Source organism: Bacteroidota bacterium, assembly GCA_020161395.1.
Taxonomy (GTDB): Bacteria; Bacteroidota; Ignavibacteria; order Ignavibacteriales; family Ignavibacteriaceae; genus UTCHB3.
In genome coordinates this window covers 173,015-218,463 of the sequence record JAIUOE010000006.1, presented here as the reverse complement: position 1 = coordinate 218,463, position 45,449 = coordinate 173,015, and the positions used below count along the sequence as shown (strand labels likewise).

General features: G+C 42.0%; 36 protein-coding genes. 6 read left to right on the top strand and 30 right to left on the bottom strand.

Going from position 1 to position 45,449, the window contains the following annotated elements:
- The 5 genes from LCH52_11755 to LCH52_11735 form a co-directional block, all read right to left on the bottom strand.
- Positions 1-1,033: hypothetical protein (locus LCH52_11755; GenBank protein MCA0389157.1), on the bottom strand; the 1,033-nt coding region annotated here is incomplete at its 3' end.
- Between the two features lie 632 nt (positions 1,034-1,665).
- On the bottom strand, positions 1,666-2,880 hold the full coding sequence (locus LCH52_11750; protein MCA0389156.1) for a DegT/DnrJ/EryC1/StrS family aminotransferase: 1,215 nt from the start codon (positions 2,878-2,880) through the stop codon (positions 1,666-1,668).
- The gene (locus LCH52_11745) at positions 2,880-3,470 is read right to left on the bottom strand and encodes an acetyltransferase (protein MCA0389155.1); all 591 of its coding nucleotides are present in this window, start codon (positions 3,468-3,470) and stop codon (positions 2,880-2,882) included. Before LCH52_11745 ends, LCH52_11750 begins: the two co-directional genes overlap by 1 nt.
- The gene (locus tag LCH52_11740) at positions 3,467-4,441 is read right to left on the bottom strand and encodes a Gfo/Idh/MocA family oxidoreductase (protein ID MCA0389154.1); all 975 of its coding nucleotides are present in this window, start codon (positions 4,439-4,441) and stop codon (positions 3,467-3,469) included. Before LCH52_11740 ends, LCH52_11745 begins: the two co-directional genes overlap by 4 nt.
- 302 nt (positions 4,442-4,743) lie before the next feature.
- Positions 4,744-7,815 carry a T9SS type A sorting domain-containing protein gene (locus LCH52_11735; GenBank protein MCA0389153.1) on the bottom strand — a complete coding sequence of 1,024 codons (3,072 nt, stop codon included), beginning with the start codon at positions 7,813-7,815 and terminating at the stop codon, positions 4,744-4,746.
- Positions 7,816-8,038: 223 nt separating this feature from the next.
- Here LCH52_11735 and LCH52_11730 point away from each other — a divergent pair, with 223 nt between their 5' ends.
- Both LCH52_11730 and LCH52_11725 read left to right on the top strand, forming a co-directional pair.
- Positions 8,039-9,187 (top strand): exonuclease SbcCD subunit D, encoded by a 1,149-nt coding sequence (locus LCH52_11730; protein ID MCA0389152.1) that lies wholly within the window; start codon positions 8,039-8,041, stop codon positions 9,185-9,187.
- The gene (locus tag LCH52_11725; GenBank protein MCA0389151.1) at positions 9,174-11,606 is read left to right on the top strand and encodes an SMC family ATPase; all 2,433 of its coding nucleotides are present in this window, start codon (positions 9,174-9,176) and stop codon (positions 11,604-11,606) included. The genes LCH52_11730 and LCH52_11725 overlap by 14 nt, the downstream gene beginning before the upstream one ends.
- On the opposite strand, the gene LCH52_11720 is transcribed toward LCH52_11725, so the two are convergent.
- Complete coding sequence (locus tag LCH52_11720) at positions 11,600-12,571, bottom strand: asparaginase (protein MCA0389150.1); 972 nt, start codon at positions 12,569-12,571, stop codon at positions 11,600-11,602. The two genes, LCH52_11725 and LCH52_11720, sit on opposite strands and share 7 nt — an antisense overlap.
- 132 nt (positions 12,572-12,703) lie before the next feature.
- Between LCH52_11720 and LCH52_11715 the strand changes: the two genes are divergently transcribed.
- On the top strand, positions 12,704-13,246 hold the full coding sequence (locus LCH52_11715; protein MCA0389149.1) for a NifU family protein: 543 nt from the start codon (positions 12,704-12,706) through the stop codon (positions 13,244-13,246).
- 134 nt (positions 13,247-13,380) lie between these two features.
- Here LCH52_11715 and LCH52_11710 read toward each other — a convergent pair whose 3' ends face one another.
- The 18 genes from LCH52_11710 to LCH52_11625 all read right to left on the bottom strand — a co-directional run bounded on the left by LCH52_11710 (position 13,381) and on the right by LCH52_11625 (position 32,910).
- A complete protein-coding gene (locus LCH52_11710) occupies positions 13,381-14,604 on the bottom strand; it encodes a T9SS type A sorting domain-containing protein (protein MCA0389148.1) in 1,224 nt (407 codons plus the stop codon).
- A gap of 181 nt (positions 14,605-14,785) precedes the next feature.
- Positions 14,786-17,923, bottom strand: coding sequence for a carboxypeptidase regulatory-like domain-containing protein (locus LCH52_11705; protein ID MCA0389147.1), 3,138 nt, complete (start codon positions 17,921-17,923; stop codon positions 14,786-14,788).
- 306 nt (positions 17,924-18,229) lie between these two features.
- Positions 18,230-18,619: a DUF302 domain-containing protein gene (locus LCH52_11700; GenBank protein ID MCA0389146.1), complete on the bottom strand. Its 390-nt coding sequence runs from the start codon at positions 18,617-18,619 to the stop codon at positions 18,230-18,232.
- A 145-nt stretch (positions 18,620-18,764) separates the two neighbouring features.
- On the bottom strand, positions 18,765-19,685 hold the full coding sequence (locus LCH52_11695; protein ID MCA0389145.1) for a Ppx/GppA family phosphatase: 921 nt from the start codon (positions 19,683-19,685) through the stop codon (positions 18,765-18,767).
- Complete coding sequence (locus LCH52_11690) at positions 19,678-20,769, bottom strand: glycosyltransferase family 9 protein (protein MCA0389144.1); 1,092 nt, start codon at positions 20,767-20,769, stop codon at positions 19,678-19,680. The genes LCH52_11695 and LCH52_11690 overlap by 8 nt, the downstream gene beginning before the upstream one ends.
- A gap of 3 nt (positions 20,770-20,772) precedes the next feature.
- Positions 20,773-20,955: a hypothetical protein gene (locus LCH52_11685; protein MCA0389143.1), complete on the bottom strand. Its 183-nt coding sequence runs from the start codon at positions 20,953-20,955 to the stop codon at positions 20,773-20,775.
- A 32-nt stretch (positions 20,956-20,987) separates the two neighbouring features.
- Entirely contained in the window at positions 20,988-21,641 is a 654-nt protein-coding gene (locus tag LCH52_11680; GenBank protein ID MCA0389142.1) for a deoxynucleoside kinase, read from the bottom strand.
- Complete coding sequence (gene folK, locus LCH52_11675) at positions 21,631-22,152, bottom strand: 2-amino-4-hydroxy-6-hydroxymethyldihydropteridine diphosphokinase (GenBank protein MCA0389141.1); 522 nt, start codon at positions 22,150-22,152, stop codon at positions 21,631-21,633. Before folK ends, LCH52_11680 begins: the two co-directional genes overlap by 11 nt.
- Before the next feature lie 17 nt (positions 22,153-22,169).
- Positions 22,170-22,580 (bottom strand): dihydroneopterin aldolase, encoded by a 411-nt coding sequence (gene folB, locus LCH52_11670; GenBank protein MCA0389140.1) that lies wholly within the window; start codon positions 22,578-22,580, stop codon positions 22,170-22,172.
- Positions 22,577-23,482 (bottom strand): EamA family transporter, encoded by a 906-nt coding sequence (locus LCH52_11665; protein MCA0389139.1) that lies wholly within the window; start codon positions 23,480-23,482, stop codon positions 22,577-22,579. The genes folB and LCH52_11665 overlap by 4 nt, the downstream gene beginning before the upstream one ends.
- Entirely contained in the window at positions 23,482-24,219 is a 738-nt protein-coding gene (pgeF, locus tag LCH52_11660) for a peptidoglycan editing factor PgeF (GenBank protein ID MCA0389138.1), read from the bottom strand. The genes LCH52_11665 and pgeF overlap by 1 nt, the downstream gene beginning before the upstream one ends.
- Before the next feature lie 27 nt (positions 24,220-24,246).
- Entirely contained in the window at positions 24,247-25,176 is a 930-nt protein-coding gene (locus tag LCH52_11655; GenBank protein ID MCA0389137.1) for a DUF4340 domain-containing protein, read from the bottom strand.
- Positions 25,176-26,705 (bottom strand): Gldg family protein, encoded by a 1,530-nt coding sequence (locus LCH52_11650; GenBank protein MCA0389136.1) that lies wholly within the window; start codon positions 26,703-26,705, stop codon positions 25,176-25,178. Before LCH52_11650 ends, LCH52_11655 begins: the two co-directional genes overlap by 1 nt.
- Positions 26,702-27,442, bottom strand: a complete 741-nt coding sequence (locus LCH52_11645; protein MCA0389135.1) for an ABC transporter permease — start codon at positions 27,440-27,442, stop codon at positions 26,702-26,704. Before LCH52_11645 ends, LCH52_11650 begins: the two co-directional genes overlap by 4 nt.
- A 1-nt stretch (position 27,443) precedes the next feature.
- Positions 27,444-28,370, bottom strand: a complete 927-nt coding sequence (locus tag LCH52_11640) for an ATP-binding cassette domain-containing protein (GenBank protein MCA0389134.1) — start codon at positions 28,368-28,370, stop codon at positions 27,444-27,446.
- Positions 28,371-28,422: 52 nt separating this feature from the next.
- Positions 28,423-29,145 (bottom strand): hypothetical protein, encoded by a 723-nt coding sequence (locus tag LCH52_11635; protein ID MCA0389133.1) that lies wholly within the window; start codon positions 29,143-29,145, stop codon positions 28,423-28,425.
- A gap of 188 nt (positions 29,146-29,333) precedes the next feature.
- A complete protein-coding gene (locus LCH52_11630; protein MCA0389132.1) occupies positions 29,334-30,521 on the bottom strand; it encodes a choice-of-anchor J domain-containing protein in 1,188 nt (395 codons plus the stop codon).
- A 238-nt stretch (positions 30,522-30,759) separates the two neighbouring features.
- Complete coding sequence (locus LCH52_11625; GenBank protein MCA0389131.1) at positions 30,760-32,910, bottom strand: choice-of-anchor J domain-containing protein; 2,151 nt, start codon at positions 32,908-32,910, stop codon at positions 30,760-30,762.
- 375 nt (positions 32,911-33,285) lie between these two features.
- Between LCH52_11625 and LCH52_11620 the strand changes: the two genes are divergently transcribed.
- From LCH52_11620 to LCH52_11610, 3 genes are read left to right on the top strand one after another with little or no spacing between them, the layout of a single operon-like run.
- A complete protein-coding gene (locus tag LCH52_11620; protein MCA0389130.1) occupies positions 33,286-34,326 on the top strand; it encodes a deoxyhypusine synthase in 1,041 nt (346 codons plus the stop codon).
- 2 nt (positions 34,327-34,328) lie between these two features.
- On the top strand, positions 34,329-34,520 hold the full coding sequence (locus LCH52_11615) for a hypothetical protein (GenBank protein ID MCA0389129.1): 192 nt from the start codon (positions 34,329-34,331) through the stop codon (positions 34,518-34,520).
- The gene (locus tag LCH52_11610) at positions 34,462-34,899 is read left to right on the top strand and encodes a nucleotidyltransferase (protein MCA0389128.1); all 438 of its coding nucleotides are present in this window, start codon (positions 34,462-34,464) and stop codon (positions 34,897-34,899) included. Before LCH52_11615 ends, LCH52_11610 begins: the two co-directional genes overlap by 59 nt.
- Before the next feature lie 153 nt (positions 34,900-35,052).
- On the opposite strand, the gene LCH52_11605 is transcribed toward LCH52_11610, so the two are convergent.
- From LCH52_11605 to LCH52_11580, 6 genes are all read right to left on the bottom strand, one after another.
- Positions 35,053-36,225, bottom strand: a complete 1,173-nt coding sequence (locus LCH52_11605; protein ID MCA0389127.1) for a hypothetical protein — start codon at positions 36,223-36,225, stop codon at positions 35,053-35,055.
- Between the two features lie 83 nt (positions 36,226-36,308).
- Positions 36,309-37,157 carry a hypothetical protein gene (locus LCH52_11600; GenBank protein ID MCA0389126.1) on the bottom strand — a complete coding sequence of 283 codons (849 nt, stop codon included), beginning with the start codon at positions 37,155-37,157 and terminating at the stop codon, positions 36,309-36,311.
- Positions 37,158-37,273: 116 nt separating this feature from the next.
- Positions 37,274-38,506, bottom strand: a complete 1,233-nt coding sequence (locus LCH52_11595) for a hypothetical protein (GenBank protein MCA0389125.1) — start codon at positions 38,504-38,506, stop codon at positions 37,274-37,276.
- Between the two features lie 11 nt (positions 38,507-38,517).
- The gene (locus LCH52_11590) at positions 38,518-39,141 is read right to left on the bottom strand and encodes a hypothetical protein (GenBank protein MCA0389124.1); all 624 of its coding nucleotides are present in this window, start codon (positions 39,139-39,141) and stop codon (positions 38,518-38,520) included.
- Positions 39,142-39,218: 77 nt separating this feature from the next.
- Entirely contained in the window at positions 39,219-40,538 is a 1,320-nt protein-coding gene (locus LCH52_11585) for an OmpA family protein (protein MCA0389123.1), read from the bottom strand.
- 683 nt (positions 40,539-41,221) lie between these two features.
- On the bottom strand, positions 41,222-45,340 hold the full coding sequence (locus LCH52_11580) for a CHAP domain-containing protein (protein ID MCA0389122.1): 4,119 nt from the start codon (positions 45,338-45,340) through the stop codon (positions 41,222-41,224).
- Positions 45,341-45,449: the final 109 nt, after the last annotated feature.

The following is a 45,449-nucleotide window of genomic DNA, read 5'->3' as shown; positions in this document are numbered from 1 at the left end:
TAGTTGTTATCTGGTTACTAATTGTGTTTTGAAGACCCGGATCATTAAAAAACTCATTATACAGTTCATCATGAATTGCGATTGCATCTATGTAAGTAGTCACTTTATCCTCATATCGGATACCAACCTCAACGACCTTGCCAACAATGTCTGAAGCATATTCTCTAAAATGAAAAGCTGTATCAGTTAAGGTTACCCACTCCATGTTTGTTGATGATAGATCCCCTTTTCTGACTACCATTTCTATTAATCTGGCTGGGATACTTTCCATGTTGTTACTATTGGTAATCGAATTTGAATTTAGCTGAGGATTAAAAACACTACCTGATTCTTGTGATGCCGATGCAGGAACAATTTTCAGTTGCACTCTTAGTATAACGGTTGTATCATGCAGTGTGGTCGGTTCTATCATCGTGCGAAGTGAGATGTAGTGCTGTTCACTGGTGTTTGTGAAGTGAATTCTGTTCACTTTACCATATAACATATAATATTTCACTATATCTTCTTTCGAGGAAGGAACTGCTTTTCGGACATCGTATGAAAACGGGGATACTGTGATTGTAGTATCAACCCCGGTCACCATAGTCCCAACCCAGGAAGGTTTCAAGCCAGGGTGTGAATTCATAAACCAGACACTTGATTGGAACTTCGTACCAAATCCAAAATTGTAATCCTCAGTAAGGCTGAAATAACTTTGTCCTCCAACCTGGAAAGGATAATTATCCCTGTCCTGTCCCTGGGCTTTTAGGTATTTTCCGGTTTCAATTCCTAATAATTCAGGAGCAAAGGAGCTCCACTCGAGGTGCATATCGAGTATTTTTCGAATACGATTGTAGTCACCGGGTTTTGTGCTAATCGTATCCGCCCAAGAAACTGAGTGAGTAATCCCAAGAGAATCCATCATTATACTTATCTCTTTGGTGCTGAGTTGAAGATCTTGAGGGTCGAATGGTTGTCCCCAATCGTAGGGAGGGATTCTGTAGTTTACATATCCGTCAAAGAAGGAGATGTAAGGAAATATTGTTTTCCCCATTTGACAAAATATATGGGGGGACACTAATATAAAAAAGAATAAAAATAATGTTAGTTTTTTCATTGTGTTCCTAAAATAAATTTATAAACATTCTAATTGATTTACTAAATATTTGTTTATTTATTCAGGCTGTTCATTGAAAGAACTGCCCTGTACAGCTCTTAAAGGAGGGGAATATGGAAGAAAATATCCGAATGTGGTTTTTTCCTGCACGCTTCGAGTCGTCCTTCCAAAGGGGATTTAATTTTGGGATCGTTATTCAATCCCTGGTTTTTCTGTTTTTTTCTCTGCTGTTGTTTCTCCTCCCGGGGTAGTACAATGTTAGTACTTTTGTCTCCCGTTTATGTGTTTCTGTAGTTTAACTCTATTCTCTTAAGCAAATAGTGTGCCAAATGATTTTTCTTTTAATATTCCTGTTTTTGGAAGTATTGAAAAGACCGTTTTCCCCATTTTTAGTAAAAACCTGCGTGTTTTTCCAATATTTGAGAAGGGTTTTAGTTTATGATTACCGAATCACCGGGGATAAAGGAAAGAAAAAAATAATAAAAAGCTGCCACCATTTCTGATGACAGCTTTAAATCCACAATTATTCGAATGTCAACTTATAACAATAAGTCAAAACTCATAAATAACTATCTGTTCATGCAATCGCAGTGACCACATTCCATTGGAAGGTTGTCGGAGGTTTTGATGAATTCAGCGATTGAATCGACAACATATTCCATCATTTCCTTTGTAAGTTCAGGATAGATAGGAACAGCAAATGAATCGGTAGCTGCACAGTTGGCAACGGGATATTCCGCATCCTTCGCACCGAGGTGAGCAAAACACTCCTGACGGTGGAACGGAACAGGATAATAAACTTCGTTACCAATTCCCTTTTCTGTCAGGAAAGCTCTCAGCGCATTTCTTCTCTCGACACGGAGCACATACTGGTTGTAGATGTGGTAGTTAACCAAATCCGAACCTTCATAAACCGCTTTTGGAATGAGGACTTTGTTTTTGTCGTCAAATTTGATTCTGCCTGCTTCTTCTGCAAGACCGGCTTCAATAAGAAGTTTTGTGTAATAAGCGGCGTTTTCGCGTCTTTTTGCCGACCAGTCGTTCAGATGTGGAAGTTTAACGGAGAGAACTGCTGCCTGAATGGAATCCAAACGGAAGTTTCCGCCTATTACCTTGTGGTAATATTTTGGTTTTCCGCCATGGACTCTCATGATTCTGATTGTCTCAATGAGGTTATCATCGTTGGTAACTACAAGTCCACCGTCGCCAAAACAACCGAGGTTTTTGCTCGGGAAAAATGAGAAACAGCCGATATCGCCGATATTTCCAACCTGTCTTCCGTCTTTATACTGAACGGAGATTGCCTGAGCTCCATCTTCGATAACACGGAGACCGTGTTTTTTGGCAATTGCCATAATCGGCTCCATATCCGCTGACTGACCATAAAGGTGAACAGGGATGATGGCTTTTGTTTTGGAAGTGATTTTTGCTTCAATCTGTGAAGGATCGATATTGAATGTTACAGGATCGGAATCAACGAACACAGGAACTGCATTCAGTCTGGCTACAACTCCGGCAGTAGCAAAGAAAGAGTATGTAGGCATGATAACTTCATCATCCTTGCCAACACCAATCGCCATAAGGGCAAGCAGAAGTGCATCTGTTCCCGATGAAACACCCACGGCATATTTGCAGCCGAGGAACTGAGTCATCTCTTCTTCAAGTTTTTTTACTGCGGGACCCATAATATATGCGGTCGATTCGGCAACACCAATAAGAGCAGCATCCAACTCATCTTTCATTGAGAGGTACTGCGATTTAAGATCTAACAATGGTACTTTCATTATTCTACTTCTTTCACTCTGTCGTTTTCAAATTTATATTTTTTACCCGATTTTTCGCAGAAAGCCTCGCCGTTTTCATCAAATTTGAGGCGGACTCCCGCTTCGCTCATCCATCCGATAATTCTTGCCGGATTACCAACAACCAGCGCGAAATCAGGAACATCTTTTGTTACTACACTTCCCGCACCTACAAATGCAAATCTGCCGATGGTATGTCCGCAAACTATTGTGGAATTGGCGCCAAGAGAAGCACCTTCTTTTACCAGAGTCTTAATGTAATATGCTGCTCCAACCTGCGGGTATTTGCTTCGTGGATCGAGAATATTTGTAAACACCATTGAGGGACCACAGAAAACATAGTCTTCAAGCGTAACACCCTCATAGACAGATACATTATTCTGGATTTTTACATAATTACCGATGGTCACATTGTTTCCGATGTTCACATTCTGTCCGCAGATAACTTTTTTGCCAAGTTTTGAGCCGGACTGTACATGAGCGAAATGCCAAATCTTTGTGCCTTCGCCAATTTCAACGCCATCATCAACCACGGCGTGTTTATCTACATAGTAGTTTTTTTCTTCACTCATTCTGATAACCTTTCTTGAGCTTGTTCAAGAATTTTTAATACTTCAAGTGCATGGACTCCATCCGAGAAAGGGGTTTTGCCTGTTAACACACACTCGTAGAAATGTTTCTGTTCTTCCGCAAGGGGCGGCTTGTTTTCATATTGGACAACTTCAAAAGACTGATCAAAAGCCTCAAGTTGACCGTTTACTTTTTTAAATCCTTTTTTATAGAATTTCAATTTGTTGTCAGGAAGACTGTCTTCAAAGACAAACATCCCTTCACTTCCGATAACAACCAGTCTCTGCTCTTTAAAGGGGTGGAGCCAGCTCACGAAAATGTGGACTGATATGTTACCGGGATATTTCAGAAATGTAACCGTGGAATCTTCGATGTTGGGTTGTATAACCGCTGAACCCTGTGCATACACATTTACGGGGTTCGTACCGATAATAAACTGGATAATTGCGATATCGTGAGGCGCAAAACTCCACAGAGCATTCTCTTCCGAGCGAATTTTGCCAAGGTTAAGACGGTTGCTGTAAATGTACTGAAGTTCTCCGAGTTCCTTGCCGACAGCATTTTTAATGTGTTTTACGGCCTCATGATACAATAAAACATGACCAACCATCAGCCTGACATTGTTTTTCGCAGCTATGTGGACAAGGTTTTCTGCTTCTTTTGAATAAAGGGTGATTGGTTTTTCTACAAGGACATGCTTTCCTGCTTCGAGGAGGCCCTTGGCAACAAAATAGTGGGTTTGTGCGGGTGTGGCTACTATTGCAGCAGTTATCGTTTCATCGTTAAGTATCTCTTCGAGTGTATCAACAACTCTGATTTTGTCCGAGATTGCTGATACTGTTGCGCGGGTTTTAAGACCCGGATCATATACTGTTATATTCTCATGGGGAAGTAAAGACGCTGCTGTTTTTAAATGATTTTTACCCCAGTTACCTACCCCTAATACGGCAAGCTTTATTTGACTGTAATCCATTTTTAATCCGGTTTATATAGTTGGAATTTGTGTCGCAAAATTATTACAATTCCGCTTTTAAATTTACTGTCATTTTATCTAACATCATATATTTCATGATATTTTTTTTCAAGTTGAGCTAAAAGATATTTTCTGTCAATATCGCGATAAAACCACAGAGCACACAGAGAGCACAGAGAATCTTTTAAAATATCTGCGGTATCCGTGAAAAATCCGTGATATCCGTGGAACCATTCTCTTTGCATTCCATGACTATTCTTTGACAAACTCATAACTCATAATTAATAACTCATAACTAAAACTTATTTATTCAAAATCATTTTACGGGTTTCTCTGAAGTTATTCACGGTCATCGTGTAAAAATAGACACCGCTCCCAAGTTTACCCGCATCGAACTTAACTTCATAAGTACCCGCAGGTTTGAATTCATCAACCAGGGTTGTAACAACTCTGCCCAAAACATCGTAAACTGTAATGTTTACCTTGCCGGCTTCCTTAACCGAATACTGAAGATTGGTTGAAGGATTGAACGGATTCGGGTAGTTCTGTCCCAACTTATAGTTTTCGGGAGAAAGAGAACTGAGATTTATCTCTTTTACACTCGTGAGGGTGTAGTCAAACTGATAAAGTTCAACGCCTTCAACATTTCCGTTGCCATTACCGGCAGGAACCTGATTTTGAAGTGCACCTGCATCCTGAGTGCCGTATTGAAGTACTGCTATGTAAAGCTTTGAGGGAGTATATCCAAATTCCGCCTGAACATTTACAAGACCCTCAAGTGTCTGACCCGTGGCTTTACCCGGATTTGATGAAGCATCAAACCATGCAGTGTAGTTGTTTGTACTTTCGTTTGCAAGGAAAAGGGACCATCCGGGGACAGTTCCACCCTTTGCCCACATTGCGGGAACGGGATTTCTGAGTGAATCTGTAATCAGGATGAAGACATCTTTACCTTGCGTCGGAGCTGCCTGAGTTGCTACATACAGGTTGCCGTTGTTCCAGCCAAGGTAGAGATTTGCTCCATTGTTCGAACCAACGCTCACAGCCTGCTGGTCGAGGGTGCCGTCCATTACAAAGTTGCTGCCGCCACTTCCACCACCGAAATTAATTTTGAAATCCTGACCGTTGTTGTTGTTCCAGGTGTTGTCGTTGTAATGAATTACAAATGCAACTCCGTCAACAGTCTGTGCGGAATTGTTAAATGGTCCGATTTTTATTGTCAGCAAACTGTCGGTCGATGGTCCTGACATGACAGTCTCGACTGCAGGACCTGATCCGCCAAAAAGTGTGGTTCCTGCAGGCCAGTAAGCCTGATTAGGAGTTGTCCAGTTCGAGCCCTGAGGGTTCACACCCCAGTGCAGTTTTGCTCCCTGAACCGCTTTGGTAATGGTTACAGTGATAGTGTCGTTTTTGGTTGGTGCGGAAGGCATCCAGGTAACAGTACTTACGCCTGTACCACCGCCACCGCCGGGAGTGTATGCGCCCACCCAGACATGCTGGATGGCTGTGCTTTTTACATTATTGTTGCTGTCTATTGCTTCCACATAATAGTCAACCAGTTTATTTGACAAGCCTGCTATGGTTGCCGAATATTCCTTTGCTTTCACAACAGGCTGAGGATTTGTGAGGGATATCTTTGTGGTTCCCGGCATATCCACTACAGTCCAGGTTCCAACTTCCGCACCACCAGCATAGGTTTCGTTATCGGTAGTTAAGGGCGAGTTGACACCATCGAGGTCCTGACGGTAATAAAGTTTAACCGACTTTAAGCCTTTTACATCATAGGCATAAGTCCATACTTTGAAATCTGACGGCTGTTGCTGGTTCCACTCTGTTGCACCCGGATTATATGGTTCTCTCTGAGGAATAAATACGGTAGGAGGTGTGTTGTCCTGTGCACCGGCAATAACAGAATTCGCAAAATTCACTGCCTGATTGGCACCGCGGGTGGGATTTGAATCCCAAATACCGCCCAGTGAGCCATCCCAGTACCAGTAATCCGATGCCTCACTAACCAGAAGGTATTTCCAGGCATTCAGGGTGTTGGTTGCATTCGGATTCACATTGTCTGCCATCGCAACATGATTTTGAGCGGCAGTGAGAACTCCCCAACTGTTTATGTCGGGACTGTAACCGTCAGTTCCGGGATCGCCGAGCCATTTTTTGAATTCCGGATCACCGTTGTCTGCACCTGACCAGCTTCCCGATTCTACATGAATTGGTGCATTCTGATCGGGCGGGAACATCTCAAGATAATCTTCGATTGTGGTGCAAACGAATCTGGAAGGATTAGCCTGAAGCCAGTTAACAAAATTCTGGAAATTTGAGCCATAATATGAATCGGTTCCACCGCCGTAGTTGTCACCGTCATGGTGAAGGACGATCAGAATCGGTTTTGTCGGATCGGTATTATACTGTTCAAACTGACTCATGACCGACTCGTAATTCAAAGCGCCAAATCCGCCTCTTCCGTCTTCATTTCCGAGATACCGGGAGGCGGGTACGGCTATAATTCTCGATTTTTGTCCTGTTGATGGGTCAACATACTCGACGAAATGAGGCCTGTGCCCCCATGCAGCAGATACTTTTGTAGGCGCCCAGATATTCTGAAGTGCCAGCCAGTCATTCGGGTTTGCATTCAGAACATCAGCTTTGTTTGGCTCATAGATGTTTCCACCTGTATTGAAAGGATACCCCTGAGCGGTGCGGTCAAAGTGGACATTGTCAACCAGCACCCAGTTCAATCCCTCATCCGCCAGAGCTGGAATCATCCTGTTCACAAAAGCATTCTCTGGCGGAAAGATACCTTTGGAGTAACCTCCGGGGAAGTTTTGCGAAAAAATTGTTTTGTGCCACTGGAGTTGTTTTCTTATGTCTTTGTAGTCAATCAAGCCCATCAGGGGATGGAAATAGCCAAAACCAACCATGTCCAGCCTTGGATTACCAAGAGAAGTGGTTTGGTTTTTGATGAAATTCCAACTCGATTTCCAGTTTGAAAAATTTCCGTTACCGTTTGCTTCGAGTGCGTTCAGATTTTCAATGAGTGACCCTGAGAAGCTAACCTGTGCACCAAAATGAGGCATATTGGCAGCAATTCCCTTTTGAACTGCGTTTTTGGGCCAGGAAGTGTAGGGTCCAATCCTCTGATTGTGAATATCTGTAACCGAGAAGGGATAGCGACCATTTGCATCGGTTTGGACGACACTTTCATAGGGCCAATAAATTGGCTGGTGCATGTGCCAAAGAAATGCAATATAGATCGGTGGATTTACCTGGGGTTTATTATTCTCATTTTGTGCATTCCCATTAGTGCCTAAGAGTAGAATCAGAACCAAAGATAACCATAAAGAGCTTTTTAGGTTTGTCTTAAACATAACTAACTACCTGTGGATTGTTAAGCTCAGCAAAAAAGTTCAATCTCTTTTTTAGCTGACAATAGATGAATAGATTAATTTTTATTAAATATCAGCCTTAAAAATACAAAAAAAAGAGAAAAAAGGATGTGATATGAATTTTTCTTAACTTTATTTTGGAAAAACGGTAAAATTTCTTCTCTATCCTGGTAGTGATTGATAATAACAAAAAAAGGCAAAATAAATGTCATTAAGGTTCATGCATTTTTCAGATTCGCACCTGGGGTTTATTGATTATTCCTCCGACGACCAGGCTGTTCTAAAGGAAAGAGAAGCGGATGCTTATAAAGCTGTAGCGGCTGTCGTTGACCATGCACTGGCCACAAAACCGGACTTTGTAATCCACACAGGGGACTTTTTTCACCGCCCTTCACCTTACAACAAGGCAATGGTCGAAGCAGGCAGACAATTCAAACGGTTATCCGATGCCGGAATTCCATTTTACATGATAGCCGGGAATCATGATCTCCCAAGATCAGAGGATACACAGGCGATACATGCCCTGTATAATATGTTTGACGGGTGCAAAATCTTCTACGACCAGAAATATTCCACTCTGGACTGCGGCGATTTCATCCTGCATGCACTCCCGCACATCACTTTTGACAGTGACCATAACGAAGAGATTCAAAAAATCTCTGTCACCGACACTTCGAAACCTAATATTCTTATGATGCACCTTTCAATGCCGGTTTCAATCTACAAGGAAGAGGAACCCGGTGGAGGTCTTTTCCCCGCTGACCGGCTTGAAATACTGAAAGATTTTGACTATGTCGCTCTCGGTCACTGGCATCGCTTTAACCACATGAAAAACTACGGTAATGTCTGCTACTCAGGTTCAACTGAGCGAATAAATGCCGGCGAAGCAGACCACGACAAAGGTTTCGTTGAGGTAACTCTGAACGGCAAAGTTCCCGAAATAAGATTCGTGAAGATTGAAACGAGACGGTATCTGAACATCACCGTTAAAAATTGCGATACGAAATCCACTGAGGAGATTACAGGTGAAATCACCAAAGCTGTAAACAGGGATGACCTCTCCGAAGCGATTGTCAAGGTAATACTTGAAGATTTACGAGATAACCAGTCATTTGATTTTATGAGAGAAAACATCGAAGAACTGACGGGGAAATGCCTCGTACTCAGATTAATTAAAAGGAAAAAAGGGGAAGAACCGATAGAATTCGAGTCCGGAGGCGAATCCCTTCTTGAAAGATTGATCGGAGATATCCGTGCGGGATTCCCTGATCCCGAAGATTTTAACAAATTTAGAGAAGAAGCAACTCAACTTTTTGATGACTTATTACAGGTGGACAATAATGCTAATCAATAAATTAAAACTGAAAAATTTTAAGCAGTACAAAGACGAAATCATCAATTTCCCGACTGGACTTACCGGTCTCGTTGGTAGAAATGGTGCCGGGAAGTCGACTGTATTCGATGCCATCTCATTCGCACTTTTCGGACCTCTGAAGGGTGTTAATTTGTCCCAACTCAAAAATGATAACGCCCCTGCTTCCGAACCTGTGGAAGTTGAACTTGAGTTTATCGAAAGAAATAAAGAATATGTTGTAAAAAGAGCTTTGAGGGGGGTTGCTCAAACAACAAAAGTTGGCTTGTACAGGGTGGATCAACAAAACATCGTAGCCCTGGCTGAGAACGCCACCGAGGTAGCCAAAGAGCTCTACAAAATAATCAAGCTTGATAAAGACAGCTTTGTAAACTCCTTCTTTGCGAAGCAAAAGGAAACCGCAGGGCTTCTTGCATCCACACCAGCTGAAAGAGTAATAGAGATCAGAAAAATGCTCGGTTTCGACAGACTTGATGCTATCAGTAAAACTGCCGGCAATAAACTAAAAACACTCAAATATGAGATGGAAGCGGCTGCAAGTCTCCTTCTGGATGATCAAAGAATCGCTGATCTTAATGAGCTGATACAGGAAAAGAAAAACGAGCTTGCGGCGCTTACCCAAGAGCACAATCAACTTAAACAATCTGTTGATGCAAAATTAACTGAAAAAGGATTACAGCAACGAAAGGTTGACGGACTCCGTATACTGCAGGAAAAACATAATGAGCTTGAAAAAGAAATTGCGACTATAAAGACCGCCATCTCGAAAACAGAAGAATCAATTTCTTCAACCGAAACCGAGATTTCCCGTTTGATAACCCTCGAATTAGAGGCAGAAAGACTTTCACCCATAGTCGAACTGCTTCATAAACTGAAGACGCAACAGGCAGAAATGCAAACAAAAAAGGAAAATGCAGCCCTCTATGGGAGCATCTTTTCTAATAAAACCAAAGCGGAAACCGAACTCGCCAGCATCGAGGAACAGATTGCAAGACTCTCTGCCACAATCGCGACCATGGAGAATGCACCAAATGACCTGCAACTGAAAACTGTGATTAAGGAGGGGTTCGAAAGAGAAGAGAGTCTCTTAAATGCCAATGCTCTCGATCTCGGGAAGGAAATTGCCGGATATGATGCACGCCTTAAGCAGACAATTAAGCGATTAAAGCATGTCGAAGGACTTGATGCAGCAGGTACATGCCCCGAGTGTGAAAGAGAGCTCGGCACACAAAAACCGGTACTCATAAAAAAATACAAAGCCGAAATTGCTGAGCTTAATGCGTTGATCGCAGAGATCGGTGAGAGAGAATCCCAAGTTAAAAAGAATCTGTCGGAGAAACGGGCAGAAGTAAAAAAACTTCAGGACGAAATTGCTGACTTGGGCAAAACCATCGTGAAACTCGAAAACGACAGGGCACAGTTGACAACTCTGTCTGGAAATCGTGAAAAAACAATTGCCAAAATATCGTCTGCAGAACGGGATTTGAGTGCAGTAGGTCCAAGAGATTTTGACAAAGAAGCTTTCACAATTCTCGGAGAGGAGGTAAAATCAGCCGAAATAAAGAATGATGAATACCAGAAAATGCTTGGTGAAATTGGTACCCTGCCTGCTCAGGAGAAACATCTTTCTGACTACACCGCAACCCTCAATGAATCGAAGGAGAAGCTCTCGACTAAACAGAACAATTTAGTCGAACTGAATTTTAATGTGGATGAACTTACCACAGCAGATTCTTTGCTGAAACAGAAACAGCAGGAGCACCTTGATCTGGTGGGTGCTGCACACAAGGCTGAATTGGAACTCAATACGATAAAAAGTGAGGTTTCATCCGCAGAAGCAGCATTACATGAAAATGACGAGCGGAAAGGTTCTTTCGAACAACTTCGGACCGGAGTTGAGAAATATAAAATCTTCAAGGAAATTATCGATAATTTTAAGGCGAGAATAACCTCGGAAGCAATTCCCAAGATTTCTCAGGAAGCCAACAGACTTTTTGTAGAAATTACAAAGGAAAGATACAATGGATTGCACATTGATACTGAAAACTACGATATCAAAGTCATGAGGGATGACAAGGAGGCACTAATTGAGACTCTATCGGGTGGTGAAAAAGACCTCGCCGCTGTCTGCCTCAGAATTGCTGTCAGCCGTCACATAATTAACATGAGTGGTGCCGGCAACATGGGATTCCTTGCACTTGACGAGGTTTTTGGATCACAGGATGAAGGCAGAAGAGCGGATTTGATGTTTGCCCTTTCGAAAATTTCCGACTGGTTTAAACAGGTATTTATTGTAGCCCACAACCAGGATGTCGAAGAGGCCTTTCCAAATAAAATGATTATTTCGAAGAAAGGGTTGTACAGCGCAATTGACTGCAAATTTGCCTCTTCATCTCAATAAAAAATTTTCTCCAGTTCAGAATGGTCACCGGTTTTTCCTAGGGCAAGGATAAGCTTAATCCTTGCCTTCTGACCGTTTAGATACTCTGCAAATATTACTCCTGCCTCCCGCAGCCACTTCCCCGCTCCCGGATAACTGTAAACATCATCCGTTTCACCTGCAGGACATCGGGAAACAAGAACAACCGGTATCCCCTTCTCAAGAAGATATTCGATTCCCTCAAATACAGCCGGAGGTACATTCCCCACTCCCAAAGCTTCCACTACCAGTCCGTCAACACCGCTGTCGGCTGAATATCTGAAAAACCTGGCATCCATACCGGCATAACACTTCAATAAATCAACATTGGAATTAATTTTCCCTGTCTTTATCGTCTCAAGCCTTCTTGGTGTCCGGTTAAAAATCACCCTTCCTCTGTCAACAAAACCGAGACTGCCAAAATCGAGTGATGCAAATGTCTCTTTATCTTCCGTATGCGTTTTGGTCACCTCGCTTGCGGCATTGATTTCACCATTTAAACATACAAGAACCCCCATGTCACGACTGTTTCTGTTCAAACAAGTATAAATGGAATCAATCAGATTTTGAGGTCCATCCCAGTCGGGATCGGAACTGTTCTTCATTGAACCTGTAAGAACAACAGGAATGTGTGTCTCAAGATAAAGATCGAGAAAATATGCCGTTTCCTCAAGTGTATCGGTTCCATGAGTGATGATGATACCATCGAAATTCTCGTCATCGATCATCCCCTGCACAGTAAGTGCAAGTTCAAACATCAGTTCGGGAGTCATGTGAGGACCCGGATATTTCCCGAAATCGTAAAAATCGATCTCTGCCAAAGAGCCCAGTTCGGGAATCATTTCAATAATATCTCCACCGGTAAGATGTGGAACTGCACCGCCTGTTTCCGCATCAACTTTCATTGATATGGTCCCGCCGGTAAAAACGATCATTATTTTTTTCATATCTTGAGCGCCAAATTTTAATTATATTGCATAGCAAAATACGCATTTTTCAAGCATAAACTGACTTAGTCCCGTTGATTAAATCGCCCGAGAAGGGCAGAACAAGTACGGTCTCCGTACACAGAGGTTACCATGTTACATGTAGTTGATGTTGAACTTACTCCAAATCCACACGCAATTAAATTTGTTCTAAATCAAAAACTGCTCCACTTCACTTCGAGACAATACAGCACTCCACAGGATGCCGAACAGGATCTGCTGGCTAAAGGTATCTTCGAACTTGAGGGTGTCGCGTCCGTATTCTATATGGACAAATTCATAACTATTGAGAAGAAACAGGGATATGACTGGGGAAAAATCCAGAGACCTTTCCTGATGTTTTTAAGCAAATTCGATGAAAAACTGATTCCCGAGGAAGCTACCCCTGAAGGAATGGATGAAAATACCAGCGAACTCCTTAAGCAAATATCCGATGTATTGAATAAGAAAGTCGTCCCCGCCCTTGCCTACGACGGTGGCGGTCTCGAAATCCTCGGACTCGAAGGATACTCCCTCAAAGTCAGATATCAAGGCGCCTGCGGAAGTTGTCCGAGTGCACAAAGAGGCACCCTCTCCGCGATCGAAAGCCTCCTCAAAAGAGATGTGCATCCGGCTTTGGAGGTAATTCCGGACTGAGTTAATTATGAGTTATGAATTATGAGTTATTAATTTTCACCTGAATAAACCGGGGAATTTTTTTGTGGAAAGTTTTCACCCTCCAGTGAGCTCCAACTCATAATTCATAACTCAAAACTAATAATTAATTCTGTTTATTTAGCCAAAACCAACTTCCTGACCATCCTTTCCTTTCCTGCAAATAGTGCATAGCTGTAAACTCCTGAAGAGAGAGTGCTGCCGTCAAAAAGTATCCGGTGTTTACCGGGAGTTTTTACCCCTTCACGGAGTGTCGCAACTTTTGTACCATCAACAGCGAATACTTTTAAAACCACTTCCGCAGTCTCTGTTAAAGTGTATTCTATAACTGTTACCGGATTGAACGGATTGGGATAATTTTGTGAAAGGGTGAACCCTGAGGGTTGCCCTTCATCATCCTTCAGGGAAGTGGTGGAACCGGTACTTTTGAACACCTTTCCATCGGTCGAACCGGCAAAAATATTCCCCGAGGGATTGAATGCAAGTGCCGGAATACCGGTTGTATTCAGACCCGAAGAGACCTCTGTCCAGTTCTCCCCCTGATCCTTTGACCTGAAAACTCCTCCATCATATGTACCCGCATACAGGTGGCCTACCGCATTGATCGCGAGTGATACAACATTAAGATTGGTCAATCCGTTGTTAACCGGGACCCATAACAGCCCGCTGTTCGTGGAGCGATAGACTCCGTTACCATAGGTTCCGGCATATATGTAGCCGATGTTGTTGCTCACGATTTCCTCTACGGTTGTTCCCTGCATCCCTGTATTAAAAACAAACCAGGTAGCTCCTCTGTTTGATGACCTGTAGAGGTTGCCTCCTCCCGCATAGATAAAGCCAAAATTGTCACAATGAAGGGTTTTAACATTGAAAACGGAGAGACCTGAAAAGGTAAAAGAACTTCCATTATTCGTTGACCTGAATACTCCACCCCCCTCCGTGCCGACATATATATAGTTGCTGTCGTCGAAATCGATAGCCCTTACATAAGGTGTAGATAGGCTGTTACCTATATCCGTCCACGATGCTCCCTGGTTGGTGGAGCGGAAGAGACTTGATGATCCTGCAAACAAATCGCCATTACTTCCCCCCATTGCTACCACTTTTATTGTGGATGAGGTAAGTCCGGTGTTTGCAAGTGACCATGTAAGTCCGTCATTGGTCGATTTAAATACGCCGCTTCCTGCTGCAGCAAATTCGGTACCGACGAAGAGAGTACCACCCGGCGAGATGGCGATTGAATTGATCGATCCGGTGGCGGGGAGTTGAGTTTGGATCCAGAATCCTTGTGCACTACAAGCAAAGGTGAGTAAAATCGCGAAAATAAATGTTCTTTTCATGGCGATCTCTGTTTTATGTCGTTCAAGGTAAAAAGATAAATTCCTCACACCTTAAACATGTCAAAAAAAATCACCAAAAGCAATAGATGCTCAAAAAAAAAAGCTGCCCCGTTTCCGAGGCAGCTTAAAAAGACAGCACAAACTATTTACAATTCAGCTCATAGTTCATACCTCATAGCTATTAAAAGGTGTATCTTACACCAAGTTGCATAGCCCAGCGGCTGTTTACATCACTTGCTGCCCAGGGAACATTGGTAGTTGGAGCAGAGAATGAATAAACAGGTTTTCCACCGACACTTCTGTTAACCATTCTTACAACATTCGAAGTTGAGAAGATTGATTCATCATATCCCCAGTCGCTGTTGAGCAGATTGAGAACATTGAGGATGTCGAGGGTAATTGTGAATTTATGATTCATGATGCTTGGGATTTCCTGAGCAAGTCTGAGATCAAAAATGTCTCTCCACGGGTTGCGGGCGCCATTTCTGTCAGAAATCTGACCTCTGTGGGTACGGAGGTATTCATTGTTCTGAATGTATGACTCGAGCTGTGTGTACATCGAAGCGGTCGGAACAAACGCACCACCTGTTACAGCACCAAGCTGATAGGTTCTGTTTGCAAGTTCAGCTTCGGTAGGGATATAGAAAAGATCATTCTGGTCGAAACCGTCGTTGTTCAAGTCACCATTAACTGTGAATGAGAATGGAGCTCCACTCTGACCGTTGTAATACAATGATACAGTGGTTGGAGCATTAGCGAAGAATTCATGAGTATAGGAAACTGAAGCAAAGAATCTGTGTTTGATTTCATACAGTGAGGTTGTGAGCTCAGGATTGTTAGGATCACCTTTCACAGGATTGAATCTCATCTGAGAAACAGCCTGTGATGAAGTGGTGCTGTTCATATCTTTTGCTATACCATGAGTATAACCAAAGTTAACTGAAAGTCCTCTTGCAACACTTCTCTGAAACTGTACTGCAAAGTTTAACTGATAACCTTCGGAGGTGTTCTTAAGAGAAAGTACATCTCTGAAGTTGTTGTTTTTAGAGTCTGTACCGCCGTAAACTGGTCTGTTTGCTTCGGCAGCAATGTATGTTGGAGAAGAGATGTTTCTAACATTCAATTTCTCATACATAACTTCGTTAAGAGTTTTTGAGTAGATAACCTCAAGTGATCCGATGAAATCCCAAGGGAGTTTCTGATCATAAGCAGCATTTACTCTGAACAACTGCGGGAATTTGAAATTGGGATCAATCATATTGATCTCGGAAATCAGGCTTGGTGCGCCTGTTCCGGGTGATCCGACTCTTGGCTGGTTTCTTGGGTCAAGTGAGAATGCCGTACCAGCAGCACCGGAAAGTTCAGCAGTAAGAAGACCTGTGTTTGCGAAGTTGTTTGAAACCCAAACATAAGGAACCTTACCTGTGAAGATACCAAGACCGCCTCTAAGTTGGGCTGCTCTGTCCTCGGTAAGAGAAAGGTTGAAACCTGCTCTTGGCGAGAAGAGAAGTTTGCCGTCAGGAATACCGCTTGTGCTGTATCCACTGAAGTATTTCGATACTGAATCGTTTGCAGCAGGGGTTTTTGGGAAGGTAGGCATGTCAACTCTGATACCGAAGGTAAGTCTGAGTGCGCCATTAACCTGCCATTCATCCTGTGCATAGAGCCCAAACTGATTGGCACTGAAATCAGCAGAAGGTCTGTTGTCATAGGAGTCACCACTTCTGGCAAATGCTCTCTGATAAGATCCAACGGTTGAATTCTTGAAATCTGTAAATGAATTAAACACATAGTATCCGTAGAATGAACGGATGAAAAGGTTCGAGAATGTGTAGAATTCGTTGTGTGTACCAAAAGTCAGGATGTGGTTGCCAACATTCCATGTGAAGTTGTTGGTAAATTCGATGATGTCCTGATCCAGTTTGTTTGCAGGTGAAAATCTGTCGGGTCCAAGTCTGTAAGTGTTTCCACCCTGACGGATCTCGATTTCGGGAGCTTCTGCAAACGGGAGCTCTCTTTTGTCTCTGATTCTTGTATATCCAACGATCAACTCATTCGACATATTGTTGCTGATTGTCGAGTTCCACTGAAGAACTGAGGAGTTGGTTACAGATGCGAGTCTGTATGTGTATGAACCCCATGAAAGGGCATTGTTAAGGTTTCTTGCTGCGAGAATGTCATCAGATCCGTCAACGAAGTTGTGTCTCAATGTGAATCTGTTGTTCTCATTCATGTTCCAGTCCAAACGGGCGAAGAACTTTGTTGAAGGTCTTTTGAGATCAACTGATCCGTATGAACCTGGATCGTATCCTTTTGCAAGCATGATAGCCTGGATCGAATCTGCGTAAGCAGCCATTCCGGCTGAACCTGCGGTAAGGGAAACATTCGAGTAAGGTCTGGTATATTTTGTCAGCTCTGCACTTGCGAAGAAGAAGAGCTTGTCTTTAATTATCGGACCGCCGATTCTTCCGCCAACCTGATACTCTGTAAAGTCAGGATAGCTGGTTTTTAATGCATCAGGACTCTTTCCAACAAGTGACTGGTTTCTGCCGTAGCCGAAAACTGATCCCGAAAACGAGTTGGTTCCTGATCTTGTAATGGCGTTTATACCACCACCGGTAAAACCGGAGAGTTTTACATCATAAGGTGCAACCACTACCTGGAATTCCTGAATAGCGTCGAGACTTATAGGATTGGTTCCGGCTGATCCACCCGGTGTACCCGAAGATCCAAGACCGAAGAGGTCATTGTACTGGGTACCATCTATTTGAATATTGTTGTATCTGCTTGATTTACCTGCGGCAGAAAGATCCTGTCCTGAAAAGAGAGGTGAAAGTTTCGAGAAATCCTGGAATCTTCTGCTAATGGTAGGAAGATTTTCAATGGTTTCTGTAGCTACAGTCTGAGCGGAACCTGTTTTGGTTTCCGTCATTATCGGGTCACTTTTTGCAGTAACCACAACTTCCTCTGTTACAAGGGCTGATTCCAGCATGGTGAAGTCCAAACGAAGGTTCTGTCCCAGTTCAAGGCTGATTCCCTTCAGTTCGACTGTTTTCTTTCCGGCATACGAAGCGATTACTTCGTAGGGTCCACCCGGCTTAAGACCATATATGTTATAGCTGCCATTTTCTCTTGATGTGGTGCCGTAAACAGTTCCTGTTGGAAGATGTTTAGCGCGGATAACCACACCGGAAAGAGCACTGTTCTTGTCGTCAATTGCATTTCCGAATACTGTCGAGGTGGTTACCTGGGCATGTACCTGAAGTGCAAAGAAAACTACAAACAATGTTGCCAGCGAAGATCTGTAAAGAGATCTCATACTTTGCTCCTGATTGTTGTTTGATTGTTTGAAAAAATAATATTCAAGTCTTTAAAATTACGGCAGGGAATTTTAACATCATTAAAATTCAATGTTAACAAATCGTTAAGAGGGGAATTAACTGATTTAATGTGATTTCTCAGTTTTTAAAAAGAGAATTTTTGCAGCTTCAGGTAAAAATAAATCACTTACAGAATTTTACCTTTTTACAACTAAAATTTGCAAATCTTTAGCGAACTAAAAAAACTGTTTTTCAAAAAAGAGGCTGTCTGTGAAAATTAATTTAGCCTCAGGCAACTCAAGGATTTACCTAAGTCCTTCAATAACCCTCTCCAGCTTCGCTGAAATCTCATCGGCAAGGTCAGCGAGGTTTTCATTTCCGATGGCACCCATGGCATTTTTGGGATTAATAGCCGAAACTTTGATGTTGCCGTCACCCGTTTCCTGAATTACGACATTGCATGGCATCATCAGACCGACATTTTCTTCGATATGGATTGCTTTATTAGCGAAAGGCGGGTTACAGGCTCCCAGAATTCTGTATTTTCTTACATCTGCATTAATCTTCTTTTTTAGGGTATCCTGCACATCAATGTCACTAAGTACTCCAAATCCTTCGACCTTCAATGCCACAGTTACAGCTTCGACAGTCTCATCATAGTCAGTTGATACAACTTTTTCGAAATAATAGCTCATAATTTTCTCCGTTTTATAAGGTTCGATGCAACAAAAGGGGGGAAGATTCAACTAATCCAATAATGCAATAATCCAATAATCCAATAATCCAATAATCCAATAATGCAGTAATCCAATAATTTAGAAATATTACTGCATTATTGGATTACTGCATTAACTCAAGTATCACCCCTTCTCTGAGGGCGAACTCCGAGTAATATGCCTGTTTGATGTCCAGTTTTTCGAAGATGGCGCGAAGGATGATCACTCCGGCTACGACCACATCGGCACGCTTTGGTTCGAGGCCCGGAATTTGAAGGCGGTCTTTCATGTCTTTGGCTGCCAAAACGCGCTCGCTTACTTTTACGAGGTCTTCATATCTGAATATTTTTTCATCCGGAGCCACAAGTCCTGCTTCAATTGCCATTGAGAGAACAGATTTGGCAGTGCCTGCACTGAAGATGGCGATTTCGAAACCGCTCGCCATCACATCCTTTTTGATTGCTTCAACCATTCCTGCGGCATAATGGGAAGCTGCTATCACGCTCGTTTTTTTTACTTCGAGATCAGGAAAAAAATCTTTTGTGAACCTGACAGCACCCATTCTGAGACTGGTGACAAATCCGGGTTTGGGAGTGTTTCCGGTGATAAATTCGGTACTCCCTCCACCTATGTCAACACAGAGGATTTTCTGATTTTTGAAGTGGAGAAAATGTCTCGCAGCACTGTAGATATATTCGGCTTCTCTGTGTCCATCGATTACTTCAACCTTTACTCCGGTTTTTTCGAAGACAGTTTCGATGAACTCGTCCTGATTTATCGCTTCACGCACCGCACTGGTTGCCACCGCTCTAATGGTTGCACCGTTCATTACAGCTTTTGTTTTGAAAAGGTCGATCAGTTTTATCGCCTGCTTAATGTCCTGATCTTTTATGTAAGACCTGCCGTAGCCGTCTTTTGAAGAGAGGCGGTGAACAGCTTTTTCCCTGTCGATAATCTCAAATTTTCTTCCGTCGGGTGAATTTGCAATTATGATGTGGAAGGAATTGGAGCCTATATCGAGGACGGCAAAATTATTTTTAAGCATTTTTATTGATCTTTGGAGATTGGGACAAAAGTCTGCCTGCGATGTCAAAAACTTCATTGACCGTGATATTGTCTATTATATCAGATCTCTGCAGAAAGAATTTGTTTTTCCCCATCGGTGCCCAGACAAAAGGATTTGTCGGACCAAAAAGGGAGATTTGCGGAGTGGATGTGGAGCCCGCCACATGCATTATCCCCGTATCATTTGTTATAAACAGATCGGATTTTGAGATGAGAGCCGCCACTTCAGGTATCGATTTATCAATAAATTCGAGAACCGTGAAATTCAGTTCCTCCTTTATTTTCTCAATTATTGAAAGGTCGGCACTGCTCCCTGTCAGGTAGATGCAGGCATCCCAGTTGGCTTTCAACTCTTTTATCAGATTTACAAAATTTTTGTGATACCATCTGTTGGGTATTTTTCCCGCACCTGTGTGGAGGCCGATGATACATCTTTGGTTGTACTCTTCAAAACGGGTGAGAAATTTTTCCGCTTTTTCTTCATCTTCGCCGTCGAAACTGACTTCAGGTGAGTATCCGGCAGGCTCGACACCGAGTGGTTTCACAATATCGAGAATCCTTTCGGCGATGTGAAGGTCGGGCTGTAAACGCCAGTCGAGATTTATTTTTTTATTGAAGAAAAACGCCGATTCGTTATACTTTCCGTCAAGCCAGTTGGCTCCCGCTTTCAGCCTCCCTTTCGCAATACCTGCCATTAAATTGCTTGTGAATGAAATTGAAACTGTGACCGGCACCAGTACCCAGTCGTACCCTTCCCGCAGGACGGACATGAAACGGAAAAACTCGACCGGATTAAGATGCCTTGCCTTCTCGAAAACAATCACTCTGTCGATGAATTTATTTTTCGTTACCGCATCTTTATTTGCAGGACTGACAATAAGTGTAATGTGGGAGAGGGGGAACTTCTTCTTAAGCGCCCTGAAAAGGGAACTGCTCGCGAGAAGATCACCAAGCTGGTTGTGCTGTCTGATTATAAGTATTTTTCGCGGGTCTTTTTCAAATTCCGGTTTGTAAGGAAGTGGTGAAAAAAAAAGACGGTAGAATGCCCCGGCAAATCTGTTCATAGACTACTTTACAGAATCACCGCTTATTTCGGTGAATTCAGCATCCTCGATAACCCGGTCTGTCTGAAACGATCTCCCCTTGCCACCTGAAAGAACGGTTTGTGGTTCGCGCATTCTCTCTTTGTAGGAGTGGCCGTCCGCTGTCCGTTTTAGTCTCTTGAATAAAATCCGGACTGCATAAAACATCAGTATGCCGGTTAAAACCAAAAATATTTTTCTCACAATAAAGCCTTGCCTTCGGGATGAAAATACTCAATTCGTGTTCGATCTTCTCTGAAAATCTGTTTGTAAAGATCTTCAAAGTCATTCTCATTATTAACAAAATCTATCTCCGTAGAGTTTACAATCAGGAGAGGAGTTTTGTCATATCTTAAAAAATATTCGCTGTAGAGGTCTGATAGGTCTGCGATGTAACCTTCGTCCATATCCAGTTCGTAGCTTCTGTTTCGCCTTCTGATATTGGCAAGCAGACGATCGATGTCAGCCTTTAGATATACAACAAGATCCGGCTTCCGAAGGTTCTGTGCAAGTTTGGGAAAAATCTCATTGTAAAGCCGTAATTCTTCTTTGTCGAGATTCAACCAGGCAAAAAGGAGATCTTTTTCGAAAATGTAGTCGGAGACTATATGATTGGAGAAGATTGATTCTTCGCGAAGATCCTCGAGCTGCTTATATCTGCTGATCAGGAAAAACATCTGAGTCTGAAAAGCGTACCGTTTCCTGTTTTTGTAGAATTTTGCAAGAAAAGGATTCTCATCGTGATTCTCAAGAATCATCCTGGCGTTTAATTTTTGTTGCAGTTTTCTTACAAGTGAGGTTTTTCCGGCTCCAATCACGCCTTCAACTGCTATATAATTGATATCACTGCTCATTCAGGCAAACCAAACCATTTTTGATTTCAAAAAATTTCCTGTTCAAGCCCTTAATATACGGTTTCTTCACTGTTATTTCCAGATCCTTCAAAAATATACCGGTGCCGGGGAGGGATATGCCGGGTTCGAGATCAAGAAGTGGCAGTATAAAAAAGTCTCTTTTCAGCAACTCCCTGTGAGGTATTTTGAGGTCAGGCTCGTCCATTTCCAGGTCACCGAAGAGGAGTATGTCAATATCGATTTCCCTTTCATGCCATCTTTCCCGCTCGACGCGTCCTGTCTGTTGTTCGATGTTTTTCAGTTCCGTCAGGAGCTTTCCCGGAGTCAATTCTGAAAAAACCGCAACAGCCATATTCAGAAATTCATCCTGACTTGTCACGCCATAAGGAAAAGTTTCATAGACGGGCGAAAGCGAGACAATTGAAGTGCCGGGCAGCCTGTTTATAAGGTTAAGAGCTTTCAGCAGATACTGAAATTTGTCACCCCGGTTGCTGCCTAAAGCCAAAAACACTTTGTTCAATTAATTCATCACCCTTGTGTGGAACCGGTCAATTTCTGGAGTGAAGCAAAAAACTCAGGTCTGGTTGTGTCTATCTCCACTTCTACCGAGTCGACTACCCCGCCAATTGGAGGATTGTTCTTCCTGACTCTGACTATCAGTCTCTCAAGATTATCATATTTCTCAAAGAGCAACTCGCAGATTTTATAAGAAACCGTTTCAATAAGGTAGCTTTTCTTTGCCTGTGCAATGCTCAGGAGATAGTTGTAGACCGTCTCGTAGTTGATGGTTTTATGGAGATCGTCAGATACTCCGGCTGCTGCAAAATTTATGTACATGTCGATATCGGCTTCAAATTTCCCGCCGACACGCTGCTCCTCTTTCATTACTCCATGATATGCGTAAAAAGAGGCTTTTTTTATTCTTATAATGTTGATCATTTTAAAGTAAGTTTTCTTTTTCTGATGAGTTCTGACTGGGAGAGGAGCAAACCGGCAAGCACGAGAACACTCCCCGTAAGATGGTTGAATGTGAGTTTCTCTCCATACACCAGACCTCCAAGAATCAGAGCAATAATTGGTGTGATGAATGCGATAAGCGACATCAGGAGCACACTGACTTTCTTCAAAAGCCAGTAATATATTGTGAAAGTCACTATGGATCCGAAGATGCCAAGGAAAATCACAGAACCAATACCTGCAAGGTCAAATCTGTTCTTCGATACCTCTTCAAACAAAAATGAGCTGATAATAAAACCTGCCGATGCCACCGCCATGGGAACGAGGTTCATCGACAAAGGATGAAGATGACTCCCCTCTTTTTTGATGAGAACGACAACAAATGATTGCACAATGGCACTCCCGAGAACAGCAGCCATGCCCGCCACTTCATAAAAATTGAGGTTGATCTTCAGACTGTCTGAAAAAATAACCACGATCCCAAGAAACCCTGTTATCATGCCGATCAGCTTCATTCTGCTGAATCGCTCATCCTGAAGACTGAAATGTGCAACAATGGCTACGCAAAAAGGATAGATCGCAAAAAGAACCGAAGCCAATCCCGAATTAATATACTGTTCGCCCCAGTAAACCAGACCAAAAGGCACAAGAAATGAGAAAAATCCCATTATCCAGTAGATTTTGATGGCAACTTTATCCCGGGCGAAAGGGATATTCCTGATTTTTACAACTGCATATATTACCGTGGAGGCTACCAGAAATCGCAATCCGGCGGACATGAAGGGGGTTAGAGACTCCATGCCGATCTTTATTACCAGCCATGTCGATCCCCAAATAAGGCAGATAGCCACATAACTTAAAATAACGGAGGGTGTTATTTTCATCAGATTGATTTCAAAGCGATGATACCGGACGCCCTGCCTGATTTCGCACCGGCGCGTCTGTAGCTGTGAAAAAGGTTGCCGTATTTATATGAACAAAGCTTCGACAACTGAATGTTGCTTCTTGGAATTCCGGCATGGATGAGCATGTCATAGTTTGCTCTCGGTACATTCAGCAGGTATTTCTCACCGCGGGGTATCAGGTATCTCTCATCAAAAAGCTCGGCAACTTCCTCTCCAACTTCATAATGAGCCTGTGAAATTGAAGGGGCGATGTAGCAATAGAGATCTTTCGCCCGGGAGCCCATTCCGTTTTTCATCGTGTTGATGGTTTTGGTAACAATTTTAAGTGAGGTGCCCCTCCAGCCGGAATGAATACCTGCCACGAGATGCTGCCTTTTGTCATAAACAAAAACCGCCGGGCAGTCAGCAGAACTGATCAGTATTCCGATCTCAGGTTTGTCGGTAATCATTGCGTCGCTTTCGCCCTTCATTCCTCCCTCGGTAATAAACCTTATGGTATCACCGTGTACCTGCTTCTGGGTCGCACAGTTTTCCGGTTTTATTTCGAGGCTCTCAAGCCAGCGCTTTCTGTTTGAGAGAACCCTTTTTTCATCATCCCCAACGGATAACGACTGATTGAAAAAATAGGGTGCCTCAGCTCCATCGTCGATGATGGTGCTGAATCCGCAAATAATGTTGTCGAATCCGGCAAAAATACCGGGTTTCAGAGTAACCATAACCTGCTCCTTTCGTATCCAAAATTGTTATTTAAGGTTCTTCAATCCGGGAAAAACCTTTCTGTATAAACCATCCTCACCACTCCTGAAGAATGTCCCAGGATTCAATGTGGTGACAATCAGAGTGTCATTCTTTACTTTCCAGGCTTCAATTCCGAAGTATCGTCCTGAAACGGTCTTCACATCCACTTTAGCAAACGGCTTCTCTCCTTCATCCGGAGAAAAGTTATTCACAAAATCATTTCCTTCGAGCCTGGCAAATGTAGTCAAATATTCCGTTATCCGGGCAGAGTCAAGTTTTTTTCCTTCAACTTCCCAGTCGGTTACATTTCTTTTCATCAAAAAATCTTCGTCTCCGGAAAGCTTTATCTCCTGCCACGATTCAACCCCTCCAAATGTAAGCGCCCTGTCACGATAGAGCGACACATCTGAATTAAACATCATATCCAGGAATCCGGAAACCAGATACACATCGTTTGAACCCGCAGCCTTCACATAAGTACCCATCTCCTGGGGTGACAGCATTTCACTTCGTCCGATTGACACTTCGAAAATGTTTTCTTCACCCGAAAAAAGCCTCACAATGGTAGCTCCGGTATCGAGACCGTATTTCTTGAGATCCTCAATACTACGGGAAACAAGATTTATTATTTTCATTCCTGAAAGGAGTCCAATCATTCCCTCAATTCTCTGAGAGGAAGCCTGAACCGGCTTGTCGTTAAGCAGCCTGGCAGTTATCGACCAGGCACCCGCCTTTTTTGTAAATAGTACTTCGCCGTTTCCCCCTTTAGGGAGCATCTTTATCATCGTTACCCTGGCTGTATCAAACGACGGAAAGCCGGATCCCAAATCACCTTTACCACCTCCAAAACTCTTGATCAGCAGTACCAAAACCGTTACTAATAAGATGGTACCAAGGACAATGTAAAGTTTCTTTGCAGATTTGGCGAAAAGCATTACTCCTTCGCCCCTTCTTCTGTTTCGACCCAGGACTCATCTTCGAGGCTCTCTCTTAATGTCTTCCTCTTGCTGTACCTGTATAACCCGAACATTATGGAAAGAATGACCGGAGCAAGGAAATTGAGGTACTTTATGATCACCTTGGCTCCATCACCAATATTCGGATCGATGGGTCTTTGGGTCACATTTTTATTTCGAAGTTGTGCGAGTCCTGAATCATCGGTAAGATACTCAACCATATTGGCTACGAAATTGATGTTGTCTGCCTGTAGATTTTGTGCATCATTTCCTTCGCCATTCACTACAAGATCGCCATCCGAAATAACAAGGAATTTACCGCCAGTGTTGCTCTTAACCGATTCTGCCAAAACAGCAACAATCACTTTGGAAATTCTGAATTCTGCAGCCGACCATTCCCTGTTGAGATCGACTTTCATCGGCACCTGTTCGAGTCCTGAGCGGTCGGAGGTAACAGCGAGCGGAGTGAACCTGAAACCTTTTCCGGCGATGGTGTCGATGCTGGAAGGGAACATCATTGTCACACCTTCGAGACCCTTTAACGGTGATATTGGTGCGAATGTGGTTATAACAGGGAAAAGCGGGAACTTTACCGGGGTCTGAAAAACAACTCCCGCTGATTGCTGAGAGACCATAATGGAAGCACAACTGTAGTCGAAGACCAGATCATGTTTAATAGAGATTCCCTTTTCTTTGTAAAAATCTTCGAGTCCGGTCGCAAGTTTTGTTACCTCGCCTGACTGCTGATTGAAACTGGTGGTATTAAGCGCGGCTACAATTTTCCCACCTCCTGCTGCAAACTTCTCCAGCATCTCGAGATGGGGAGCAGGGAATGTATCTTTCGGAGCCACAATCAGAATGGTTTTCACCTGAGCGGGTATAGCAAGCGAATCTGAAAAATTGACAGGAACGACATCCATCGTAACCGTAAGTGCCTGCATCAGTTGAGCAATCGCCTGAAAAGAAGGCTCACCGTGCCCCTGAAGATAGCCAACGGTCGATTTCCCGGTGGCAGACATTTTCTTTATTGCCGTCGTCAGTGCAAATTCCATCGATGTACCGGGTTGAATCAGCGGAATCACTTCCTTCTGAGTACCGTATTTTACAACAGCCCCGAGGTAAATTCTCTGCTGCTTTACCTGATCTTTTTCACGAACATCAAGAATAGCGGGAGTAATCCCCTCCTGAGTCGCCTGCTGCCCGTCACCGGGGTCCTCAATTTTGTAAATAAAGTTGGCACCGGCAAGGTTTGAATATTCGGAAAGAATATCCCGGAAATCCTCTCTGGTTTTGTCGATATCAGGTGGAAGATCCTTCGAAATCCATGCAGTAACCGTTACCGGCTGTTTAAGTTCTCCGAGTGTCTTTTTTGTGGCATCACTTAATGTGTATTGCCCGTCCGCTGTAAAATCGAATCTTAAATAAAAGAACCAGGAGAGAATATTAACGAGAACAACAACTCCCAGTACAGAATAAATAATGGTGTAAAATGTCTTTTTAGAAATCATTTTTCTCTCTCCCTGTCAACAATATTCCGTTTTGAGAGGGAAGCACTCGCAAGAAAAAGCCCTGAAAATGTAACGGTGAGGAAGTAAACGATATCCCTTGTGTCGATCACTCCCCGGGAAATCGAATCATAGTGACCCGTCATGCTCAGGTAGTTGACTATCACGCCGGTAGCTCCGCTCATCTGCTGCGAGACCACATCAAATATCAGAACAAAGAAGATTCCTGCGAGCAGCGAACCAATAAATGCAATTATCTGATTGTCCGTCAGACTGCTGACAAATATTCCGATTCCGGCAAGTGCGGAACTCATCAGCAGCAGACCCAGATACCCCATGATCGTTGCTCCGTGATCCACATTTCCCAGCACCCAAACAGAAAAGTAATATGGAACCGTGAGCAGCAATGCAGTGGCAACAAGGGCAACCACCGAAAGATACTTCCCGGCTATCACCTGCCAGTCAGTAACCGGTTTGGTGAGGAGAAGTTCAAGGGTACCCGTCTTCTTTTCTTCCGAAATGGTTCGCATGGTCAGTGCCGGCACGAAAAGAAAGAGTATCCAGTAGGATGCCGTAAAAAAGGATTTTAACGAAGCCTGACCCGTAAAAAACACATCCGACCCATAAATCCAGGTAAAAAAACCGCTGAATCCAAGGAAAACGACGAGCAATACATAAGCGATCAGCGAATCGAAAAAGAGAATTGTCTCCCGTTTGGCGATTGTCCAAATTATTTTCATATCAGATAGTCGTCAATTCTTTAAATATGTCTTCAAGTTTAGTTTCTATCGGTGTCATCTCAAGTATCGTCCAGCCGTTTTTAACCGCGAGACCAAAGACCGACCTGTTGATGTTTTCAGAACTCCCCGAGATAATAAATGTGCCGTTTGTAATTTGAGAGGTTACGGTTGTCACACCTACAATTTTTTCGAGTGCTGAGACAGTTCCTGCAGGGTCCTGATATCCTTCCAGCCTGACACGAAGTGTGGCTTCCCCGCTTGATGCCCTTTTCAAATCCTCGGGAGATCCGTCAGCAACAATTTTTCCTTCATTAATAATAAGTATTCTGTCACTGATCGCTTCCACCTCGGGGAGGATGTGCGTAGAAAGGATCACTGTCTTCTCTTTCCCCGCCTCTTTTATCAGATTTCTAATCTCGATAATTTGATTTGGATCAAGACCTGTGGTGGGTTCATCGAGAATGAGTATCTGCGGATCGTGGATTAAAGCCTGTGCCAGACCCACCCGCTGCCTGTAACCTTTTGAGAGTTCACCAATCTTTTTGTGCTTTTCGCGGTCAAGTCCGCAAACGATGACCATCTCCTTTATTCTGGCAGGGATTTTACTCTTTGGCACCTGTTGAAGTTCGGCTACATATCCAAGATAATCGGTAACAAACATGTCGTGGTAGAGTGGATTGTTTTCGGGAAGGTAGCCGGTTATCCGTTTCACCGCTTCGGGGTCTTCCCAGACAGGAATACCATTGATCGAAATGGTGCCTGCATCAGGTGCGAGGAATCCGGTAATCATCTTCATGGTGGTGGTTTTTCCTGCACCGTTAGGTCCCAGAAATCCAACTATCTCTCCGGTCTTAACCTCAAAAGAGATATCATCTACCGCAGCCTGATCACCGTAGAGTCTGGTTACATTCTCTAATTTTATGCTCATGGTTCGAAATAATTAAAAAAATGACAAACCTAAATTTAGCTAAATCGAACTTTTAAAACAGACCGAACTTGAAACTTTTTAACATCGCCATAAAAACGGGGCGGTATTTGCGGAAAGTATCCTCTCCCTTCACTCTGAAAGTGAGGATATAGTCTTCTGAGGATTTTGTTCTGAGGTAAATTTCAAACTTCACTTCCCCCTCCGTAACCTCTTCTTTGTTGTAGAAGGCAGTGTACGAATCGAGTTCTTCCTTCGTCTTGTAACGGGATTCACGGAAAAGATATTTGTCGGTCACCTTCAACTGGACCCAGGGAGAATTGGGCACATTCGGATTCCAGAATGTTACAGCGTCAAGTTTCGACCTCTCATTGTTGTCGAGAAAAGCCCACCCAGCCGAATATTTTATTTTTACATTCAGCGTACTCTCTTTGTATTCCAGAGTAACAAGGGATGAATCAACCGAATCAAATGCACCGGCAATCAATCCTTTGGGAGCTGCAGGAGGTGGTGGCTGACTTTGGTCCTGCTTCCTGACAACGGCGTTATCATCTTTAGGCACAGGTTTTGTCTCCGGTTTGTCCATCGGGAGTTCAGGCGGGGTGTCTGACTGCTCAGTATCGTCAAAAACCATGTTAAGTGTGTTCAACGAGCCATACTTCGGGGCAGAACTGAATCTCGAAACAACAACTGCCGCTGCTACAACCAGGAGATGAATCGCAAGCGAAATTGCCAATGCACGCGGGAAAAAACTTCTTTCACTAATTATAACTTCCATGATGGCTATTTTACTGCCTGACCGGAAATATGTTTCAAAAAATCACCGTAAATCATCCCGAAATTAACAAATAACCTGAATATAAAACACTATAAAAAAAAAGCTGCCCGTTTCTGAGCAGCTTTTTTAATTATTAGGTATTAGGTATCAGGCATTATTTTTCAAACCTCAAACTTCAAACTTCAAACTTATTTAAGTAAGAGCATTTTCTTTGTTGCAGTAAACTTGCTGCCATCCACACCTGAGGCCTCGATTGTGTAGAAATAAATACCGCTGTTTAAGCCTGCAGCATTGAAGTCTGCTTTGTAGTTGCCTGTAGCATAGTTGCCGTTAAGGATGGTTCTTACTTCCTGACCGAGAGCATCGAAGAGTCTGAGGCTTACTTTGGCATCAGCTTTCAGGGTGAACTCAATCGAGGTGGAAGGATTGAACGGATTCGGGAAATTCTGAGCAAGATTGTATGATGCAGGGGCATTCACATCAGTTTCAATGGCGTTTGAGTAAACAAATTTACCGTCAAAATCGATCTGTTTCAATCTGTATGAGTATTTGCCGGAGTTGAGACCTGCATCGGTATATGAATACTGTTTGCTGCCGGTCGAGGTTCCGTTTCCATTGATGAAAGCAACGGTTGCGTATTCGGTATTCGCTGCTTTTCTCTCAATTTCAAAGCCCATGTTGTTTGTCTCTGTAGCGGTTGTCCACTGAAGAACAACACTGTTTTGAACTGAGTTTGCGGTAAAGGAAACAAGTTCCACGGGAACAACAGGAGTACCGGCCTGTACATCATCCATGTTGAAACCGTTACCATCGGTGTTACGGTGTTTGAACGCTATATAGATGTTCTGGCCTGCAAAAGCATTCAACGAAGCTGCCTGTCTTGTCCATGCATTTAACAACCCGTTTGCCACATCGTATGAAACGAGGGTGGTTGTGAAGCTTGTGAGATTTGCATCAGTAGTTGAAACCATAATGAAAAGACTGTCCGGCGGATAAGCAGTGCTGTATTGTCTTCTTATCCAGAATGAAAGTGAATCACCGGCAGTTACCATAAATCTTGGACTGATCAGCCATTTTTCGTTGGCAGGAGTCGAGTAGTCAGCCAGTGCAGAGGCATTTCCTGTGTAGAAGAAGCCATATTCCCTGCCCCAGGTTACTGTTCCGAGAGTGGTTGTAGCTGTCCATCCCGGAGGAGGGAACAATGTGTCCTCAAAGCCTTCATTTAAGTAGGCTAATGTCTGTTCCGTGTGATACCCTGCGGTCAACGCGTTATCAGCCGGATTGGGCTTAAAAATTTTTGTATCTTTTGAGTTTTGTGCATTCACTGAAGAAGCAACCAGCAAAAGAAACGCTGCAAACAGAAAGAACTGTCTCATTTTGACCTCTTTGTTGTTATTGATGGATGGTTTTATTGAATAAACCGTTACAAACTGATCAATATTGGTAATGGAAGTTACACTTTTCCAATGAAATAAACTATGAAGATGGAAATAAATATTTAAATATTTTAACTGTATATAAAAAAAGCTGCCCCGCAAACAGGACAGCTTTTTAAATTATCAGGTTTTAGGTATTAGGTATTATTTTTCATACTTCATACCTCAAACTTCAAACTTACTTCATAAGGATCATTTTCCTTGTTGCAGTAAATTTGCTGCCGTCAACACCTGAAGCATCTATTGTATAGAAATAAACACCGCTGTTCAAGCCGGCTGCGTTGAAATCTATTTTGTAGTTGCCTGTGGTGAAGTTACCGTTAAGAATGGTTCTTACTTCCTGACCGAGAGCATCGAACAATCTCATTGAAACTTTAGCATCTGATTTCAGAGCAAATTCAATTGAGGTTGAAGGATTGAACGGGTTAGGATAGTTCTGAGCAAGATTGTATTCTGATGGAATGTTTACATCAGCTTCAACAGTATTCGAGTATTCTGATGAACCGTCGAAATCAACTTGTCTGAGTCTGTAGGTATATTTTCCGGAAGCAAGACCTGCATCGGTAAATGCATATTCTTTTCTTTCGGTTGTTGTACCATTACCGCCGACAAATCCGACTTTTTCGAATGAACCGTTGGCTGCCTGTCTCTCAACTTCGAAGCCCATGTTGTTGGTTTCGGTAGCTGTTGACCAGAGAAGTGTAACATTGTTTTTGAGAACAGTTGCCATGAAAGAAGTTAATTCAACAGGAACTGCCTGAACTGATCCAACGATTTTGAAAGGCATTCCCTGTGGATAGCCTGATGTAGCACCAACAGCGGAATCTCTCAATGAAATCCATGTACCGGCTTGTCTTGCATATGCATTACCTGTAGCAAGTGTGCCAATGATCGAGATTGGAGGAGCCCAAGGTCCTGAAGCGAGAGTTCCTGCCAATGACCACATAACCCAGTAGTTTCCGGGACCCAATACAACAGGGGCACCTGCGAGAACGCCCATTATTGGTCTGGTATTGCCGGTTGGGGCAGCAATGGTTGCACGGTATGCGCCAGTCCATGAAGCACCGACAAATCTTTCAGTTGTTTCGTCACCGAATACAATCTGGCTTGTTGGGAGGTCAGGTCTTCCGTTATAGATCACAACTCTTGCTCCGTTGTAGGTCGGTGTAAGGGTTGAACCTGTCTGATACGAGAAAAATTTAAATGCATCTATTGCCCATGTCTGGTTTGCCGGCACATCGAAATCGTCCGTAACCCAGTTATTAGCCGAAATCTGTGAGCCATAGCCCAGAATGTTCAACTCAGCCTGGAGACCTGACAAATCGGCACCACCAAAACCGCCACCCGGGTTGGTAACGAGTGGACCATTGTCATATATGTAGGAAACAACAAGAGCTGTGCGCGACAATGTGTCATTTGCAGGATTCTGATCACCGGCAAGTTGTGTGTATGCCTTGGCATTAAACGAGCCTTGTGATGCAGTCCATGAATCGAATGTAACATTCGCTGTCTGATCAGCAGCAAGATCTGTAACAGTCTTTGTCGATGTATAACCACCGGGGTTGATTGTCATCGTAACATTGAATGTCTGGGTAGCCGAGCCAAAGTTCTTTACTGTTGCAGTAGGAGTGTAAGGTCCTGCATTCAATTCGCCACCAACATTATGTGAAACCATACCAACATCATTTGGCACGCCTGTTTCAACATAAACGCTGTCAACATAAAGTCTTAACTGATCAAGTTCTTTATACTGGAAAGCGAGGTAAATTGTTTGTCCGGCATAAGCTGAAAGTGACACTTCAAATCTCTGGGCAGGAGCTGCGAGAGGTCTGAAAGCTGCAATTCTTGTATAGCCTGCGGGTGGAACACCACCGGTGGTCGATACATGAATTATCACGGAATCAGTGAAAGAGGATGAGCCGACTGCATAAAAATTCAGTTTATCGGCTGCGACTGCCTGGAATGATGGTGTAACAAGCCAGTCATCATTTGCCAGAGAAGCAGATTCCCATCTCACTGCAGCGGAAGCTGTTCCAAATGGAGGTGAAGTGGTATAACGAAGCCATGTATTGGCTCCGCCATCAAGCTGATGAACAGCCCAACCGGTTGGAGGGAATGTGGCTCCTTCGAAACCTTCCGACCATTTAATAATGCCGGTTGTTTTGTGAGGGGTACCCGTTCCGTCAGAAACAGGATAGCCCATCATATCGAGTCTTTCCTTTTCTGCCTGTGTGTAGGTTCTGCCAGTGTTATTCTTGTCAGCCGTCTGCGACCACGCAACACCCGCTATAAAGAATACGGTGAATACAACAAGGAAAATTTGTTTCATTTGTTGCCTCTAATTGATTGTTGATGATGAGTTGTTTAGATATTTCTTAATCTTGCTGCCCCGGAAGGCCTTATCCGCCCGCCGGCCTGTCTTTTCTGATTTAAGGAACATCAAACCCGATTCCTGCCGGGTCGTTCCATATCCTGATCCAATGATAGAGATCACAATATGGATCGGCAAATTAAGTATATTTTTTTTCAATAACAATATCTTTTGACAAATTTTTTAATTTTTTTTTGTTTGTTTACCAATTGTTCTCTATTTTTTAATAAATTTATCTTTGAGCCCCAAATCAATTGGAAATTTCTCTTTTTATTACTTTATTGTGTGTTAGTTTTTTTTATTTATCACCCCTAATGAAAGGAGTCACAATAAATGCCCCAAAAGTCAGATTACTTGAAAGGTGTTATTGAACATATTGACATTAAAGAACATAATGTTGCCCCATTGGTTGACGCAATGGAGAAAATGGCGTTTCAGGCGAGAAACCTGAACAGAGCTGCAAGAATTTATGATATGATGCTCCGTGACAAAGATTGCACCGTAATCCTCACTTTGGCAGGGTCTTTATTTTCCGCCGGACTCAAAAAAGTCGTCTATGACATGGTTATGAACAACATGGTTGACGCAATCGTCTCCACCGGCGCCAACATGGTGGATCAGGATTTCTTTGAAGCCCTCGGTTTCAAGCACTATATCGGAACCCCGTTTGTAAACGACGCCGAACTTAGGGACCTCGCCATCGACAGAATTTATGATACATACATTGATGAAGACGAACTCAGAATCTGTGACGAAACCACAGCAAAGATTTTCGATTCCATGGAACCGGGTGCGTACTCCTCGAGAGAATTCCTTAAGGAATTTGGAAAATATCTCGATGAAACCGGTCCAAAATGTGACGACAGCATTATTTATGCATGCTACAAGAAAAATGTACCGATTTTCGTTCCTGCATTCAGTGACTGTTCCGCAGGTTTCGGTTTCGTTATGCACCAGACAAAAAATCCCGGATCGCATGTTTCCCTCGATGCTGCAAAAGATTTTCTTGAACTGACAAAGATCAAGATCGCCAGCGGTGAATCGGGTATCTACATGATCGGCGGCGGAGTACCTAAAAACTTCACACAGGATATCGTTGTTGCTGCAGAAATACTCGAAGGCGATGCACCAATGCACAAGTATGCAATTCAGGTTACCGTTGCCGACGAAAGAGATGGAGCCCTCTCAGGAAGTACCCTGAAAGAAGCAAGCTCATGGGGCAAGGTCGACCTCGTTTACGAACAGATGGTTTATTCCGAGGCTACCCTTGCCATGCCTCTGATCTCGGGCTATGCTTATCACAAAGGCGCTCACCTCGGAAGAGAAGCTAAAGAATTCACCAAAGTTCTCGAACAGGAATCTGTTACTGCGTAATAATGATAGAAAAAGCAGTCACAAAAAAGAAGCTCACTGACAAGAACGATGACCGTTCCTACTGGATGAATCAGTCACCCCAGGCAAGGATGGATCATCTCGAGCAATTACGAACAGAATATATTTTGTGGAAATATGGCACTTACCCAAGACTTCAAAGAGTTTATTCAATTATTAAACGAAAAGTCCGTTAAGTACCTCCTTGTTGGCGGCTATGCTGTTGGATTTTATGGAAATCCGAGATTTACTAAAGATCTCGATTTATGGCTGGAATGCAGCAAAGAAAATGCCGAAAAAATTGAGGAAGTATTGAAAGAATTCGGCTTTGGAAGTCTTGGGTTAACTCGTGATGATTTTCTTGACCCCGATGGAATCATTCAATTGGGATATCCTCCTGCGAGAATAGATTTGATCATGGGAGCATCCGGGGTTAATTTTGAAGATTGTTTCCCCAAACGAGAAACTGTTTTACTGGATGGCGTCACGGTGAACCTGATCAATCTTGAAGATTTGAAAATGAATAAAAAAGCTTCAGGAAGATATCAGGATTTGGCTGATTTGGAAAATCTTTAGCAGGCGCTCACCTCGGAAGAGAAGCTAAAGAATTCACCAAAGTTCTCGAACAGGAATCTGTTACTGCGTAAAGCATATGAGCAATTAAAAAAAAGCCCGGCAATTTTCACTGTCGGGCTTTTTTGTTACACATCCGATTTTAGGATTTAAAGTTCATCTGAATCTAGTGTCAACAAAGTCTTTGGAAGCTAAAAACGATATCACTTCATCGGTAAACAGATAGTTGTTTTTTACCAGAATCTTATTGTATTCCCTCGCAAAAGCACCCGTGAATGTATCAGAATATTTTTTTTCAGCTTCAAGAAAAACAGCTTTTAATTCCGGATCTATAGGCGTGCCCTTGACCTCTGATACAGACGCGACCACCGGTGTTTGATGGAATGTTCTGAATAATCTTGTGAACAGATTTATGAACAACTCCTCGATTTGATCTTGCAAAAGAGGCTGTTCATTCCTATTGAAATAGTCTTCAATCTCGATTAATCGTTTCAATCTTTCTTGTGGCGTTATTATATCACTAAGGAAAGCATCCCTTCCGCAAAATGATGATTCGTGTTCCAATTTGAACACATCAACAAATATCATCAAATCATCTGAAATAAAATCTGTAAACTCTTTTTTTAAATAATCGTAATCCGGCACTAACCATGAAAAGCCTTCATCGCTGTCTATAGCAAATCCATATTTTGTATTTGATTGAAATGAAGTGTACTTGGCTTCACCCATATTTACATTGTATTCATACGGCTTGGCGAGTTTCTTCATCCTTTCATGAAGAAGACAAAAAAGATAGTCTTTTGCGTCTTGTGAGGTCCCCTTGAACTGTTCTTTCACTTTTGCAATTAATGCAGGTACTTTTTTTAAGGAGTTAATTCGATTTTTTTTGAAGAAATCATCCGCATTCACTTTATCGTTTGCAACTGTAAGGATGTGAGGCTGATCCAATTTGAAGTACAACAACTTGTATAGTGTGTCTTTGGTTTCCACAGTTGCTTCAAATTTCCTTCCAAGTTTCTCTTCAAAGGGATAAAACAATTCATTCCTGATGTGTTTGTTTGTGAATTCCGGGTAAACCGTTTTTTGAAGCGTAATCATTCCGCTGAAAACCGCAGTATCACCTTTTTGAACAAATGATGAAATTGTATCGACCGTCAAGGCTTTTACCTTTGCCGGATCATGGAAGTATATATTAAAAAAATCTGAACTGTCTGTATTTATTTGGCTGATTACCGATTTAGTAATTGCATCATGATTCGATTTTTTATCAGAGCAACCGGTACACAGAATGATCAGCAAAACTGTAAACCATAAAAAAAGGTTTTTCATATAGATCTCTTGTTTATCAAATTTTAACGAAGTTAAGAATTCCCCGCTCTCAATATAATGGAGTAATTGTCCTTTTAGCTGTTCTATTTCTTTTTCTTATGCTTGTACTCATACTTCACATTTGTGACTACTGTTGAGGTTTTTTGATACATATTGTTGAAGGTTTCGAGTTGAATCTTCGCAATCAGGTTATTTTTGTAAGAAAATGAATTAGTGTAACAACCATTTCTGGGGAAATACCCTTCATAAACGAGTCTCCCTGATTTATCGTAATTTGCCGAACCACCGTTAGGATCCATTCCAGACTCAAATTTCAGCATACGGCCATATTCGTCGTATTCAATAGAATCCGCGTTTGTGGCGAATGTTATCCCCGGAGTTACATATACATTATTTAATCGCCAGATTACTGTTAATCGCGGTGTTTGACTGACTATCTTCTCAAGTTTTCCTGATTTATCGTACGAATAAATAAAACTATTGTTATCCGTATGCACAGCAGAAATTCTCTTCATTGAATCACGAGTTAAAGCTGTCTTCGAATAATAATTATCGCCTCTGCGAACCAATGTTTTAATATTGTTGTTTTCATCATACTCGAGTGTAATCTCACTAAAATATTCTTTCGACTCGTATTTTGTTAAAAGTCCCTCCTGATTATAGTAGAAATTTGCAACTGTTTTTTTTCCCTGGGTATGGGTCTCTTTTGAAACGCCCTGTTTTTTTAGTTCTTTCACATAATAAGGCATCATCCTCTCTCGAATCGCAGAACTGAGTTCAACATAGACGGGATTATATTTAAATGCTTGTTGATCGTAAGATTCAGGATCAGGTGTAACAGGTTCAGCACACCAAAAGCTACCCGGCAGAAAATCCTGTGCAAATATTATAGATGAAAAATAACACGCGAGAAGTAAAAACCGTGAGAACATGATATGCTCCTTTTTAGTATTTAATTTTTTCAGAAAGTTACCGGTAGATTCAAATTATAGTTTTTCGAATAATTGATAAATTGTGCCACTCCGAATGTGGATGGCAGTTGGCTCCCTTAAAAATTCACATATTTAATCAACTTCCAATTTTCTCTTTTTGATGGGATGGTTAAAACATATAATTCACCTATTTTTTCCTCTGTAAAATTCATCATGGTAATATATGCTGCATCTTTTATTTCCTTTGATCCAATAACCTTTCCACCCCGATCAACGATCATAAGGTTTTTCCCTTTCATTGGTAACTGATTCTCGTCACTCCCTCTGTCCTCACCCATAAAACCACTAAAGAGATAGCAGTTGCCATTATCGCTTAGAAACAGATGTGAGCCAGCTTCATCTGCTTTTGTCCCAAAACTCTCTGCCCATAAAAATTTACCTTTACTGTCAATTTTAGTTAAAAAAATATCAACACCTCCTTTACTTTTAAGCGTTTTTTTGCCAAATTTGGCGTCACCATTATAAATTCCACTTACATAATTATTTCCTTGAATGTCGGTCAGAACTTTAAAAGCTATATCCCTGTCACTTCCCCCGGCACTTTGAGCCCAAAGCAAATTTCCTTTATCATCCAATTTAAAAATTAGTGCATCAGACTTTTTACTTTCCAATTTGGTATTCTTAAAATGTAGTTCTCCATTTAAGATACCAACTACAATGATATTTTCACTTTGGTCAACCGAAATTCCAATTCCAGATCCTTTACCAAACTCTTTTGCCCAGATAGAACGCCCAAAAGTATCAAGTTTGGCAACAAAAGTACACCTACCACGAGCGTTATTTAAATTATCGCCAAGTTCAAGTCTTCCTCTGAAGCTGCCGGTAATATACCCACATCCATTACGATCAAATGCTATATCCGTAATCTCCGAATAGGATTGCTCTCCTTGAGTAATAACAAACTTTTCCCACTTTATTTCTCCCTGTTCATTACACTTGACAAGGTAAGTCCCTCCATCCTCTCTGTATATAAAATAATAATTGTGAAATGAATCTCGTTTCATTTTCAATTCAAAAGGTGCCCCCTTCAAATTAATCAATCTTAACCATACCACCTCCCCTGATGTGTTTACCTTCATCAGGAAAACATTCGAATTGGCTGAACCGGTAAAACTTTTACCGCCAAATGAAAGCTTCCCTAAAAAAACACCTGAAATTACACATCCATCTGAATCGTTGATCAGAGTGAGTGACTTGGCTCCTACCAACTCTTTCTCCCACTCTTTCTTTTGAGCAGAAGCCGATGAGTAGAATAAAACCATAAATAGCAACAATAAACAAACTTTCATATCAGCTCCTTTTATATAAATCTTTTACTAACCCAAATACCATTCTTTTTAATCAATCTTACGACCTGTTCCCTCCCGGTTAGTTTGGAGAGATCGACTGCAGAAAGGTCTACTCCTTTGACATGAGGGGCATCAATTGGCACATACTTGATTGAATATCTTACAGTATATGAACCGTCGTCATTCTTCTTTTTCTCCAGGATATTTATTTCCTGATCAAAAAAGCAGAATTTTCTCCCGGTATTTGTTTTAATTACCGATTGAGTTGAGTTTATGTACTCGAGGCCTTTTTCGGTTAATGACCCTCTGATCTCATATGAAGTTCTTTCTCCCTTTTCGGTAATATATCCATTGTTAACCATCCAGTCCATGAAGGCTTGATTGAATTTTGCAGATGAAAGAAATTTCATCTTTTCAATTCGCTGATCCAAACTCATCCCTCCATTTGAACCATAAATTGCACCTGTTTGCAACGAAATCGATTTATCGTAGCTTTGGTCAAGAGTGGTGCCTTTCTCTTTTAGAATGTCATTTTTTATCGCCTGGACTATCACCTGCTCCGTCGGACCACCACACCCGATGACAAACAACGACAACAAAACCGCGAAAACTGCTTTTGGAATTAATAATTTCATAAGAAATCTCAAAATTAGTTGTTAAGTACTCGACACAATAATTTTTCTGAGTCCTGTAAACCCACGGAACAAAAAATTTAATTTGTCCTTATAAACTCGACCCTCCTGTTCCTCTGACGGCCTTCATCTGTTGAATTGGAGGCTACGGGCTTGTCAAAACCAAATCCTTTTACTGTCAATCTTTTTGCGTTGATACCGTGATTCACCAACCAGGTCTTTACCGCTTTTGCACGATCAAGTGACAACTTTTGATTGAATTGTCGCCCGCCGATATCATCCGTGTGCCCTTCCAGAGAAAAGTTATAATTGGGGAAAGCCTGCAACAGTTTCAGAGTTTTCTGCAATCGTCTGTCAGACTCCGGGGTAATCGTGGCTTTTTGAAACTCAAATTCTATTCCTTCAAGAACGATTATTTTGTTAACCTCTATTACATCATCCTCTTTGTCGTTTGGATCGGTTCCCCTTTCGACTTCAGTTTTATCATCAACTCCACTGTTGTCACTGTCAATCAGGAGCGGGTTTGTATAATAATAGAATATCTCCTGGTAATCTCCCAGTCCGTCATTGTCTGAATCACCCAGTGAGGGATTTGTGTGGTATTTAAATACCTCATCACCATCGGATATCTGATCAATATCGGTATCAAACACCAGTGGCTTTGTTTTGTAGACAAATATTTCATCATAATCTTTGATACCATCTCCATCACTATCGGCGATTAATGCATTCGTGTGATATACTACAATCTCATCCCGGTCATTTATCCCGTCCTCGTCTGTATCAGCTTTGAACGGGTCAGTATTGAATTTTTTAATTTCATCACGATCTGTTATTCCATCTCCGTCTGTATCAGCTAATGCAGGATCAGTCTTATAAGTGAAAACTTCATCGTAATCGGACAACCCGTCACCATCTGTATCTGACTTAAGTGGATCGGATTTGTACTTGAAGATTTCTTTATAGTCACTGATACCGTCGCCGTCTGTATCCATATCTAACGGATTAGTTCTGTATTGCAGAATTTCATCGCCGTCGTTTAGTCCATCACTATCCGTGTCAGTATACAATGGATTTGTTTTATACTTATAAAGTTCATCACCATCACTGACGCCGTCTCCATCAGTATCGGCTTTCAGCGGATCCGTTTTGTATTTAAATATCTCATCATAATCGCTGACTCTGTCACCGTCTGTATCTGCTTTTTCGGGGTCTGTACGATAAATCTCTTCTTCATCTGAGTTAGTTATTCTGTCTCCATCGCTATCTCTAAAGAACCCATTGCTGCCAAAGACCAAGCGTGTTCCGAAATAAAACAAATTTGTTCTTGTGGTTGAATCCTTGGATTCGAGAACAAAACCATTTGCCAGGTTTAGACCAAGAGTTAGACCAATACTCATAAATTTATTTAAATGAACATCATAATTCATTGTCGCAGTATAGGAGACAATCCAATCATATTTTTTTCCGACCTCATATTCGGTCCTAGTCACAGTTAGAATGGGACTTTTCAGTTTCTCTACATACGCTAAACTTATGCCTAACGGATAAAGTTGGAATGACCCCGATCCTTCCTGTGAACCAAACCCCAATTTTAAATCCAGGTTATACAGGTCTGTTTCGTAAGACTGTGACCCTTCGGAAAAATCTCTAAATTTGAAATAGCCAATTCCAAGTTCAAGAATCCTTCCCGGTGATTGAACAAATACTCTGCCATATGCATTCGGTGCTGACAACTCAGTTCTAAAATTTGATGTATTTATTCCACTCTCAATTCCTGCCAAAAAGCCATTTAACTCATTCCGATATTGCGTATAACAATTCGCAGAAAACAGGATTAAAAAAAGAAATGTCAATAGTGTATATTTTTTCATGATGTACCTTTTTCAGATTACAGACAAGAGATATTCAAATTTTGTAAAGTAATCATTAATAGTGTTTATGAGCCACTGCGAACAATTTTAATAAATAAATATTCTTGATTTCTGGATATCTTCTGCATTATCAATTTACTGGTCAACATTATGCCTGGAATTATAGTGATATGAAATAGCCGCCCTTTCGAGCGGCCTTTCAACATTATTTATTTCATATAAGCAATTTTGCGTACCAGTCTCACCATTTGGCCTCTTGATGATTCAGCGTTCAAAACAGCAAAGTATATTCCAGAAGGCAGTGAATCTGCGTTCCAGACAACATTGTGACTGCCAGCAGCAAGTACATCGTTTACCAGATCCTTAACAACCTCACCCAATGCGTTAATTATAGTCAGCTTCACTTTAGACTGTAACCCAAGTGAAAATGTGATTGATGTTGATGGATTAAACGGATTGGGGAAATTTTGATTCAGCGTGAAATCCTGCGAGTTGATTGATTCAATCGTGACGACATTTGAGAAGGAAACTGTGCCATCAAAATCCATTTGTTTCAAGCGGTAAGAAAATGTACCCGTTGGTGCAGCATCCAGATATTCATAATTGTTTCTTTCTGTTGAAGTGCCTTTGCCTTTCACAAAAGCCAAGGGCAGAAAAATTGAACCATCCTCTGATCTTTGAACCTCAAATCCAAGATTATTCAATTCAGACGCTGTACTCCATCGTAGCATAATGCCTGATGGGGTATTTGTCGCAGAGAAAGAGGTTAACTCCACCGGGACGAGTAACATCGATCCTAATGGGAGCAAGGGTTGAACAGAACCATTTGATCTATTGGCTTCAACTTGGCCAAAACTAAGTGGAAATGAAGTACTTACAGGTGTGGTTGATTTAATTTTAAACCTGAATTTTATTAGTTCACCAAATCCTGAATTTCCCCCAGATGTTCTGTAAACGGCAGCGGCTACTAGTGAGTCATCAGGTATAACTGTATATTGGGCATTTGTTAAAAATGACCCAACTTGATAATCAATGAATTCTATGTATTGCTTTAATCCATTTGTCCCATAAAGCAACTCGAAGGATACAACTTTTACACTATCAACCGGATAATTGCTGGAGCCAATTTGAATAGAAACAGTTACTGTATCGCCTGGAGTTGCGGGGGCCTGCGGAACCAGTACTTGAAGAGGGGGTATCGAACTTGTAATTTCATAGGGTAATGTTCCCGCACTATTAATAGTGTGAGTCCTTCCGAAATTCACTATCACTACATTTATATCAGTTATGTTGATCGCTCCATTTCCATTACAATCAATATAGGTTAAAGAGGGTGCAGTCCAGAATGGTGCACTCTGCCCTGTCCAACTATTTGAAGCGTTGGGCCGAACTGGACCTGTGGCTCCATAGTTTACAATAATTGGGTTAATATCAAGAATGTTTACTACACCATTATTATTAGCATCACCAGGCCAAACGATTGCTGCTTCAATGACTGTTAATGTTTTAGATTGAGGGGTAATATTGATCACATTGCCATTCGCATCATTCGCAAGAATTGATCCGAATGTAAAAGTAATTTGCTGACCAGCTATAGCCTGATTATTAACATTAAATTTAAATCTAATCAAACTTCCATATCCGCTGTTCCCTCCAGTAGTCCTGAATATTGCAGCATCGACTCGACCATTTTGATCGTCAGGAACAACGGTTGCCTGAGCACCGGTGATAAATGTCCCAACTTCGTAAGTTACATAATCGTTTATAACTGTTGCCGAATAATTGAGTTCAAAACTGATTACTTTTAACTCACTAACGGGACTATTCTGATTACCAACTTGGATATCCAACCAATAATCTTGTCCTTTTTGAACAGTTTCACTTGAAGTTACAGGTACGAGCGGGACTCCAGGTGTAGCGTTAAAGTTGGCGGTAACAGAATTGTCAGCATTCATTGTTATTGAAGTAGGGTTTGTGTTACCTGATAAAGCTCCACTCCAATTAGCAAAAGTATTATTAGCATCAGCTACAGCCTCCAAAGTGACGCTACTTCCAGAATTGAATTGAGATGAGTAAGGTAAAGTCTGAAGCGTACCGTTCACTTTGACTTTCCCGGAGCCATCACCTCCTTTGGTCAAAGATAATGTGTAATTTATTGATACTGCACTGAAGTTAGCCGTAACAGATTTGTCAGCATTCATTGTGATGGAAGTTGGGTTTGTGTTACCAGACAAAGCTCCACTCCAATTTGCAAAAGTGTTATTTGGATCGGGTACAGCTTCAAGGTTGATGTTACTTCCTGAAATGAACTGGGCAGAATATGGCAGATTCTGTAGAGACCCGTTCACTTTGACTTTCCCGGAGCCATCACCTCCTTTGGTCAACGACAATGTGTAATTTATTGGTACTGAATTGAAATTAGCTGTAACAGATTTGTCAGCATTCATTGTGATGGAAGTTGGGTTTGTGTTACCAGACAAAGCTCCACTCCAATTGGCAAAAGTGTTATTTGGATCGGGTACAGCTTCAAGAGTGATGTTACTACCTGAATTGAACTGGGCAGAATATGGCAGGTTCTGAAGTGAACCGTTCACTTTTACTTTCCCGGAACCATCACCTCCTTTGGTCAACGACAATGTGTAATTTATTGGTACTGAATTGAAATTAGCTGTAACAGATTTGTCAGCATTCATAGTGATGGAAGTTGGGTTAGTGTTACCAGACAAAGCTCCACTCCAATTTGCAAAAGTGTTATTTGGATCGGGTACAGCTTCAAGAGTGATGTTACTACCTGAAATGAACTGGGCAGAATATGGCAGGTTCTGTAGAGACCCGTTCACTTTGACTTTCCCAAAACCACCACCCCCTTTACTAAGACTTAAGGAATACTGTAGAACTGCTTCTTGAGTCACATCGCAAATACCTGAAATTGGATTACCCGTTACAGTTCCTCTTACTGTAATCCTGCCAGTTCGAGGTATTGTGGTTCCATTCGAAGTATAGCTAACGGTTATAGAGCCATTGTTATTGCCACTTGAAGGACTATAAGTTAAAAAGCTTTGATCTGAAATGACAGTCCAAGGAACATTGGATGTGACTGAAAGAGAAAAACTACCAGCTCCCGATGAAACGGTTTTTGTAGATGGTGACACAGTCAAGGTGGGGTCTACAAGAGTAAATGCCTTCGGGTTTGTAGCCCCGGAAGCGGGAGTAACATCAAACCAGGTGTTATTCATTTGACCCTTTACTCTGATACTATAATTTGACCCGGGAGAATTATTGATTTCATTAAATACTGTAGCTTCAATATTATAGGATCTTTCCTGGCCAGCAGTAAAGCTGATATTGGTATAAGTCATTGCATCAAATAAAAAATCGCCATTGGGTTTATGAATTGCAATGGCAATCGATTGAAGGGTTATCGGTTGATTATTCGTCTCCTTTAATGAAAATGAGACATTAAATGGAACCCCTTTAACAATTGTTGATGAAGAGGTTATCCCTGTCCATACCTTTACAAAACCTGAGGTTGTGGGCTTTCTTAACCATCCTTGAACTGAGTAGGACGAAGAAAAAGACCCAATGGTGTAGTATCCATTCTGTGGAGAATATGAAAGGGTCATTGAATTATCGGATGAGTTATTATTCCAGTTTTGTTGTATAACATTTATATAGTTGCTGCCGATCTCGCGAATTATCGCAACATGACCATATTGACCTCCACCTGAACAAAGTATGTCTCCAACTTGCGGAGCGGTCGTGCCCCCGTTGTTATATGGTGTCAGTCCATGTGCTGCTGCATTAGGGTAGTAATCATTTGCATTATGTCCGGCAATCCGTATATTCTGAGCATAAACTGCAGCATAGTATCTGTTCACAAATTCAACACATTGCCACTTCATTCCGGTATTTGTACCAGAATAATAATTGTATTCATTGCTGACATTGCCAACTGTTCCATTCGAGTAAGCAATCACTCCGTTGAATGTTCCAACTTGAGCACCGAATTGTCCAACATCGGTAACAACAAGAGGCCCAACTTCCCTATAGATAGTTGTGTTGGATCTCAGTTCTACTCTTACTTTATAATCATTTCTGACTTCCCAATCAGTAGTCACAAGATTCTGAGAACCACTTCCCGACACATTCGTACTGGCATCAACCCACAAGTTGCTTCCTTTATATATCCGGACATTTACATTCCCGGAAAATCCAGACCATGATGCCAAAAATGTTCCACCTTTTGGAACTGATGAGGGTGTTACAGTTAATGATTGAGATAGACAAATAGAAACAAAAAGCGACCAAGTGAGAAAAAAATTTTTCATGATTGTCCTCATTGATTAATGAAAAAATGCGATATCCCAAGTATCAAGAATATAGCCTTGCAGAATCCCTTGGTTTATCGCTAGCGAGGAACAAGATTCATGCCATTTT

Excerpts from the sequence above, each read along its gene's own strand:
- LCH52_11750 (MCA0389156.1), bottom strand. The coding sequence starts at position 2,880 with ATGAAAGTACCATTGTTAGATCTTAAATCGCAGTACCTCTCAATGAAA.
- LCH52_11745 (MCA0389155.1), bottom strand. The coding sequence starts at position 3,470 with ATGAGTGAAGAAAAAAACTACTATGTAGATAAACACGCCGTGGTTGAT.
- LCH52_11740 (MCA0389154.1), bottom strand. The coding sequence starts at position 4,441 with ATGGATTACAGTCAAATAAAGCTTGCCGTATTAGGGGTAGGTAACTGG.
- LCH52_11735 (MCA0389153.1), bottom strand. The coding sequence starts at position 7,815 with ATGTTTAAGACAAACCTAAAAAGCTCTTTATGGTTATCTTTGGTTCTG.
- LCH52_11730 (MCA0389152.1), top strand. The coding sequence starts at position 8,039 with ATGTCATTAAGGTTCATGCATTTTTCAGATTCGCACCTGGGGTTTATT.
- LCH52_11725 (MCA0389151.1), top strand. The coding sequence starts at position 9,174 with ATGCTAATCAATAAATTAAAACTGAAAAATTTTAAGCAGTACAAAGAC.
- LCH52_11720 (MCA0389150.1), bottom strand. The coding sequence starts at position 12,571 with ATGAAAAAAATAATGATCGTTTTTACCGGCGGGACCATATCAATGAAA.
- LCH52_11715 (MCA0389149.1), top strand. The coding sequence starts at position 12,704 with ATGTTACATGTAGTTGATGTTGAACTTACTCCAAATCCACACGCAATT.
- LCH52_11710 (MCA0389148.1), bottom strand. The coding sequence starts at position 14,604 with ATGAAAAGAACATTTATTTTCGCGATTTTACTCACCTTTGCTTGTAGT.
- LCH52_11705 (MCA0389147.1), bottom strand. The coding sequence starts at position 17,923 with ATGAGATCTCTTTACAGATCTTCGCTGGCAACATTGTTTGTAGTTTTC.
- LCH52_11700 (MCA0389146.1), bottom strand. The coding sequence starts at position 18,619 with ATGAGCTATTATTTCGAAAAAGTTGTATCAACTGACTATGATGAGACT.
- LCH52_11695 (MCA0389145.1), bottom strand. The coding sequence starts at position 19,685 with ATGCTTAAAAATAATTTTGCCGTCCTCGATATAGGCTCCAATTCCTTC.
- LCH52_11690 (MCA0389144.1), bottom strand. The coding sequence starts at position 20,769 with ATGAACAGATTTGCCGGGGCATTCTACCGTCTTTTTTTTTCACCACTT.
- LCH52_11685 (MCA0389143.1), bottom strand. The coding sequence starts at position 20,955 with ATGTTTTATGCAGTCCGGATTTTATTCAAGAGACTAAAACGGACAGCG.
- LCH52_11680 (MCA0389142.1), bottom strand. The coding sequence starts at position 21,641 with ATGAGCAGTGATATCAATTATATAGCAGTTGAAGGCGTGATTGGAGCC.
- folB (MCA0389140.1), bottom strand. The coding sequence starts at position 22,580 with ATGATCAACATTATAAGAATAAAAAAAGCCTCTTTTTACGCATATCAT.
- LCH52_11665 (MCA0389139.1), bottom strand. The coding sequence starts at position 23,482 with ATGAAAATAACACCCTCCGTTATTTTAAGTTATGTGGCTATCTGCCTT.
- pgeF (MCA0389138.1), bottom strand. The coding sequence starts at position 24,219 with ATGGTTACTCTGAAACCCGGTATTTTTGCCGGATTCGACAACATTATT.
- LCH52_11655 (MCA0389137.1), bottom strand. The coding sequence starts at position 25,176 with ATGCTTTTCGCCAAATCTGCAAAGAAACTTTACATTGTCCTTGGTACC.
- LCH52_11650 (MCA0389136.1), bottom strand. The coding sequence starts at position 26,705 with ATGATTTCTAAAAAGACATTTTACACCATTATTTATTCTGTACTGGGA.
- LCH52_11645 (MCA0389135.1), bottom strand. The coding sequence starts at position 27,442 with ATGAAAATAATTTGGACAATCGCCAAACGGGAGACAATTCTCTTTTTC.
- LCH52_11640 (MCA0389134.1), bottom strand. The coding sequence starts at position 28,370 with ATGAGCATAAAATTAGAGAATGTAACCAGACTCTACGGTGATCAGGCT.
- LCH52_11635 (MCA0389133.1), bottom strand. The coding sequence starts at position 29,145 with ATGGAAGTTATAATTAGTGAAAGAAGTTTTTTCCCGCGTGCATTGGCA.
- LCH52_11630 (MCA0389132.1), bottom strand. The coding sequence starts at position 30,521 with ATGAGACAGTTCTTTCTGTTTGCAGCGTTTCTTTTGCTGGTTGCTTCT.
- LCH52_11625 (MCA0389131.1), bottom strand. The coding sequence starts at position 32,910 with ATGAAACAAATTTTCCTTGTTGTATTCACCGTATTCTTTATAGCGGGT.
- LCH52_11620 (MCA0389130.1), top strand. The coding sequence starts at position 33,286 with ATGCCCCAAAAGTCAGATTACTTGAAAGGTGTTATTGAACATATTGAC.
- LCH52_11615 (MCA0389129.1), top strand. The coding sequence starts at position 34,329 with ATGATAGAAAAAGCAGTCACAAAAAAGAAGCTCACTGACAAGAACGAT.
- LCH52_11610 (MCA0389128.1), top strand. The coding sequence starts at position 34,462 with ATGGCACTTACCCAAGACTTCAAAGAGTTTATTCAATTATTAAACGAA.
- LCH52_11605 (MCA0389127.1), bottom strand. The coding sequence starts at position 36,225 with ATGAAAAACCTTTTTTTATGGTTTACAGTTTTGCTGATCATTCTGTGT.
- LCH52_11600 (MCA0389126.1), bottom strand. The coding sequence starts at position 37,157 with ATGTTCTCACGGTTTTTACTTCTCGCGTGTTATTTTTCATCTATAATA.
- LCH52_11595 (MCA0389125.1), bottom strand. The coding sequence starts at position 38,506 with ATGAAAGTTTGTTTATTGTTGCTATTTATGGTTTTATTCTACTCATCG.
- LCH52_11590 (MCA0389124.1), bottom strand. The coding sequence starts at position 39,141 with ATGAAATTATTAATTCCAAAAGCAGTTTTCGCGGTTTTGTTGTCGTTG.
- LCH52_11585 (MCA0389123.1), bottom strand. The coding sequence starts at position 40,538 with ATGAGTATTGGTCTAACTCTTGGTCTAAACCTGGCAAATGGTTTTGTT.
- LCH52_11580 (MCA0389122.1), bottom strand. The coding sequence starts at position 45,340 with ATGAAAAATTTTTTTCTCACTTGGTCGCTTTTTGTTTCTATTTGTCTA.